This is a genomic window from Novosphingobium sp. ZW T3_23 (assembly GCF_044987305.1).
Taxonomy (GTDB): Bacteria; Pseudomonadota; Alphaproteobacteria; order Sphingomonadales; family Sphingomonadaceae; genus Novosphingobium.
In genome coordinates, this window is the sequence record NZ_JBJDRF010000038.1 from 1 (window position 1) to 49,376 (window position 49,376).

Annotated in this window: 35 protein-coding genes, 1 tRNA gene, 2 pseudogenes and 2 riboswitches; of the genes and pseudogenes, 26 read left to right on the forward strand and 12 right to left on the reverse strand. The window is 65.6% G+C overall.

Features of this window, described 5'->3' with window-relative positions; genetic code table 11:
• Both ACI3K3_RS17695 and ACI3K3_RS17700 read right to left on the reverse strand, forming a co-directional pair.
• Window positions 1-207: pseudogene (locus tag ACI3K3_RS17695) on the reverse strand (porin); the annotation flags it as partial.
• Window positions 204-1,313, reverse strand: a complete 1,110-nt coding sequence (locus ACI3K3_RS17700) for an ABC transporter substrate-binding protein (RefSeq protein ID WP_404916024.1) — start codon at window positions 1,311-1,313, stop codon at window positions 204-206. The pseudogene ACI3K3_RS17695 and the gene ACI3K3_RS17700, both read right to left, overlap by 4 nt.
• 141 nt (window positions 1,314-1,454) lie before the next feature.
• Here ACI3K3_RS17700 and ACI3K3_RS17705 point away from each other — a divergent pair, with 141 nt between their 5' ends.
• Together ACI3K3_RS17705 and ACI3K3_RS17710 are read left to right on the forward strand one after the other, a co-directional pair.
• Window positions 1,455-2,120, forward strand: coding sequence for a response regulator (locus ACI3K3_RS17705; RefSeq protein WP_167381885.1), 666 nt, complete (start codon window positions 1,455-1,457; stop codon window positions 2,118-2,120).
• A gap of 59 nt (window positions 2,121-2,179) precedes the next feature.
• Complete coding sequence (locus ACI3K3_RS17710) at window positions 2,180-3,517, forward strand: sensor histidine kinase (protein ID WP_404916086.1); 1,338 nt, start codon at window positions 2,180-2,182, stop codon at window positions 3,515-3,517.
• 2 nt (window positions 3,518-3,519) lie between these two features.
• On the opposite strand, the gene ACI3K3_RS17715 is transcribed toward ACI3K3_RS17710, so the two are convergent.
• On the reverse strand, window positions 3,520-4,422 hold the full coding sequence (locus tag ACI3K3_RS17715; protein WP_404916026.1) for an endonuclease/exonuclease/phosphatase family protein: 903 nt from the start codon (window positions 4,420-4,422) through the stop codon (window positions 3,520-3,522).
• On the opposite strand from ACI3K3_RS17715, the gene ACI3K3_RS17720 reads away from it, so the two are divergent.
• Window positions 4,421-4,663, forward strand: a complete 243-nt coding sequence (locus tag ACI3K3_RS17720) for a hypothetical protein (protein WP_404916028.1) — start codon at window positions 4,421-4,423, stop codon at window positions 4,661-4,663. The two genes, ACI3K3_RS17715 and ACI3K3_RS17720, sit on opposite strands and share 2 nt — an antisense overlap.
• Here the strand turns inward: ACI3K3_RS17720 and ACI3K3_RS17725 are convergent.
• Window positions 4,623-6,041 carry an amidohydrolase family protein gene (locus tag ACI3K3_RS17725; protein WP_404916030.1) on the reverse strand — a complete coding sequence of 473 codons (1,419 nt, stop codon included), beginning with the start codon at window positions 6,039-6,041 and terminating at the stop codon, window positions 4,623-4,625. The two genes, ACI3K3_RS17720 and ACI3K3_RS17725, sit on opposite strands and share 41 nt — an antisense overlap.
• Before the next feature lie 148 nt (window positions 6,042-6,189).
• Between ACI3K3_RS17725 and ACI3K3_RS17730 the strand changes: the two genes are divergently transcribed.
• Genes ACI3K3_RS17730 through ACI3K3_RS17745 form a run of 4 tightly spaced genes read left to right on the forward strand, consistent with a single transcriptional unit; the run spans window position 6,190 to window position 7,585 of the window.
• Entirely contained in the window at window positions 6,190-6,375 is a 186-nt protein-coding gene (locus tag ACI3K3_RS17730) for a hypothetical protein (RefSeq protein ID WP_404916032.1), read from the forward strand.
• Between the two features lie 29 nt (window positions 6,376-6,404).
• Entirely contained in the window at window positions 6,405-6,656 is a 252-nt protein-coding gene (locus ACI3K3_RS17735; RefSeq protein WP_404916034.1) for a hypothetical protein, read from the forward strand.
• A gap of 50 nt (window positions 6,657-6,706) precedes the next feature.
• Window positions 6,707-7,168, forward strand: a complete 462-nt coding sequence (locus ACI3K3_RS17740) for a glycine zipper 2TM domain-containing protein (protein WP_404916036.1) — start codon at window positions 6,707-6,709, stop codon at window positions 7,166-7,168.
• Between the two features lie 51 nt (window positions 7,169-7,219).
• Window positions 7,220-7,585 (forward strand): hypothetical protein, encoded by a 366-nt coding sequence (locus tag ACI3K3_RS17745; protein ID WP_404916038.1) that lies wholly within the window; start codon window positions 7,220-7,222, stop codon window positions 7,583-7,585.
• A gap of 211 nt (window positions 7,586-7,796) precedes the next feature.
• Here the strand turns inward: ACI3K3_RS17745 and ACI3K3_RS17750 are convergent, their stop codons facing one another.
• The 4 genes from ACI3K3_RS17750 to ACI3K3_RS17765 form a co-directional block, all read right to left on the reverse strand.
• Window positions 7,797-8,945: a trypsin-like peptidase domain-containing protein gene (locus tag ACI3K3_RS17750; RefSeq protein ID WP_404916040.1), complete on the reverse strand. Its 1,149-nt coding sequence runs from the start codon at window positions 8,943-8,945 to the stop codon at window positions 7,797-7,799.
• Between the two features lie 2 nt (window positions 8,946-8,947).
• A complete protein-coding gene (eco, locus tag ACI3K3_RS17755) occupies window positions 8,948-9,403 on the reverse strand; it encodes a serine protease inhibitor ecotin (RefSeq protein WP_404916042.1) in 456 nt (151 codons plus the stop codon).
• On the reverse strand, window positions 9,336-9,677 hold the full coding sequence (locus tag ACI3K3_RS17760; protein ID WP_404916088.1) for an arginine deiminase family protein: 342 nt from the start codon (window positions 9,675-9,677) through the stop codon (window positions 9,336-9,338). Before ACI3K3_RS17760 ends, eco begins: the two co-directional genes overlap by 68 nt.
• Window positions 9,678-9,871: 194 nt before the next feature.
• A complete protein-coding gene (locus tag ACI3K3_RS17765; protein ID WP_404916044.1) occupies window positions 9,872-10,891 on the reverse strand; it encodes an AI-2E family transporter in 1,020 nt (339 codons plus the stop codon).
• A gap of 223 nt (window positions 10,892-11,114) precedes the next feature.
• Here ACI3K3_RS17765 and ACI3K3_RS17770 point away from each other — a divergent pair, with 223 nt between their 5' ends.
• Complete coding sequence (locus ACI3K3_RS17770) at window positions 11,115-12,620, forward strand: Na+/H+ antiporter NhaC family protein (protein WP_404916046.1); 1,506 nt, start codon at window positions 11,115-11,117, stop codon at window positions 12,618-12,620.
• A 48-nt stretch (window positions 12,621-12,668) separates the two neighbouring features.
• Here the strand turns inward: ACI3K3_RS17770 and ACI3K3_RS17775 are convergent, their stop codons facing one another.
• Window positions 12,669-18,476, reverse strand: coding sequence for an autotransporter domain-containing protein (locus tag ACI3K3_RS17775; RefSeq protein WP_404916048.1), 5,808 nt, complete (start codon window positions 18,474-18,476; stop codon window positions 12,669-12,671).
• Window positions 18,477-18,825: 349 nt separating this feature from the next.
• On the opposite strand from ACI3K3_RS17775, the gene ACI3K3_RS17780 reads away from it, so the two are divergent.
• From ACI3K3_RS17780 to ACI3K3_RS17805, 6 genes are all read left to right on the forward strand, one after another.
• Window positions 18,826-19,329 carry an RNA polymerase sigma factor gene (locus tag ACI3K3_RS17780; protein ID WP_404916050.1) on the forward strand — a complete coding sequence of 168 codons (504 nt, stop codon included), beginning with the start codon at window positions 18,826-18,828 and terminating at the stop codon, window positions 19,327-19,329.
• A 135-nt stretch (window positions 19,330-19,464) separates the two neighbouring features.
• A complete protein-coding gene (locus tag ACI3K3_RS17785; RefSeq protein WP_404916052.1) occupies window positions 19,465-20,430 on the forward strand; it encodes a FecR family protein in 966 nt (321 codons plus the stop codon).
• Window positions 20,431-20,558: 128 nt separating this feature from the next.
• Window positions 20,559-23,018, forward strand: coding sequence for a TonB-dependent siderophore receptor (locus tag ACI3K3_RS17790; RefSeq protein ID WP_404916054.1), 2,460 nt, complete (start codon window positions 20,559-20,561; stop codon window positions 23,016-23,018).
• 130 nt (window positions 23,019-23,148) lie between these two features.
• On the forward strand, window positions 23,149-23,853 hold the full coding sequence (locus tag ACI3K3_RS17795; RefSeq protein ID WP_404916056.1) for an energy transducer TonB: 705 nt from the start codon (window positions 23,149-23,151) through the stop codon (window positions 23,851-23,853).
• Window positions 23,854-23,953: 100 nt separating this feature from the next.
• A riboswitch (cobalamin riboswitch) is annotated at window positions 23,954-24,199 on the forward strand.
• A gap of 178 nt (window positions 24,200-24,377) precedes the next feature.
• Window positions 24,378-26,462: a TonB-dependent siderophore receptor gene (locus ACI3K3_RS17800; RefSeq protein ID WP_404916058.1), complete on the forward strand. Its 2,085-nt coding sequence runs from the start codon at window positions 24,378-24,380 to the stop codon at window positions 26,460-26,462.
• A 50-nt stretch (window positions 26,463-26,512) separates the two neighbouring features.
• Window positions 26,513-27,244, forward strand: coding sequence for a DUF4198 domain-containing protein (locus tag ACI3K3_RS17805; protein ID WP_404916060.1), 732 nt, complete (start codon window positions 26,513-26,515; stop codon window positions 27,242-27,244).
• A 251-nt stretch (window positions 27,245-27,495) separates the two neighbouring features.
• On the opposite strand, the gene ACI3K3_RS17810 is transcribed toward ACI3K3_RS17805, so the two are convergent.
• Window positions 27,496-28,005 carry a winged helix DNA-binding protein gene (locus ACI3K3_RS17810; protein WP_313438588.1) on the reverse strand — a complete coding sequence of 170 codons (510 nt, stop codon included), beginning with the start codon at window positions 28,003-28,005 and terminating at the stop codon, window positions 27,496-27,498.
• A gap of 132 nt (window positions 28,006-28,137) precedes the next feature.
• Between ACI3K3_RS17810 and ACI3K3_RS17815 the strand changes: the two genes are divergently transcribed.
• From ACI3K3_RS17815 to ACI3K3_RS17870, 12 genes are all read left to right on the forward strand, one after another.
• A complete protein-coding gene (locus ACI3K3_RS17815; RefSeq protein ID WP_404916062.1) occupies window positions 28,138-31,788 on the forward strand; it encodes a hydantoinase B/oxoprolinase family protein in 3,651 nt (1,216 codons plus the stop codon).
• 24 nt (window positions 31,789-31,812) lie between these two features.
• On the forward strand, window positions 31,813-32,478 hold the full coding sequence (locus ACI3K3_RS17820; protein ID WP_404916064.1) for a 5-oxoproline transporter, DUF969 family subunit: 666 nt from the start codon (window positions 31,813-31,815) through the stop codon (window positions 32,476-32,478).
• Window positions 32,475-33,413 carry a 5-oxoproline transporter, DUF979 family subunit gene (locus ACI3K3_RS17825; protein WP_404916066.1) on the forward strand — a complete coding sequence of 313 codons (939 nt, stop codon included), beginning with the start codon at window positions 32,475-32,477 and terminating at the stop codon, window positions 33,411-33,413. Before ACI3K3_RS17820 ends, ACI3K3_RS17825 begins: the two co-directional genes overlap by 4 nt.
• A complete protein-coding gene (locus ACI3K3_RS17830; RefSeq protein ID WP_404916068.1) occupies window positions 33,410-34,414 on the forward strand; it encodes a DUF2891 domain-containing protein in 1,005 nt (334 codons plus the stop codon). The genes ACI3K3_RS17825 and ACI3K3_RS17830 overlap by 4 nt, the downstream gene beginning before the upstream one ends.
• A 75-nt stretch (window positions 34,415-34,489) precedes the next feature.
• The gene (locus ACI3K3_RS17835; RefSeq protein WP_404916070.1) at window positions 34,490-35,386 is read left to right on the forward strand and encodes a dihydrodipicolinate synthase family protein; all 897 of its coding nucleotides are present in this window, start codon (window positions 34,490-34,492) and stop codon (window positions 35,384-35,386) included.
• Between the two features lie 131 nt (window positions 35,387-35,517).
• Window positions 35,518-35,764: riboswitch (cobalamin riboswitch) on the forward strand.
• Window positions 35,765-35,976: 212 nt separating this feature from the next.
• A complete protein-coding gene (locus ACI3K3_RS17840) occupies window positions 35,977-37,995 on the forward strand; it encodes a TonB-dependent receptor plug domain-containing protein (RefSeq protein ID WP_404916072.1) in 2,019 nt (672 codons plus the stop codon).
• A 4-nt stretch (window positions 37,996-37,999) separates the two neighbouring features.
• A complete protein-coding gene (locus ACI3K3_RS17845) occupies window positions 38,000-39,574 on the forward strand; it encodes a PepSY domain-containing protein (RefSeq protein ID WP_404916074.1) in 1,575 nt (524 codons plus the stop codon).
• A gap of 27 nt (window positions 39,575-39,601) precedes the next feature.
• Window positions 39,602-40,258: an RNA polymerase sigma factor gene (locus tag ACI3K3_RS17850; RefSeq protein WP_404916076.1), complete on the forward strand. Its 657-nt coding sequence runs from the start codon at window positions 39,602-39,604 to the stop codon at window positions 40,256-40,258.
• Between the two features lie 107 nt (window positions 40,259-40,365).
• A complete protein-coding gene (locus tag ACI3K3_RS17855; protein ID WP_404916078.1) occupies window positions 40,366-41,310 on the forward strand; it encodes a FecR family protein in 945 nt (314 codons plus the stop codon).
• 269 nt (window positions 41,311-41,579) lie between these two features.
• On the forward strand, window positions 41,580-44,747 hold the full coding sequence (locus ACI3K3_RS17860; protein ID WP_404916080.1) for a TonB-dependent receptor: 3,168 nt from the start codon (window positions 41,580-41,582) through the stop codon (window positions 44,745-44,747).
• A gap of 76 nt (window positions 44,748-44,823) precedes the next feature.
• Window positions 44,824-45,822, forward strand: coding sequence for a nuclease (locus tag ACI3K3_RS17865; RefSeq protein WP_404916082.1), 999 nt, complete (start codon window positions 44,824-44,826; stop codon window positions 45,820-45,822).
• 16 nt (window positions 45,823-45,838) lie between these two features.
• Window positions 45,839-47,404: an alkaline phosphatase D family protein gene (locus ACI3K3_RS17870; RefSeq protein WP_404916084.1), complete on the forward strand. Its 1,566-nt coding sequence runs from the start codon at window positions 45,839-45,841 to the stop codon at window positions 47,402-47,404.
• 282 nt (window positions 47,405-47,686) lie between these two features.
• Here the strand turns inward: ACI3K3_RS17870 and ACI3K3_RS17875 are convergent.
• Together ACI3K3_RS17875 and ACI3K3_RS17880 are read right to left on the reverse strand one after the other, a co-directional pair.
• Window positions 47,687-48,727 (reverse strand): annotated as a pseudogene (locus tag ACI3K3_RS17875) (IS3 family transposase).
• A gap of 381 nt (window positions 48,728-49,108) precedes the next feature.
• Window positions 49,109-49,185 (reverse strand) — tRNA-Met (locus ACI3K3_RS17880).
• Window positions 49,186-49,376: the final 191 nt, after the last annotated feature.

Here is a 49,376-nt window from a genome sequence, read left to right on the forward strand (position 1 = left end):
CGCCTGCGGTGCGGCGGCCAGCGCGGGGGGGGCCTGAGCGGAGGTGGCTCCCGCTTCCAGCTTCTCCACCCGCTGGCGCAGCGAGGCGATTTCGGCGGCCTGCGCGCGCACCAGTTCGGCCAGGTCTTCCCTGGTCGGTTCCTGGGCCAGCGCCGGGGTCGCCGCGATCAGGGCGACGAGCGCTGAGCCCGTAGCGAAGATTTTCATCGAGTTTTCTGTCCAGAGGCAAGGATCGCGTTCCAGTCGCGCAGGAAGCGCGCGCGGGTCAGGCGATCGAGATTGACGAGAAGCTGCGGGCCGACGCGCACGGGGCGTGCCTGTCCGGCAGGAAGGCGATGAGAGGCGGGCACATCGGAGCGCACCGGCCAGAGGCTATGCCGGGCGAGCTGGGCCTGCCCGGCACGGGAGAGAAGGAAATCGAGGAACAGCCGCGCCGCCGCCGGATGGCGCGCCTCGCGCGAGATGAAGGCGATGCGCGAGGTGACGATCGTATAGTCGCGCGGGAAGACGACGCCGATGTTCGGATCGCGCCGCGCCCGTTCGAGCGCGTAGGAACCGATCACGTTATAGGCCATCGCCAGCTTGCCCGAGGCGACGCCTTGCAGCATCTCCTCGGTATGGGTCATGAGCACCGGGCGCGTCGCCGCCATCGCCTCGACCAGGCTGCGGGTGTCGCGGGTGATCTGGAAATCCTGCGAGAGATAGAGATAGCCCACGTTGGACCGCGCGGGATCGAACGTCGCGACCTTGCCCATGAAGGCGGCGCGGCGCTTGCGCAGAAGCTGCTCAAGCTGCTGATGGCTCTGCGGCACCAACGCGGCGGGCACCAGCTTCTTGTTATAGACCACGCCGATCGGCTCGGCGGTGACGCCGAAGCCCATGTTCTTCCACACCGTGGCTTCCGGCAGCGCGGGCTTTTCCGGGCTGGCGTATTGCTGGGCATAGCCGTCGTTGATCAGCTTGACCTGCTGGTCCATTGCCGAAGACCAGACGATGTCCGCGGAATACTGTTTGGCGCGCGTTTCGGAGGTGAAACGGCGATAGAGTTCGGCCGACCCGAGATCGGCATAGAGTACCCGGATGCCGGGAAAGGCGCGGCGGAAGGCCGATACCACCGGCACCATTTCCGCCTTGTCGGCATTGGCGTAGATCCGCACGGTGCCCTCGGCGCGGGCATCGGCAATCAGGGAATCGTAGGAGCGCGGGTAGCCAGCCGGGCGCTCGACCCTTTGCCGCTGCGCTTCGGCAGGCGCGGTCGCGGCCGGAACGGCGATCATCGCTGCAAGTGTCAGAACCGTTATGAAGCTGCGCATTCCCGTATCCTCTCGCTTTCCGCGTCTCATGTCGGATAAGCTGATAGACATGCCCTACGATCCGAAGCTGTCATCCACCTTTCACGAAAACCGGCATCCCGAGTCTCGCCCATGCGTGTCCTGCCCATGCGCGTCCTGCCCATGCGTGTCCTGATCGTCGAGGATGACGCGCAACTGGCGCGCGGCGTGGTTTCCCTGTTGCGTGCGGCGGGCCATGCGATCGACCATGTCGCCAGCGGCGAGGACGCGCTTTCCGTCATCGCCACCGAGCCCTACTCGCTGGTGATTCTCGACGTGGGGCTGCCCGATATCGACGGATTCGAAGTGCTCGCCCGCCTCCGCGCGCGGGGCGATCAGGTGCAGGTGCTGATGCTGACGGCCCGCGACGGGCTGGACGACCGCGTGCGCGGGCTGGACCTCGGCGCCGACGACTACTTGCGCAAACCGTTCGACGTCGAGGAACTGGAAGCCCGCGTCCGCGCGCTGGGACGAAGGCGCGGCGGCGATGCCGCGCCGGAGATGCGGATCGGCGCGATGACCATCAACCGATCGACCGGACGCGTGGAAGTGGGAGAGCGGCTGGTCGAACTGCGCCGCCGCGAATGGGCCGTGCTGGAAGCGCTGGCGGCGCGCGCCGGGCAGATCGTCTCGCGCGAGACATTGCAGGCCGAAGTCTTCGGGTTCGACGATCCGGTCGGCTCCAACGCCCTCGAAGTCAACGTCACGCGCCTGCGCAGCAAGCTGGCGCCGGACGGCCCGGCGATCCGCACCGTGCGCGGCGTGGGCTACATGCTCGACCGTTCGTGACGGACCCTGAAGCTCCCGTGAGACGCGCGGTATCGCTGCGTCTGCGGCTCGGCATCGCGATGCTGGGGCCGCTGGGACTCGCGGCGCTGGCGCTGGGGCTGATCGGCTGGGCGCTGATCTCCGACGTCGTGCGCCGCACCAACGACCGCGTGCTGGGCGGCGCGCTGGGCGCCATCGCCGAAACCGTGCAGGTGGAGCGCGGCGAAGTCACGCTGGACCTGCCGCCCGCCGCCTTCGGCATGCTGGAGAATTCCGAGCGCGACAACGTCTATTACCGCATCGCCGTGGGCGGCGAACTGCTGACCGGTTACGCCGACCTTCCCGCCCCCGATCCCGCCACGCTTTCCGCCGAGGAACCGCGCTTCCGCTATGCCGAATATCGCGGCCAGCCGATCCGCATCGGAGAAGTGCGGCGCGACCTGCCCCGCATCCCGGCACCGGTCGTGGTGCAGGTGGCCGAAACGCTCGACAACCGCAATGCCCTGCGCCAGCGGCTGATGGCGGCACTGCTGTTCGGGGAAGTCGTGCTGGTGGGCGTGGCTCTGGCGCTGATCCGCCCGGCGCTGGGCTGGAGCCTGCGCCCGCTCTCCGAACTGCGCGCCGCGATCGAAGCGCGTGACACCCGCGCCGCGCCGGACCTCTCGCCGCTGCGCACCGGCCCCCTGCCCGCCGAACTGCGCCCGCTTTCGCGCTCGTTCGACCGCCTGCTCGGCCGTCTCGACGATGCCACCAGCGCCATGCGCCGCTTCACCGCCGATGCCTCGCACCAGATGCGCACGCCGCTCTCGGTGCTGAAGGTGCAGGTCGCGCTGGCCCGTCGCGGCTCGGCGGAAGCGCTTCAGGAGATCGACGAGGCGACCGACCGGCTGGAGCGGCTCCTCACCCAGCTCCTCACGCTCGCCCGCGCCGACGAGGCGGGAACACTGCCGCCGCTGGAGCAGGTCGATCTGGTGGAAGTGAGCCGAAGGGCGATCTCGCGCCGCATCCACCAGGCGATCGAGGCCGATGTCGAACTGCTGCTAGACTGCGTCGAGGATATCGCCTTCGCAGTAAGAGGCCATCGCTCGCTGGTCTACGAGATGCTTTCGAACCTCGTGGACAATGCCATCCGCTACAACCGGCCCGGCGGCAAGGTCACCGTCGCCTTGCGCCGGGACGAGGCCGGCACCCACCTGATCGTCAGCGACGACGGGCCGGGCATTCCCGCCGGACAGCGCCGAGAGGCCATGGCCCGCTTCGCCCGCCTCCAGGGCGAGAACGGCCCGTCGGGAAGCGGCCTGGGCCTCGCGATCGTCCAGTCCTCGGCGGAACGGCTGGGCGCCGTGCTCGCGCTGGAGGATGCCGGGCCGGGGCTGCGGGCGATCGTGACCTTTCGACATGACGCGGAAGGGGGCTAAGGCTAGCGAGCAGGCTCCACAGTCCAGTTCACCTCATAGACCACGCGAAATCCGATGTGATCCGACAGCACCGGCCCGCTGCTGCCGCCATCGAACATCCCTTCCGCCACCACCGGCCTGACGGTCACGCCCTTGCCCGACGCGAAGAATTGCAGGTCCTGAACGCGTCGCCATTCGTCCGGGCGCCACTGCTGCCGCACTTCGCATTCCGTGGGCCGCTCCAGGCAACGGCGATGAACGTTATCGAGCGGCAGATCCCGCTTGAAATTGTAATATCGCTCGTCCGAATTGCGCTTGTTGAAGTCTCCCGCGATGATAACCGGGGCATCGTAGGCGCCTTCATCGGCCACGAAGCGCGACAGTTCGCTCGTCTGCCTGAAATGAGCAGCGACATGACGCTCGGCCGGAACTTTCGATGCGCCCTGGGACTGCATGTGGGTCGTAAAGACGTCCAGCACGCCCGGCATGCCCGGTATCCGGATGGACGCCATCAGGGCGCCCTTGTTGGATAGGCAGTCGAATCCGGCGCAACTGCCCTTGGCAAAGGGCACATAGGCCGTTCTTTCGATCATGAAGTCGGAAGCGATGACCAGCCCGCCCGATGTGAAATTCGCGCCGATTTCGCCTTTGGTTGCCCTTCTTTTCCCCGGAAGAGCGCCTTCTTCGTTCCTGGCCTGCCGCGACGTGGTACTCGGCCCCGCCACGATGCTGCGATAGCCGGTCGCATCGACCGCGCGGACCGCGGACTTGCTGAATACCTCCTGGAAAACGATGATGTCCGGCGCCTGCCCCGCCGCACGGAAAGCAGCGAGACGGCGGCCGATTTCTTCGAGTTTCGGCGATCTGTTCCGGCGGGCGGGCCAGGGCAGGCCCTCGATATTGTAGGTGAGGACATCGATCCTCATGCTCGCCGACCTGCCATCTGCCGAGATGGCGATTTCCGGCCGGGCCGTGCTTTCCGCGTCGGCGCGCCGCTCGACCGGCATGCTTGCGCATCCGCCGATCGGAATGAACACCGCCAAGGCAAGAACAGGCTTCAAGATCGACGCTTTCGGGTCAGCGCGAAGGCCGACCGAGTGGATAGGTCTCAAGTATTCGAAGTATCTCAGTTCAAACGGTTCTTATAGATCTTCCCGTCCTTCATGATCATCACGAAGTTCCTTTCGGGATCTGCCACCAGCCGGATATTGTCCAGCGGATTGCCGTCCACCACCAGGAGATCGGCGTAGGCGCCCTGCTCCACCACGCCCAGCAGGCCGGGGTAGGGATTGCGCGGGCCCGACAGCCGCAGCAGTTCTCCATTGGTGGACGTCGCCATGACCAGCGCTTCGCCAGCCGTATACCACTTGGTCATGTCCACGATGGAATTCCCCTGACGGGTCGCCAGCAGGGACGAGAACAGGATGTCGGTCCCGAAGGCCGTCTTGATCCGATACTTGCGGGCAAGCCGGTACATGCGGTCCGTACCATCGACCACTTCCTTCAGCTTGGCCTGCTCGTTCGGGCCCATGGTGGCGCCGATCGCCATGTCGACGAAAGGCTGCGTGCTCAGCCAGACGCCGTTGTCGGCCATCATCTTGGCCGACGCCTCATCCATGAGATGCGCGTGCTCGATGCATTTCACGCCCACTTTCACCGCGCGCTGTATCGCTGCCGGGGTATAGGCATGGACGGCGACATAAGTGCCCCAATTGCCGGCCGCATCGACGGCGGCCTGCAATTCGCCCTCGGTGAAGGTGGAAACGTCCAGAGGACTGAACGGCGATGCCACGCCGCCGCCGGCGGTCAACTTCACTTGCGACGCGCCGTGCATGAGCTGCTCGCGCGCGCGCATGCGAACCTCGTCGGGGCTGTCCGCGATGGCGGCCCCGCCCAGTTCCTCGATGTGGCTGAGTTGGCCGGGGCGGCGCGGAAGTTCGCTCAGCTGGCGGAAATCGCCGTGCCCGCTGGTGATCGTGATCATCGCGCCCGAAGGGTAGATGCGCGGACCGTCCACAAGGCCCTCATCGATCGACCGCTTCAGCGAAAATGCCGGCCCTCCCATGTCGCGCACCGTCGTGAAGCCGCGCATCAGTGTCGCGGTTGCCTCCACGCCGGCCTGTATCGTGGTGTAGCCCACATCGTTCGTCAGGAGCTGCACCGGAGTGGGGCGAACGAACATGGCATGCCAATGCGCGTCGATGAGGCCCGGCATCAGCGTCCGCCCCCCTCCATCGATGACTTGCGTGCCGGTAGTACCCGCCAGCGCCCCGGTCGATATCCGTTCGATCAGATTGCCGCGGACAAGAACATTGGAAATCCCGGATAGCGCCGCCCTCCGGCCATCGAAGACGCGGACGTTCCGGATGAGCACGGTGCCCGGCTCGGCGGCGGGCGCCACTTGCGCCACGCCGGAAGGGCTGCCCACGGACAGCAGCGCTGCCAGCGCCAGTGCCGCTGAGGTCGCTACTTTGGCCGATACCGAACGCCTCCCGCGATGAAGCGCCAGGGACAGGAGCCGAAATGGGGAATGCGTCACGATCATTGCGGCCCCTCCGTGCCGGAGACGGTCCGGCTGTCATGTTCGATTACAAGCAATGATTCGAAGTTAATGATCACATTGCTCTTTGTCTCAAAATTTACAGATGATATATGCCCTAGTCTATTACTTATTTCGAGTCGCGATAAGTAGCGTGTCGCTCGAAATCGAGAGCGGTCAATTTAATTCTGAAAGCGATTATTCAAGCCACGCGCTTGCCGCGATGCCGCATGCGCATCTCGTTCTCGAAGATATCGATTGTTCGCGTATCAATATTCCAGGATCGAAAACGTTTATTCCCAATGGTTTGCGGTGGTCAACACGACAGACGAAAGGATGACGACGATGGTCAATCGATGGAAATCGGCAATGACAGGTCTTGCCGCCTGCATGCTGGGAACGGCAACCCTGGCCGATGCGGCACCGGCGGCGCCCCGGCCGGAGATCGTCGAGCGCGACACCCGGGGCCGGGCCAGTTCCGTCCGCATCGATGGACAGGTCTACAAGGTCTGTTCCGCGCAAGTCGCCGATAGCTGCATCAACCCGCGTCAGGCGGGACTGAACTTCGGCAACCAGCCGCTCAACCGTTGGCCGGAAAAATCCTCCAAAGCCAAGAAGTAAAGAGAAAGCGGAATGCCGCCTCGCTTCTTTTCGATGCAAGGAGATCATCCATGAAAACGCCTGGATTCATTGTCATCTGCGCCGGGGTATCGATCCTGGCACTGAGCGGATGCACCCCCAAGACCGGTGTGTCCTCGTTCTCGCAAAACGAAGCGGGACAAGTGGCCACCGTCCAGTTCGGTGAAGTCCTCGCGGTTCGCGAAGTCGTCATCCAGCCGGGGCAGACCCGGCTCGGCACGGTGGCCGGCGGCGCGCTGGGCGCGATCGGCGGCAGTCAGGTCGGCAGCAGCACCGCTGCCAACATCGCCGGAGGCGTGACCGGAGCCGTCGTCGGCGGAGCGATCGGCAGCGCCGTCCAGGGGTCATCCCGGACGGCGGGTATCGAGATCACCATGCGCCTCGATTCCGGCGACAACGTTGCCGTGGTCCAGCCCGGCGATCCACGCGACTTCCGCGTGGGAGACCGGGTGCGGCTGGCAGGCACGTCGGAGAACGCCCGCGTCACCCACTGACCTCCCCGTCCACTGCATTTTTCACAGATCTGCCATGAAAGGAACAGGCACATGCCAAACAATGTCCTCAAGATCGCCGTAGCCCTGCAACTCGCTTTGGGCATGGCGGTCGTCGCCTCCCCGCCCGTGGCGGCCCAGACGACCAGCAACGCATCGTTCGATCGCGCCGTGCTGGCGCAGTTGGACGCCCCCACACGCGCAGAGGTGCAGAAGAGAGCGGTAAAGGGCAATACCGTGACCGGCGTCATCGGGACGATGCTGCTGAACAACTACTATGCCGCCGGCCCCCGCAAGCCCGGGGAAGCGCTTACGGTAGTCGCCGTGGACTTCGCGCGCGGTTCCGTGGTGCTCAGGCGTTCGGCCAACGTCTTCGAAGTGGTGCGCTTCAACCCCCAGAACCTGCGCGTACAACGCTGAGAGTCTGTTTGAAAATTCGCGAAGCGCGAATTTTAGCGGCACCGGCCCCCCGTGTTTCTCAGGCGCCCCCACCCTACCACCCAACGGTATTATCCTGCGGGTGGTAGGGTGGGGGCGCGGGCCGGTGCCGCTCTAAAAATGCCCACCCGGGCATTTTTCAAACGGGGCGCGCTGAGCGGCCATTCCGGATGGGCCATGCGGCCGGTGCCTGCTACCGGCCCGCATCCCCACTCAGTTGAACACGGACAGTTTCGCTGGCCGTACCGCGCCGGACCGTCAGTTCGAGCGTGGTGCCGATCGGCGTGCGGCCAAGCACATCGCGCAAGGCCGAAGCCGTGGGCGTCGCGTGACCGGAAACGGCCGTGACCAGATCCCCCGCCCTCAATCCGGAGCGCGCGGCAGGCCCTCCGGGAACCACGGCCGCGATCAAGGCGCCTTCGGGCGGCACCCTGTCCATGTCCTGCGGTATCGCGTCCGTGACGGAAACACCGATGCCGCCGCGCCGGACCGAACCATGCGACAGTATCTCCTGCACCACGAACCGGGCGGTGGCGGCCGGTACTGCAAACCCGATGCCGATATTGGCGCCGGGACCGTAGATCGCGCTGTTGATACCCAGTACAGTGCCGTCCATCGCGATCAGGGCGCCGCCGGAATTGCCGGGGTTTATGGCCGCGTCGGTCTGGATGTATCCTTCGTACCCGTCCCGGCTCTGCCCCCTGCCCAAGGCGCTGACGATGCCCGAGGTTACCGTCTGGCCCAGTCCGAAAGGATTGCCGATCGCCAGCACCTGATCGCCCACTTTCGCCGCGTCGGAATTGCCGAGGGCGATCTGCGGCAGGTTGGTTGCCCGCAGCCTCAACACCGCAAGGTCGGTGGGGGGATCGGTTCCCAGCAATTCGGCGATGTAGCGGCGCCGGTCCGGGAGGACCACCTGGATCGCCCGAGCGGACCGGACCACATGATAGTTGGTGAGCACGAGGGCGCGGCGCGCATCGATGATCACGCCGGATCCGGCCGCGAGCTGGGTCTGCGGCTGGGCGGGCTCACCGAAATACTGACGGAAGAAAGGATCGCGCAGCAGGGGGTTGTTATCCGACGGCGATGTCTGGATGACCGCGATGTTGACGACGGCGGGCGCGGCGGCATCCACCAGTCGCGAAAAGCTCTCGCTGGCCCGCTGCTGCCTTGTTTCGGGCGAAGGGCTCTCCGCCGGAGCCTTTTGACGGCCCCCTTCCGGGCGATCTTCGCGGCAACCCCCGGTCAGGGCCAGTGCCACCAGCCACAAGGCGGTCATCGCTCCGGTGCGGCGCACATTGCGCCGCCGGTTCGGGGCCGAACGACAGGGAGATCGTGCCACGGTCATTTGGCCACGACTTCCGGTCCGGCGCGCCAGATCCTGTAGCGTAGTTCCACATCGGTCGGCGTGTAGATCACGATCGGCAACCGGCTGTTGTAGCGCAGGAACGGTTCGTCGCCGCCGTGCACGAACTGCTTCGACAGGCTGTTTGGCGGGCATCCCATCCTGGTGCTCACCGGCGCATCGGAAATCGTCACCACGTGATAGTCGTAGCCCCAGCCCTCCACGGTTCGCGTTTCCAGCCGCGAGCCGAGGACATGGCGGTTGCAATCGACCATCATCGTCCGGCCGACGATTATTCCCACTTTCAGGGCGTTCTCGTCGGTCTCCTGCGGCAGCACGATGACGCGCCGCACTTGTCCGGAGGGAGCGGGAGGAAACGCTTTCAGTTCATCCAGGGCCGTGCGCTGCGCCAGCGCCGGCGGGCTGACCGTCATCGCCAGGGCGCATCCCGCCATGGCCAAGGATAGGGGCAGGTATCGAAGCGCAAACGGTGGCGCGGTGTGCGATGAAGGCATGTTCTCGTCTCCCACGGGGCTCTGGTTCCGGCATCAGTCTTCGAGCGGATCGCGAACGATCGGGCACGCGTTCGCAGCCGGCGATCGTGATCACCTCCATGCGGGCCTTCCGCAGCCGCTTATTGGCGAAGACGTTCCGGTCACAGGCGAACACCACGCCGGGCGAAACGCAGACCAGGTTGGCACCGCTGTCCCACTGCGTCTGCTCCCGCATGCAGTTGTTGCTCAAACGATCGGCCCGTCAACACACAATGTAATTGCAATGCGGCGACAGCCCGTCGAGAATCAAACCGGAATCGAAGAAGATGAATACAGCATAGACTGTTTTCAATGAATATTTCAATATTCTATACTCATCCCAAGTATAGGGATTTCCCTGAGAACAGAGGTCAGGGTCAGGCCAACCCGTCAGGTGACCGGCGGCGGCGAGCCTCCTTTGCCCAGCAAATCACCGATCCAGCGCGTCTTCGGATTAGCCCGGAAAAATGCCAGGATCGTGATCGTGATCGGCACGCCGATGAACGTGCCCGGAAACCCCCAGAGAAATGTCCATAGGAAGACGGCGAAGAGGACCAGCGAAGGCGCCATCGACAGCACGTTTCCGGCGATCCGGGGCTCCACGTAGCTTCCCACCGCGAACTGGATCACGTTCAGACAGATGAAGACGACCACCACGGCCAGCCAGGTGTCGAACTGGAGCATCGCCAGGAGTGTGGGCAGCAAGGTGGCGATGAACGGTCCGACGAAGGGGATATAGTTGAGCGCGAAGGCGATCACGCCCCACTCCTGCGCAAAGGGCAGGCCGACGGCCCGGGCGAATGCCCAGACCAGCAGGCCGGTCAGCACGCTCATCAGCGTGCGGACGACCATGTATCTGCGAAACTGCATCGCCGCCCCACTGCCGACCTCCAGCAGGATGCGCGCCGCCTCTCTATTCTTCAGCGCCGCGATCCTGCCCTGCATATCCTCTACTTCGAGCAGGCCGAGTATCACGTACGTCAGCGTGACGATCCAGAATATCGATGTGGTGTGCAGGCGCCCGCCCACCTGCTGGGCGATGCGCAGCACCCGTGCAGTGTCGAAGTGCTCGGCCCAGATGCCCCGTACCGAAACGCCGTGGGCCTCCAGCCAGCCCAGGGCGTTGCCGTAAGCCATTTCGTAGTGCGCGGTATCCGCGATCATTGCGCGCCATACGTTACCCACGCCCCACACGATCGCCGCCGCGAAGCACAGGCCCACCGAAACCGTGACCACCATGACGATCGCCAGGGCCAGCAGCCGGGGCATGAGCGATTGCAGCCTGCGCTGCAACGGCCAGACGATGGCGATGATGAAAAGCGCGAACGCCACCGGCGCAAGGACGCTGTCGGCCTGTTTCGCGACGGACAGCACAAGGATGGTCGCGATGATGCCGACCGACACCGTCATTCCTCGACCGGACATCTGCCGCCCCCGCCCTTGCAAACACGAATTTCGCGGAACGGTACTTATCCGCCCCGCAAGATGTCGAGCATGAACGCCTTAAACGATTCGCTCAGCAGAGTAACATGCTTGAAACTGATTCTATAACCTCATCTCTATTCACCCTTATTCGCGAATGAAATAAGTTGCACTTGCCCCCGAAAACCGGATAACGGCTCGCATAGCTGTTATGGCGCAGCGTGAACTGGACAACGAAATGTCGACCAGCTCCTCCCGGCCGATTCGACCTCCGTCGTATTTCGATGCACTGGCACCGCTTGTCGTTCTCGCGCTGATGATCACAAGCTCGGTGGCCCTGTTCGGGCTGGACGCGATCAACGGTCCGATACAGGTCGGCCTGTTCCTTGCGGCCATGGTCACCAGCCTGATCGTCTCGAAGAACGGTCACTCATGGCAGGCTATCGGACAGGCGGGGCGACAGGGCGTTTCCTCGGTGGTCGACGCGATCTTCATCCTTTTCGCCGTGGGTGCGCTGATCGGCGCCTGGAACATGTCCGGGACGATCCCGACCCTGGTTTATTACGGCATCCTCATGATCCACCCCAACTGGTTCTACCTTGCCACGATCCTTGTCTGCGCGATCATCTCGCTGGGTATCGGCAGTTCCTGGACGACCGCCGGAACGATCGGAGTCGGCCTTGTGGGCCTTTCCGTGATGGTCGGCGTTTCGCCGGCGATCGCCGCGGGCGCCGTGATTTCAGGCTGTTACGTGGGCGAGAAGATGTCGCCCCTGTCGGAAACCGCCATTCTGAGCGCGCAGATAACCGGATCGGACACGAACACACATTTGCGCCAACAGGCCTGGACGTCGCTGCCCGCGCTGGCGATCGCCGCGATCCTGTTCGCCGTCCTCGGCTTCGCGGACGGCGTGCGCGGCCTGGGCGAGGATGTGATCGCATCCGAACTGCGCGCCTTGAACGGGTTGTTCTGGATCAGTCCGGCCAACCTGCTGCCGCTGCTTGTCCTGGTGGTGCTCTCCGTGCTCAGGACTCCGGCCGCGCTGGCGATCATGTTCTCGGCCCTGTGCGCCGCGCTGCTGGCCCCGTTTACCCAACCGGAAGCCGTGCTGCGTTTCGTCGTCGATCCCGATGCCGCCCCCCTTGGCAGTCCCGCAATCGCATTCGTGAAAGGCGGTTGGCTGGCCCTGGCCAACGGTTACCAGGCGAACTCGGTAATTCCGATGGTGGATGCCCTGCTTTCACGCGGCGGTATGTCGTCGATGCTGACCACCGTCTGGCTGATCCTGGGCGCGCTGCTGTTCGGCACGCTCCTCGACGAGTTCGGGCTGATGGCAAAACTGATAACGCCCGTGCTGAACCGCGCGAAGTCGACGGGCCGCCTCATCGCCACCGTCGTCGGCACCGCGTTCGGGCTGAATCTCGTCTCGGGCGATCAATATGTCGCGGTGGTGCTTCCGGCTCGACTGTTCCGGGGCGAGTTCGAGCGCCGGGGACTGGCCAGCACCAACCTTTCCCGCGCGGTATGCGATGCCGGGAGCGTGACGTCGCCCCTGATACCCTGGAACTCCTGCGGAGCCTACATGGCCGCCGTGCTGGGCGTGCCCACGCTGCTCTACGGGCCCTACTGCTTCTTCAACATCCTGAGCCCGCTGCTGACACTATTGCTCGGTTTCACCGGCATCAAGATTCTGAAGACGCTCAGCCCCGCACCATGAACGCGCGATACGGGCTGCTGCATGGCAGCAGCCCGTCCCACGTCTCGATCAGAACGTGACCGAAACCCGGCCGCGCACGGCATTGTCCCGCCTGTCCGAGAATTGCTCGCCCTGGTAGCCGAGCGAAATCCTGACCCGGTCGCTTGCCTCGAAATCGAGGCCGGCGCCGATCAGCGCGGCATTGCGCGAGAGCGGCGTGCCCGCCACGGCGAATGTGGACCCGCCACCGTTCACGAAGCCGAGCGAACCATCCGCCCGCAGGCTTCCGAAACCATGCTGCCAGGCCAGCGACAGGTATGGCAGCAGCGCAGATGTCTTGCCGGTGGCGACACGCGTTTGCGCCCTGACACCCAGCGAGGAGAACAGCGCGTCGGCGTTCGAAACGCGCCCGGCCAGCGATGCAGCCGAACCCTTCTCGTTGATCCGGTGCGCACCGAGATAGGCATAGGACAGTCCTGCGAAAGGCTCCACCGATGCCCCCTTCAGCGCGATCGGATAGCTCGCTTCGCCGAACACCTGCGCGGTCGTGGCCTGGTAGTCGTCGCCTTCTTCGCTGCTGAAGCCGGCGAACGCCACCGTCCGGTCGATCGAGACGTCGTTGCCTGCCACGCTGGCGCCGGCCTTGAGGACCAGCCGGCCCACACGGCCGCCCGCATAGAAGCCGACCTGATAGCTGTCGATCGTACCGCGCGAAGCGCGCGCGGCAACATCCAGGTTCGACCGGCCGTAACCCGCCACCAGGCCGAGTTGCCAATCCTCACCGGCCGCCGCGTCCACGCCCAGGAAGACGCCGCCGCCCGAGTTCGTGACGCGCGCGGCATTGCCGTCTCCGCTCATGCGGTTCCAGCTGCCGTAGCCCTGGGTCCAGATCGTGCCCGTGCCACGCGTTGCGGCGGCGGCGATGCCGTCGTCCTCGATCGCGGTTTCCGAAACCTGGCTGAGACGCGCGCCCATGGCCCGGCGCAAGTTGACCGTATCGCCCAGCATCACGGAACCGGCCGTGGCATAGACTTCGCCCGAAAGCGCGTCGAATGCGGCGGGCGCCGTCGTGTCGGTAAGCTTGACGATCGCGTCGTAGAGCGCGTTCCCGAAACCGAGCGCTTCGGCCGAACGGGCAACGCCGCGCTGGTTGGCCGTCGCCGCCACGTCGGGGAAGACGATGTCGTTGCGGACGAAGTCCAGCCGCACTTCATTGGCGCCGTAAGACAGGCTGGGCGAAAGGAAGGCCAGGTTCGAGGTGACGTCTGCGAACGTGCCGGTGACGCCGCCCTGCGCGGTCAGGATGACATGGCTGGTGTTCGGCCCGTACACGCCGGGCTCCGCAACCATGGTAACCGTGCCGCCCTGAAGCGTGGCGGTGCCGGTGGCGGTGATCAGGTCGTGCCCTCCCGCAGCGGTAACGTCCACCAGATAGGTCGATCCAGCCTCGAACAGCACATTGCCGTTGACCTCGATCGTGCCCGGCGAGTTTCCGGGAGCCGCCGTGCCGCCATCGCGCACGACCAGCCCGCCGATCGCGCCATTGCCGCCGAGGACGCCGCCCGTTCCCACCGTGAACTGCGCGACCGTGGAAGAACCCTCGGCAAGCCGCAGCCTGGATTCGGTGAGCGTGATCGCGCCTTCGTATCCGCCTCCGAAATCGACCGTGCCGCCGCCCCGGATCATGACCGCTCCCGATCCCGAAATGTTGCCGGGGAACTGGTAGCTGCCCGAACGATCGAAGATCAGGGTGCCTTCGTTGACCACGTCTCCCAGGATCGAACCGGTAGCGCCGCCGTTGCCGATCTGCAGGATGCCCGCACGGATCGTGGTCCCTCCGCTGTAGCTGTTGTCGCCGGTGAGGATCAACGTGCCTTCATCCTGCTTCACGAGCGTGCCGGTGCCGGAAATCGTACCGGCCAGCGTCAGGGTCTGGCCACCGGCGACACCGATGTCGCCCGTGCTGCCGGTGATGGCGATATCGCGGGCCGAAGTGAAGCTGGCCGATGCCGAAAGAGCGCCGCCGGCCAGGGTGACAGTTCCCGAAGCAGCGCCGAGGTTCGCATCGGCACTCACCGATACCGCGCCGTCCTTGATGATCGTGCCGCCGGCATAAGTGTTGACGCCGCCAAGAACGAGAGTGCCCGAACCGCTGCTGGTCAACCCGCCCTGCCCCGCGATCGCGCCGCCCAGCATCAGCGTCGTGCCGCCGGCGACCTGGATGTCGGCATTTCCGGCAAGCTCTACGGCGCGTCCGCTGGTGAAGCTGGCGGTTGTCGCCAGAGCGCCGCCCTTGAAGGTCAGGCCACCCTCGGACGAGCCAAGGTTGCCATCCGAACCGACCGAGAGCGTGCCGTTCGCAATCGTGGTGCCGCCCAGATAGCTGTTGTCTCCGGTCAGGACGACCGTGCCCGGCCCGCTGGCGATCAGCCCGCCCGAACCGGAGATCGTGCCGCCCAGCGTCAGCGTCGTATCTGCCGCAGCCCGGATCGTCCCATCCGTGACCAGCGCGACGTCCCGCGCCGTGGTGAAGCTGGCAGTGGTGGCCAGGGTACCGCCATCGAAAGTCAGGCTGCCGCTTGCCGCGCCGAGATTCGCATCCCGATCGATCGAGAGCGTGCCGGCCGAGATCAGCGTGCCGCCCTCATAGCCGTTGTCGCCGGTGAGGATGAGTGTACCGGCGCCGATCTTGGCAAGCGAGCCGGAGCCCACAATCGGTGCGGCCACCGTGGTCGTGACGTCGGCGCCCTCGACCCACAGGCGCCCGCCCGTACCCAGATCGAGCGCGCCGTTCGTACCGGCCACGACCTCGTAGCCATCGGTCAGGAATTCCAGCGTCTGGAACGATTGGCTGCCTTCAAGGACGACCGTCCCCGCCTGACCGCCGAAAATGCCGGTCTGACCTGCCCAGGGATCGGTGGTGCCGGCCGTATTGTTGTTCCACGCCTTGCCGGCCGTCCAGGTGCCGCTGCCGCCCTGATCGGTACCGTTGCCGGTCCAGAACTGCAGGCTGGTGTCGGGAGCCACGACAAGGAGGTCTACCGTCGACCCACCCACCTCAAGCGAGGTGGAGAAGCGCGTCTGCGGCAGCGTGCCAAGCGTCAGTCCGTTGTCGGTCAGCGTGCCGCCGCTGGAGAAGATGCGATAGACGCCTGCACCGTAGCCGGGCTCGTCGACCACGTTGAGCGTGCCGTCCAGCGTCATGGCGCCGCTGGTGGTCCAGACCGACGTGGCCGGGCTGGGCGCGCCCAGGCTGGCGACGATGGTCGCGCCTTCACCGAGGACGAGCGAGCCCATCGTCAGGCCGCCGCCCTGGCGACCGCTCAGGGTGGCGCCATCCGCCAAAGTCACCTGTCCGCCGATGGTCCCGCTGCCGAGCAGCGTCGTGCCTGCAAGCGTGGTGACGCTGCCGCCCAAGGTGCCATCGACTTGCAGGCTGCCCGCCTGAAGCGTGGTGGATCCGTCGAAGGCGCCGCTGTTCCCGGACAGGACGAGCGCGCCGGTTCCGGCCTTCACGAGATTGCCCGTACCGGCGATCTGCCCGGCGAACTCGGCCGCCCCCGATTGCGTCAGCGTCAGCGTGCGGTCGCCCAGGACCAGCCCGGCGCCTGCCGAGCCGCTGAGGTTCGACAAGGCCACGCTTCCGGCGGATCCCGCAATGTCCAGCGTACCGCCAAGCGCGATGCTGCTCGCACCCGCCAGGCTTCCGGCATCGACGAGGGCCAGTGTCCCGTCCAGCACCTGCACGGCGCCGCCGAAGTCCGCATTGGCATTGGTCAGCGTCAGCACGCCGAGGCCGGTCTTGGTCAATGCGCCGGTGCCATCGAGCGTACCGTCGAAGTGACCGTCGGTGCCCTGGTCGATCGCCAGTGTCTGGCCGCCCAGCCTGATCGCGCCGCTCGCCGCGCCGGAGAGGTTCGAAACGGTCGCGCCGTGCGCGGTGTCGGAAATGTCGAGGGCTCCGTCGACGATGACGTTTCGGGCCGCAGCGATGCTGCCGCTGCCGACGAGCGCCAGCGCTCCGTTCGCGATACGGGCGCTACCGGTGAAACCGCCGTTGTTGCCTGACAGAAACAGCGTGGCGGCTCCGGACTTGATGAACGAGCCGCTGCCGGTGAGGCTGCCGGCAAAAGACGCATGGATCGTCTGGCGAACCTCCAGGCTTGCCCCCCCCAAGGCTACCGTGCCGGCGCCGTGAAGGTTGGCGATCGTCATATCCGAGGCCGCGCCGGAGACGTCGAGCACGCCGTTGACCTCAAATGCGGTCACGTTCGGTGCGCTGCCTGTCAACGCCAGCGTGCCTGCCGCGATACTGATCGTTCCACCGAGGCCGAGATTGCTACCGGCAAGCGCCAGCGTGCCGGAGCCAGTCTTGGTGAAAGAGCCAGTGCCCGTCAGCGCGCCTGCGTAAGTGCCGCTCACGAGCTGATTGACGACGAGACCGTTCGTGCCCAGCAGGATCGCGCCTCCCGTGCCGCCAGACAGGTTGTTGATGGTGGCGGCCCGATTCGCGACCGAAAAGCGGAGACTTCCGTCAACCCTTACGCTTGCGGCATTGGCGAGAGCGTTCTCGGTCGTGACCGTGAGCATGCCCTCTCGGATAGCCCAGGCAGCACGGGAATTAGATGCGCCAGTGAGCGTCCAGGTGCCGGCACCCGCCTTCTCGATGGTCCCGAAGCCGCCCAGGGCGCCGCCGGTGTCCAGGCTGGACATGTCCAGGAATGTGTTGGAAGCACCGCCCAGCCGCAGGGTATCGTCGGCATTGGCTCCGGTTACCCCGCCGACCAGAGACGCGGCGTCCTGGATTTCGAGCAAGTTCGCGCCGGCACCGAAAGCGACCGCCGCAGCGCGCGTTCCGGTACCCGAAAGACCGCCGGTAACGCTGCCGGTTTGGCTTATCATCACATTGAGGTTGCTGCCCGTGATGCCTGCCCCCCCGGCGCGCGTGCCGGTTCCGGAGCCGCCCTCCACGGTGCTGTTGACGATCAGATTGGTCGTACCGGTGCCGCCGACGATATTGACGCCTCCGCCGCCGTTACCGCCCGGCGAGGTGCGGCCCGGAGCCAGGGCGCCCGCGTTGCCGCCTCGAACCGTTCCGTTCAAGGTGACCTTGAGCGTTCCGACCATGTCTTGCACCACCAGGCCGCTGCCGCCGTTGCCGCTATAGCTAAGGGTACTGACACCGCCGGTGCCGCCGGTGGCACTGGCGAACAACTCCAAATCGTTGTTGCCCGTCATGCCCAGCAGCACCAAGCCGCTGCCGCCATTGCCGCCATAGGCAGCCCATCCGGCCGTGCCGCCATTGCCGCCTACAAACGATTGATCAAAGCCCATATGGACCCAGATATCGTTCAGGCCGGTAACAACTGCACCGAACCCGCCACCACCGCCACCGCCGCCGTAACCGACACCATTGCCGCCATTGCCGCCATCGCCGCCCTGATATGTCGGGCGGTTGAGGCCCGACAGCGCGCCTACATAACCATGGGCACCGCCACCGCCGCCGCCGCCGCCAGCCCCTGCGGACGAACCGTTCTGGCCGTTCGCTCCAGCCGAGAGCGCTCCGGCACCGGCCGGTACCGAGGGGTTGGCCATGTTGCCGCCGGTGCCCCCGGTGCCGCCAACCAAGCCGGCTCCGCCGCCGCCGCCGCCGCTGTTCAGGGTCGCGTCCTGACCGCTGGAGCCGGTGCCCGTGGTGCTCGAAAGGCCGCCAGGGGCAAAACCGTTCGACCCGTTACCGCCATCGCCATCCGCGGCAAACGCTGCCGAAAATGGAGCGGTCAGCAGGATGCCTGCGGCCGAAGCCAACAGGGCAGGACGGAGTTTGCGGACGACAGGGGCGTGAATCGATTGCAGCGAAAGAACGGGAAGCGGCATGGTACCTCAGTCTGACAGTTGCCGCATCGCGAATGGACGGGCGGGATCATATTCCTCATTATAGGATCGCAGCGCCATTGATTGGCAAAGAAACAGACTTAACAAATATTTAAAGCCAATCCTCAAGGGGTAAGCCTATATTTTTCCGTCAGTGCAAGGGCGACCTTTTGACAACAACGCGTGTCAAATCACGCATTCGGGAGGTGGAGAACGCGAGCCCTTTCCATACATCGCCAGCGTACCGACCATGCCGTTCATCCGTCCGCCGAAAGTGGCCGACAATCGAGCTTCGCCTGCTCTTTCAAGGCATCTTGCGAGCCATTATCAATATGGTTTAGAGGCGGGCGCGATGTCCACCAATGCCCTCGACTTGTCCCGGCTGATCCAGAGCGAGCGTCCCTCGCTGCTGCGCATGTTGTGCCGGGTGCTCGATCGCAGCATGGTTGACGACGCGTTGCAGACCCTGTGGCTGCGGGTGCAGAAAGTCGCCGACGAGCCTCCGATCCGCGACAAGCGCTCCTATCTCTTCGCCCTCGCTGCGAACGTGGCGTGGGACCAGGGACGCGAACTGGCGCGCAGGCGGAGGATCCAGGCGGAAGCGGATGCCATTCTCTGGGGCACGGACTGCGATCCTTCCGTCGAAACGGCGATGATCGCGCGCGACGAACTGGAACGGGTGCTGGAAGCGGCCGCCGCTCTTTCGGAACCGACGAAGACGATCTTCCGGCTCAACCGGATCGACGGCATGCCCCAGCGAGACATTGCCGTGCATCTGGGCGTTTCACGCACCACCGTGGAAAAGCACATCCGCCGTGCACTCTCGAAACTGGGCGACGCCCGGAACGGGGTGTGAGATCATTTATTTGTCGCCGGGGGTTAGGCAAACGCGCCGCCGTTGCGCCTTGCCGGGCATGGATGGCATGAACCCTAGGCCTGGTCGCATCTGCAAGGGCCCTGCTTGCAAGGCCCCCGTGCCCAAGGATAGCCGATGACCGTGCCCGGTGCTCACCCGGCGATCGTCCAAGCCGCGCGTGGATGGATCGTGCGGCTTTCGTCCGGCGAAATCTCGGAGCAGGAACTGGCCGAACTGGCCGACTGGCGCGCTGCGCCGGGCCATGAAGACATCTTCCAGCACGAACTTGCGCTGTGGCGAAGCCTCGATGCCGCAAAGGTCCAGTTGGCGACGCAGGAAACCGGCGCTGCCCGAAGCCATGTCCGGTTGCGCCCCGCTCATGCGTTCGGCGCGGTGGCGGCAGGTCTGGCGCTTCTGCTCGCAGGCCCTGAAGTCCTGCTGCGCCTGAGGGCGGATTATCGAACCGATGCTGCCGTCCAGTCACATTCGCTTCCCGACGGCTCGCGCGTCGCCCTGGATGCGAGAAGCGCCATCACCGTCCGGTTCGAGCAAGGAGAGCGCCGGATCGAGGTTCTGCGGGGCCGCGCCTGGTTCGAGGTCGTCCACGACCGCAGCAGACCCTTCAGGGTGTCGGCCAACGGCGTGCTGGTCGAGGATATCGGCACCGCATTTGCCGTTTCCGCCGAGGATACCCGCTCCGAAGTGGCGGTCACGGGCGGCGCCGTAAGGGTCGGCCAGGAAGACGGCGCCGGTAGTTGGCTGACGCTGACCGCCGGCCAGCGCGCGGCCTGGAATGACGAGCCGGCGCCAGGCCGACTGGACCCCGTCCCGCTGCGCGACCTCCCTGTCGGTCGGATCGCCGCCTGGCGGGATGGCGACATCCTGCTGGAGGCGACGCCGGTGCGCACCGCGATCGACGAAATCGCGCGCTATCGCCGTGGCCCGACCCTGGTGATGGGCAATGTCGAGGCTCTGCCTGCCGTCACCGCCATCATCCGCGCGGATCGCGCCGACGAAGGCCTCGATGCGCTTGCCGCCAGCGCAGGGTTGAGCATCACCCGCCTGCCCGGCGGCCTCGCGATCGTCCGGCCCGTCCCGTGAAAAATTTTCAGCAAGGGGTTAGGCAAGCCTCGCTTCGAAACGCCTGGGGCATGATCGGCATGATGATAATGCGTCGCATTTTCCATCCGTGCCGGATCTGAAGCGTTTCGTTCTGGGGGTTTCCTGCCTTGTCCAAGTCTTCGTCCCGACCGTTTGTCCTGCGCGCCGCGCGCCTTGGTGCCGCGCTGCTTCTCGGCACCGCCCTGAGCCAGCTGAGCGTCACCGCTGCCCATGCCCAGTCCTTGGGCGCCGCCCAGGCGCCACGCAACTTTGCCATCGCGGCCCAACCGCTGATCGACGCCATGCGGGAGTTCTCGCATGCAACCGGCATTCAGGTCGTCTATGCCGCGTCGGTGGGCGCCTCCGTTTCCTCGCCCGGCGTTTCGGGGGCCTTGTCGAGCGGTGAGGCCCTTTCGCGGCTGCTCGCGGGAACCGGGCTGAGCTTTCGCTTCACCGGCCCCAACGCCATCACCCTGGAGCCGGCACCGCAATCGGGCGGAGCGGTCACGCTCGGCCCCGTTCGCGTCGAGGGCGGCGGCAGCGCCACGCCGCTGGCGGGCAGCAGCGATGTCGCCGCCACCGAAGATACCGGCTCCTACGCCGCCCATGCCGTGACGCTGGGCAAGAGCGCCCAGTCGCTGCGTGAGATTCCGCAATCGGTCAGCGTGCTCACCCGGCAGCAGATGGACGATCAGGCGCTGACGACGACGGCCGAGGCGCTCGACCAGGTGACCGGCGTGCGCACCTTCGGATATGAGCGCACGGAATCGGTGATGATCCGCGGCTATACCGCCAATGCCCAGTACGATGGCGTTCCCCAGCAGGGCGCGGATTCGAATTCCAGCATCGGCGATCTTGCCCTGTTCGACCGGATCGAGGTTCTGCGCGGCCCTTCCGGCCTGCTTACCGGCACCGGCGAACCGGGCGGAACCGTCAATTACGTGCGCAAGCGACCGAAGAAGGACTTCGACCTTTCCGGCCTCGCCAGCGTGGGATCGTGGGATCGCTATCGCGGAGAACTGGACCTTACCGGGCCGTTCAACGCCTCGGGCTCGCTGCGCGGACGCGTGGTCGGCATCTATCAGGACGAGGACAAGTTCTACGACGTCGGCTACAACAAGGACCGCACGCTCTACGGCATCGTCGAATACGACCTGACGCCGCGCACCACGATCGCAGTGGGCGGGCTCTACGCGCATCGCGACTACATAAACTTCTTCGGCCTGCCGCTCTACAGCGACGGCACCGTGCCTTCCCGCAAGTCCTACACGGGATCGGATGCCAATTCGCGGACCGCGACGAGCGAGCTCTTCTTCGATATCACGCACGATTTCGGGGGCGGATGGCAGGCGAAAGGCGCCTACAACTATCGCGATATCGACTACGACGGCGCATCGACCTCGGCCTGGTATGCCATCGACAAGGCAACCGGCCTCGTCAGCGGCCTTTCCGCAGGCCGGATCGAACAGGACATCACCTGGCACAGCTTCGACATCCATGTGAACGGCCCGGTGAAGCTGTTCGGGCAGGAGCATCAACTGACCCTGGGCGTCAATCGTTCGCGCTACGATTTCGTCGGCGGCACCAACTTCGCCTTCCCGACTGACTGGGACATGCTGAACGACCACGATTTCAGCGCCGTCATTCCCTCCAACGTCGTCAGCAAGTACGAAACGCTGACCGTCCAGACCGGCATCTACGGTTCCGCGCGCCTGCGCCTGGCAGACCCGCTGACGGTGATCGTCGGTGGCCGCCTGTCGTACTACAAGAACAAGGAGCGCGATGTCCTGCCGGACAGGACGGCATGGGTGGAAAGCAACGCAACCACGAATGGCCGTTTCACGCCCTACGTCGGTGCCGTGCTGGACGTGACGCCGCAAGTCTCGCTCTATGCCAGCTATGTCGATACGTTCGTGCCTCAGACGGCGCAGGACGTGAACAACCGCGTGCTCGATCCGCGTGTCGGCTGGCAGGCCGAAGCGGGCGTGAAGGCCGCGCTCTTCGACGATGCGCTGAATGCCACGCTGGCGGTGTTCCGCCTGCGCGACACCAACCGGCCCATCATCGACGAATTCAACATAGGTTGCGGCGGAACCGCGGACGGCACCTGCACCCGCGCCGCCGGTAAGATCCAGAGCCAGGGGATCGAAGCCGAAGTCACCGGAAGTCCCCTGCCCGGATGGGATATCACCGCAGGCTATACCTACAACCGGCAGAAATACCTCAGCGACTCCGACCCCGACAACGTCGGCCAGCGCTTCCAGCCCGAGCGCATGCCAGTGCACCTGTTCAAGCTGTGGTCGCAGTTCAGCTTCGGCAAGGCCGGGTTCGAGGGGCCGCTTTCGGGATTGAAGCTGGGCGCGGGTGTCCAGTCGCAGAGCAACATGTACAGCTCGGTCATCCGGCAGGGCGGCTATGCCATCGCATCGGCGCGCGTCGCCTATGACCTGAACGAGAAGTGGGAGGCGGGCATCAACGTCGGCAACATCTTCGACAAGACCTATCTGCGCATCCCCGGCTATGCCTCGTTCTATAACATCTACGGCGAGCCGCGCAGCTTCCGCCTGACCTTGCGCGGACGGATCTGACCATGACGATGGACGACGGCGGACCGATCGGGGCAAGCGCGATCCGTTCCGGCAATGGTGCGGCATGCCGATCATGAACGCCCCCGCCGTCGTCTGCCGGAAGTTCCCTAACGAGCACGGGCAGACAGAAGTGCCCGTGCCCGCACACACCCGTTACGCCGATCAACCCACCTCGCTGCGCGCGCGCCTGACGGGACTGGGCGGAACCGCAGGCGTGGCTCTGCTGATCTGCGCGGGGCTGTTGCTGACATGGACCACCTACAGCGCTCCGCCGGCCCGGCCGACGATCAGCGCTTTCAATGTCGCCCCGCCTGCCGCGCCCCCCGAACCGGTTCGCGAGGTTCCGCCCGGCCCGTCCCGAAAGCGCAAGGAGGAGCCTGCGCCGCAAGCAGCGGAGATCCTCCCGCCGAGTATCGTGATCGCCGCAACCGAACCGCTGCCCGCTGCGCCAGCCGTCCGGCCCGCTCCGCCGGATCCCGCGCCCCCGGCGCGCGAGGAAACCGCGCCGGTCAACAGGCCCTTGCCCCCCCAACCGCAGGCCTCGACCGGCAAGCCGACCTGGGAGGGGCGTGTGCTCGCCGCGCTGGACAGGGTTAAGCGATACCCGCGCGACGCCCACTTCGCGCGCAAACAGGGGGTGCCCTATATCCGCTTCTCCATGGACCGGCAGGGCAAGGTTCTGACGGTCACCCTGGAGCGTTCGTCCGGCGTCCGTTCGCTCGACAATGAAGCCCTCGCGCTGCCCCGGCGCGCGCAACCGCTGCCCAGGCCGCCGGAAGACATGAAGGGCGAGGCCATCGAACTGGTGGTACCGGTCGAATTCTTCATGCGGTGATGCGTGGCCGCGACGTCGGCCAAGATCGCACGAACGCTGCTATTGCTATTGCGAATTGGTTTTATTGCAGATAACGCCGCCGACATTCGGCGACTTCGGTTGCCGGATTGATCGCGTCGGTGCCTTGAGAAAGGCTTAAAAGGGAACACGGTGAGAGGGTTTCGATCCTTGAATCCGAGGCTGTCCCTGCAACTGTGAGCGGCGAGCGCGATGCACATGTGCGGTCGGGAAGTGTCCCGGATCGCCAGCCACTGGGCCGGACGCTAAACCATGCGGGGCCTGGGAAGGCCGTGCATCAAGCTGTGACCCGCAAGCCAGGAGACCTGCCGTCGCACCGGTCGCTCTTGCCTGATCCAGGGGATGGTCTCGGCACGGTCAACTTCTCCGTCTGAGCGACGAGAATGCGGCGGGGGCCGCATCGGTGTCGCGTGTCTGCCGCCTTCGGGGCGTCCGGCCGTCGCGCGCGCCGGCCGTTCGCGCGGACGCCTCCCGCCCGGTGTTGCTCGACGCCCGTGGGGAATGACTTGAGACTGCATAGCACGACCGCGCTGCTGGCGCTGTTCGCGATACCGATAACGGCGCATGGTACCGAAACCGCGCCCCCGGAGGACGCCATCGTCGTCACCGGAAAGAGCGGCGCCTATAACGCGCCCCGCTCTTCCAGCGCGACCCGAACCGACACCCCGCTTCAGGAAATCCCGCAGTCGGTGACGGTACTGACCCGCCAGGTGGTGGAAGACCTGCAGGCCAACCGCGTCGAGGACGTGCTGGCCTATGCGGGCGGCATTACCCGCGGCAACAATTTCGGCGGCACCGGCCTTACCGACTACAACTTGCGCGGCTTCACCAGTTCCGAATACTTCCGCAACGGCTTCCCGATGAACCGGGGCTATCCGCCGGCGCCGGACTCGATCGCCGTGGAGCGGGTGGACGTGATGCGCGGCCCCGCCGCCCTGCTCTATGGCCGCGGCGATCCGGGCGGCACGTTCAACATCGTCTCGCGCGAGCCGGCCGGAACGACGGCCCAGACCCTCGGCGCGCGGATCGACAGCTTCGGCGGCTGGCGGGGAACCGTCGATGCCACCGGCCCGGTGACCGGCGACCAGTCCCTGCGCTATCGCATCGGCGCGGCGGTGGAAGGCGGAGACAGCTTCCGCGATCATGTGGAATCCGACCGCGTCGTCGTTGCCCCGGTGGTCGCCTGGGACGCTTCGGCCGACCTGACGATCCGGCTCGGCGGCGAATTCGTGCAGGTGAAGACCCCGCTGGATCGCGGCAATCCCGCGTTCCGCAATCAACTGGACAGCGCGATCCCCTCCTCCCGCTTCTTCGGCGAGCCTTCGCTCGGCCGCTGGCGCGTGCGCAACGGGCTGGGCAACCTGACGGCGGACTACAAGCTGGGCCGGGACTGGAAGCTGCGCGCCGGCATCCAGTACTACAACGGCGAACTGGGCGGGCCCGGCATCCAGGCCTCCAGCGTGCGGCCCGACGGGCGCACCCTGGTGCGGACCTATAGCGAGCGGACCCTGCGCTGGCGCGATCTCGACGCGCAGGTCAACCTGATCGGCAAGTTCGCGACCGGCAGCGTCGAGCACGAAATACTGCTCGGCACCGAATTCGAGGCGTTTCACTACACCGAAGTCATCCGCAATTCGAACCCCGCGTCCTCGCCGTTCACGATCGACATCTTCGCGCCGGTCTACGGGTCCGCGATCCCGCCGCTCAACGGCACCTTCACCAGCATCCGCACGCAGACCCGCACTTTCGCGGGCTATGCGCAGGATCAGGTCTCGCTGCTGCCCTGGCTGAAAATGCTGATCGGCGGACGGCTTGAGCGGTACGAGAGCGACAACCTCAACTTGCGCAACGGCGTGACGTCGAAGTTCTCGCAGACCGTGTTCACGCCGCGTCTCGGCACGGTCTTCGTGCTTTCGCCGCAAGTCTCGCTCTACGGCAGTTACGCGCGCTCGAACAAGCCCAACACCGCCGCCGACGTGAACGGCAACGTGCTCGATCCCGAACGCGGCACCAGTTACGAAGCGGGCGTCAAGCTCGACCTGCTGGACGGCGGCCTGAGCGCAACGGCGGCGCTGTTCCACACGACCAAGCAGAACGTCGCCACGACCGATCCCGACAACCTCGACTACAGCATTGCGGCGGGCGAAGTGCGCAGCCGGGGGATCGACATATCGATCACGGGCAATATCACGCGGGCCTGGCGCGTGGTGGGCGGCTATGCCTTCGCGGATTCGGAAGTGACCCGCGACAACCGCCTGGCGCCCGGCCAGCGGCTTCCCAATACGCCTCGCCATTCGGCCAGCCTGCTCAATGTCTACGAGTTCCAGGACGGCGTCCTGAGAGGCTTCGGCGCGGGCGCGGGCATCACCTATCTGGGGCGCCGCATTGCCGGCACGGCGGCGACGGCACCGCTCATCCGCGCTTATGCGACGGTGAACCTGCTCGCCTACTATCCCCTGGCCGAAAGGGTGAAGCTGCAGGTCAACATCAACAACTTGTTCGACAAGAGCTACGCCGAGCGCGGCTTCGGCAGCAACCTCTATCCGGGCGCTCCGCGCAGCGCCGTCGCCAGCGTGACGGTCGGCCTGTGATGCCCAGCCGCCATTATTTTCCCGTTCGAACCCAGCCAAGGAAGTGCATGATGAAGACTGCTTTCAATGCCATGATCCTCACCTCGCTCCTGACCCTGCCCGCGCTTCCGGCGCAGGCGCACGGCATCTACCTCACGGAACGTTCGCGGCAGATCGTGCTCGTCTACGGCGAAGGCGCCGACGATCTCGACATGGTGAAGCGCGAGCCGCTGGTCGAAAGCGTTGCGGCCTACGATGAGCAGGGCAAGCCGATCCAGGCCGCGCACCGGGTTTCCGGGCTGGCCATGCTGGTGGATACCGGAACCACCCCCACCTTCGTCACCGCAATCCTCCAGAACGGGGTCTGGTCGCGCATGAAGGGCGGCCATTACGAGAAGAAGAGCCTGGACGAGATGCCGGGCGCCGAAGTCTCTACCAGGAACGTCAAGTACGCGGTGCGTGTCCAGGGCGCTCCTGCCGCCGTGCCCGTGCTGCCGGGCCAGACGCTTCAGATCGTGCCCGCCGGCCCGATCCCGAAGACGCTGGGACAGGAACTGACCTACAAGGTGCTCTACCAGGGCAAGCCCTTCGCCGGCGCGCGCCTCATCAACGACTTCGTCAACGATCCCGATGGAAAGGAAGTCGTGAGCGGGGCCGACGGTACCGTCACGCTCGTGGTGCGCAACCAGGGCCTCAATGTGATCCACGCCGTATACGAAGGACCGAGCGACAATCCCGCCAAGTACCGCACCGTCGAACACACGGCGACGCTGAGCTTCACGCTCGAACACAAGCCGGAGTGATCCAGCGCATCGAGGGTGAAGGCTGGCTTGAACGGTCGGCCTTCGCCTTTGACGCGGTGAGCTGCCGTTCGCGTCGTCCTGGACTTGATCCGGGACCGCTGGCAAGGCCACTCGAAGCCCGAAAGCAGCGCAACGCCGCAGTGGCCCATCGCAAGCTCTCGCCTCAAGAGTACATAGCGGTCCCGGATCAAGTCCGGGACGACGACAATAGCCAATAAGTTACTGAAACGCCGTCAGCCCCCTCCTATCCGTTACAGCGTTGCCGCCGCGCGGGCGGCCTGGTTGTAGTCTCCCGAAAGCATGCGCAAGGTTTCCGCAGTGCGTGACAGCACGTCTTCCTCGAACGAAGCCTTGACGTCGCCGACCAGCACTTTTTCCCGGATGGCGCGATAGGCATTGCAGAAGTCGATGCCTGCCGGGGTCACTTCGATGACCTTTTCCTTGCCCACCCGGCGCGTCACCACCAGCCCGGCGCTCGACAGCTTGCGGACTGCGTAGTTCACCAGGTGCGCATCCTCCACATGGAGCACCAGCATCAGGTCCATGAACCGCTTGGGGCGATCGCGATGCCGGACGGAATGGAGCACCAGCACTTCCAGCGGGCTGAGCTGCTGGCCCGCGGCGGCCGCGCAACGCACGATCCATTTCTGATAGGCATTGGCTGCCAGGGTCAGGCTGAACTCCAGCTCGGAAAGCGCAGGAGACGCGCCATCGGCAAGATGGGCGGAGGAAATGATCGGACCGGGTTCGCTGGCGCTCATAGGGGTGTATGAAATCGTGCCGAAGGGCTTGTCAATGATGCTCAGCGAAAGCCGTGGCGATGCTGGTGCTGCTTGACAGGCGGCAGGAAAAGCCGTCATTCACAATTTGTCGGTAAATTGTTGGAGCTAAGAATGTCGTCGGGTTGGCAGTTCTGGATAGACCGTGGCGGCACCTTCACGGACATCGTGGGTCGGCGCCCGGACGGGACTTTCGTTTCCACCAAGCTGCTGAGCGAAAACCCCCAGCGCTACCGCGACGCCGCCACCGCCGGCATCCGGACCCTGCTCGATCTGCCATTCGACGCAGCATTGCCGGAAGGGCTGGTATCCGGCGTCAAGATGGGAACGACGGTCGCCACCAATGCCCTGCTGGAACGCCAGGGCGCGCCGCTGCTGCTGGTGGTGAACGAGGGCTTCGGCGACCTGCTGGAGATCGGCGACCAGAGCCGCCCCGATCTTTTCGCGCTGGATATCCGGCTGCCGCAGCAGCTCTACACGGCCGTGGAGGAAGTGGGCGGGCGCTGCGATGTCGATGGCGCCGCGATCTCGCCGCTCGATGAGGCTGCCGCCGCGCGGATGTTCGCGCGGCATCGCGAACAAGGCATCACCGCCTGTGCCATCGCGCTGGTGCACGGCTGGAAATATCCCGAAGTGGAACGGCGGCTGGCGGATTTGGCCAGGAACGCCGGGTTCACGCAAGTCTCCACCAGCCACGGCACCAGCGCCCTGCTGGGCCTGGTATCCCGCGCTTCCACCACGGTCGTCGATGCCTATCTCTCGCCTGTCCTGCGGGACTACGTGGGCCGCGTGGTCGATCGACTGGGCGACGTGCCGCTCTATTTCATGCAGTCAAGCGGCGGGCTTACCGATCACCACACGTTCCAGGGCAAGGACGCGATCCTGTCCGGCCCGGCCGGAGGCGTCATCGGTGCCGCGCGAACCGCGCAGGCGGCGGGCTTCGAACGCATCATCGGCTTCGACATGGGCGGCACCTCCACCGACGTCGCGCTTTATGCGGGCGCGCTGGAGCGGGTGATCGATGCCGAAGTGGCGGGCGCGAAAGTGCGCGTGCCGATGATCGCGATCAACACGGTGGCGGCAGGCGGCGGCTCGATCCTGCATTTCGACGGTGCGCGCTACCGCGTCGGACCGGACAGTGCCGGCGCCGATCCCGGCCCCGCCTGCTATCGCCGAGGCGGCCCGCTGACGGTGACCGACGCCAACGTGATGCTCGGCCGGATTGCGCCTGCGTTCTTTCCGGCGATCTTCGGTCCCGACGGAGACCTGCCGCTGGACAGCGATGTCGTGGCACAGGGCTTCGCCACGCTTGCAGGGCAAGTGGAAGGTGCGACGGGGCGCCCTACCGACCCACGGGAGGTCGCGGAAAGCTTCGTGCGGGTGGCCGTCGCCGCGATGGCGCTGGCGATCAAGGAAGTTTCCACCGAACGCGGTCACGATGCCGCCGATTTCACCTTGCAGTGCTTCGGCGGCGCCGGCGGGCAACATGCCTGCATGGTGGCCGCGGAGCTGGGCATTTCCACCGTTTTCATCCATCCTTTCGCCGGTGTGCTTTCCGCCTACGGCATGGGACTGGCCGATCGCAGCGAAGTGCGACGGGTAGCGGTGGAGCTTCCGCTCGATGACGGAACCGTCACCGGCTTGCGCGCGGATGCGGCGACGATCGCCGCGGAACTCGCCGAGACGATCGCGGCGGACAAGGAAAGCACGGCGCTGCGCAACGAAGCCCGCGTGCACTTGCGCTATCAGGGGACCGACACCAGCATCGCGGTCGCACTCGGTCATGCCGGGGCCATGACGGACGCCTTCGACGCGGCGCACGTCGCCCGCTTCGGCTTCTCCTCGCCGGGTCGCGCCCTGGTGGTCGACAGCATCGAGGTGGAAGTGATCCTTCCGGGCGAGGCGGTGTCGATGCCGCCTCTCGGGCGACGCGCGCCGGGCGAGACTCTACCCGTCCTGACGCAGATGCCGCTCTGGGCCGAAGGCAGAGAGAACCTCGCCACCGTCTATGACCGCGCCGAATTGCTGGCGGGAGATCGCATCGACGGCCCGGCCCTGATCCGCGAGCCCTTGGCTACCACGGTGGTGGAACCGGGCTGGGGCGCGACGGTGGATGACTGGGGCAACCTCGTCCTGCGCCAGGAACGAGCCTATGCCACTCCGGCCAGCCGGGAAGAAGGAGAAGGCGCGTATGCGGAATCCGGGCACGCCGTCGCCGATCCGATGATGCTGGAACTGTTCAACAACATGTTCATGGCGGTTGCCGAGCAGATGGGCGCCGTGCTGCGGCACACATCGACAAGCGTCAACATCAAGGAACGCCTCGATTTCTCCTGCGCGCTGTTCGATGCCGAAGGCAACCTGATCGCCAATGCGCCGCATGTGCCGGTCCACCTCGGCGCGATGGGCGAAAGCGTGCGTGCGGTGCTGGCCGCGCGGGAGGGCAGCCTGAAGCCCGGCGACATGGTCGCGCTCAACGATCCCTATCGCGGCGGCACCCACCTGCCCGACGTCACCGTGGTGGCGCCGGTCTTCGACGAGGCAGGCGAACGCATCCGCTTCTTCGTGGCCAATCGCGGCCACCATGCCGACATCGGCGGCATCGCGCCGGGCTCGACCCCGGCCGTCTCCACCAGCCTGGAGCAGGAAGGCGTCGTCATCGACGATTTCCTGCTGTTGGAAGGCGGCACCTTCCGCGAGCAGCCCTTGCGCGATCTGCTGGCCGCCGCGCGCTATCCGGCCCGCAATCCCGACATGAACGTGGCCGATCTCAAGGCCCAGGTCGCCGCCAACGAAACCGGCATAGGCGAGATCATGGCCTTGCTGCGCCGCTACGGCTGGAACACGGTCTCCACTTACGTGGGGCATATGATGGCCAATGCCGAGGAAAGCCTGCGCCGCGTGATAGACCGCATCGGCGACGGCGCCTTCGACTACCGGATGGACGACGGCGCGCGGCTGCGCGTCAAGGTGAGCGTGGACCGCGCGCGTCGCAGCGCCACGATCGACTTCACCGGTACCGACGCGCAGCGTGACGGCAATTTCAACGCGCCTCCCGCCGTCACGCGGGCTTCGGTGCTCTATGCCTTCCGCTGTCTGGTGGATTCCGATCTGCCGCTCAACGAAGGCTGCCTGGTTCCGCTGGAGATCGTGGTGCCGGAAGGAACCTTCCTGTCGCCCCGGCCGGGCGCGGCGGTCGTGGCCGGCAATACGGAGGTGAGCCAGGCGGCCTGCAATGCCCTGCTGGGCGCGCTCGGCGCCACGGCCAGCGCGCAGGCGACGATGAACAACTTCCTGTTCGGCAACGAGCGGGTGCAATACTACGAGACGATCTGCGGCGGCGCGGGCGCCAGCGCGCGCGCCGATGGAGCCTCGGCCGTCCACACCCACATGACGAACACCCGCATCACCGATCCCGAAGTTCTCGAAATGCGCTATCCGGTGCGGCTCGAATGCTTCGCGATCCGCAAGGGATCGGGCGGCGAGGGACGGCATCGCGGCGGTGACGGCGTGGTGCGCAAGGTCACGGCGCTGGAGCCGCTGACCGCCACCATCGTCTCGTCGCGGCGCAGCGAAGGCCCGTTCGGTCTCCAGGGCGGCGCGGCGGGGCAAGTCGGGCGGCAATGGGTCGAACGCAAGGATGGATCGCGCACCGATCTGGGCGGAACGGCGGAAGTGCCGCTGGCCATCGGGGATGCCATCGTCATAGAAACGCCGGGCGGCGGCGGCTTCGGCGCACCGTCCGATGTCGAAACGACAGCCTGAGAGACAAACGGGGGGAAGCCTGAGATGCTGGTTCTGTTAGCCGTTGTCGTTCTCGTCGCCGGGCTGGTGGCCCGGATCAATCCGCTGGCGGTCGTGCTGGCCTCGGCCGCTACGGCGGGGTTGGCGGCGGGCTTGCCGCTTGCCGAACTGCTGGCGCGCTTCGGGGCCGCCTTCAACGCCAACAAGTTCGTCACCGCCGTCTTCCTCGTCATTCCAACGATAGGCCTGCTCGAACGCCATGGCTTGCAGGAACGCGCCAAGCAGCTGATGCGCGGATTGCGCGGGATCACGCTGGGGCGGCTGCTTTTCGCCTATCTGCTGGCGCGGCAGCTGACTTCCGCCGTGGGCCTCACCCAGCTTGGCGGGCAGGTCACCATGGTCCGGCCGATGCTGGGACCGATGGCGGAAGCGGCGGCCGAACAGGACGGCTCCTCACTCGATGCCGATCGTGCCAAGGCCCTGGCGGCGGCGACAGACAACATCGGCCTGTTCTTCGGAGAGGACATCTTCCTGGCGATCGGCTCGATCCTGCTGATGAAGGGCGTGATGGAGGGCTATGGCATGAAGGCCGAGCCTTTCGCGCTGTCGATGTGGGCGGTGCCGACGGCGATCGCCGCCCTGCTCATCCATGGCGGCCGCGTTCTGCTGCTGGACAGGAAGCGCCGGCGTTTACAGGATGAAACCGCGTGATCGGGCTGGAACTCGTCTATGCGCTGGCGGGGGCCATGTTCCTCGGCTTCGCATTGGTCACGGCGCTGCACCGGCGGGACCGCAAGGGCCGCGCCACGGCGCTGCTCTGGGGCCTGATCGCACTCAGCTTCCTGCTGGGGGACCATATTCCCGACATGGCGAACGGCGTTCTTGCCATCGTCATCGTCATAGTGGCCGCTTCCGGGCGGACCGGGGCAGCTCCGGCGCCAAGTGAGGAAGGGCAGGAGGCAGCGGCCTTGCGCTACGGCAGCCGCCTGTTCCTTCCGGCGCTGGCCATTCCCGCGATCGCGCTGGCGGGAACGGTGCTGTTCAAGTCCGTGCCGGGGATCGTCAAGGCCTCCGACGCGACGCTCGTCTCGCTCGCACTCGGCGCGCTGGCTTCGACCGTCATCTGCATGGTCTGGTTCCGGACCCGCGCCGAAGCGCCCTTGCGTGAAGGCGTGAGGCTGGCCGACGGGCTTGGCTGGGCGATCCTGATGCCGCAATTGCTGGCAAGCCTTGGCATCATCTATGCGGCGGCCGGAATGGGCACGGCCGTAGGCAGCCTGCTGGATCATGTCGAGACCGGCGGCAGTCTGTTTGCGCAAGTGGCGCTTTATTGCACCGGCATGGCGCTGCTGACGGTGCTGATGGGCAATGCCCTTGCCGCCTTTCCCGTCATGTTCGCGGCCATGGGCGCGCCGCTGCTGGTGACCGTGCAACATGGCGACCCGGCCGCCGTGGCGGCGATCGGCATGCTGGCCGGATTCTGCGGCACCCTGCTCACGCCCATGGCCGCGAACTTCAATCTCGTTCCGGCGGCGCTGCTGGGCCTGCGCGATCCCTACGGCGTCATCCGCGCCCAGGCGCCCACGGCCGTCGCCATGCTGGCCGCCAACATCCTTCTCCTCTATTTCCTGGGGTTCTCCCGATGACCACGATCCTGACGGCGGAGCATGCTTCGCACTTCGCGCAGCTCACCCTTGGCCACCTCGGCCGCGAGTATCCCAACAAGCTCGACCATGTGCTGAACGGACCGGAAGACGCGGAGACGCCCTCGGCACTCCACCCTGTGTTCCACGGCAGCTTCGACTGGCACAGCTGCGTGCACGGCTGGTGGCAGGTCATGCGGCTGCTGCGCCTGTTCCCCGACATGCCCGAAGCCGCCGCCATTCGCGCGCGGGCGGATACGATGCTGGTGCCGGAAATGATCGCGGGCGAGATCGCCTATCTGGCGCGCCCGCTGTCGCAGGGCTTCGAGCGCCCTTACGGCTGGGGCTGGCTGCTGGCGCTGCATCACGAACTCTCGCTGCATGAGCGCCAGGACTGGGCCGCGGCGCTCGCCCCGCTGGCCGCGATCTTCGCGCAGCGCTTCGAGGACCACCTTCCCAAGCTGACTTATCCGATCCGTCACGGCATCCACAGCAACTCGGCGTTCGCCCTGGTCCTGGCGCACGAATGGGCGAAGGGCCGGCGAGACGGTCTCGCCGCATTGATCGAAAGCCGCCTGCGCGACTGGTTCGGAGAAGACCGCGCCGCTCAGGCGTGGGAGCCGTCCGGCGACGAATTCCTCTCTCCCACGCTGACCGAGGCGCTGGCGATGAGCCGCGTCCTGCCTCCCGCCGAGTTTGCGACCTGGTTCGATGCCTTTCTGCCCGAGATTGCCGAAGGACGCCCGCAGACCCTGCTGGTGCCGGCCTTCGTTTCAGATCGGACCGACGGCAAGATCGCGCATCTCGACGGGCTAAACCTCAGCCGCGCCTGGTGCTGGAGACAAATCGCCGCGCGCCTGCCGCAGGCGCACTTCATCCACGATGCGGGGGAAGAGATCGCGCAGCGGCACCTGCAAGCCGCACTCCCCCACCTCGCCGGCGACTATATGGGCGAGCATTGGCTGGCGACATTCGCCCTGCTGGCTCTGGTACCTCCGGAGTAAGGATGACGCGCAAGACGCGTCCACGCGCCCGGTCTGCGCTTGATAATCTCTCCCCGACATACGAGGAGTAGTGTCATGACGCTATTCACCGGCCTTTCCGCGTTCCCGATCACCCCTGCCAACATCGACGGCATCGTCGATACCGATGCGCTGTCGGTTCTGGTCGAGCGTCTGGTTCATGCCGGTGTGGATTCGATCGGGGTGCTCGGCAGTACCGGCATCTATGCCTATCTGGATCGCTCCGAACGGATCCGCGCGACAGAAGCCGCCGTGGAAGCGGCGGCGGGCCGCACCCCGGTGATCGTTGGCGTCGGCGCCCTGCGAACCAGCTGGTCGCGGGATCTGGCGATCGCGGCCGAGCGCGCCGGCGCGGATGGCCTGCTGCTTGCGCCCATGTCCTATACCCCGCTGACACAGCAGGAGGCGCAAGAGCATTTCCGGGCCGTTTCCGAGGCGACGGCCCTGCCGATGTGCATCTACAATAATCCGGGAACGACCAATTTCCGCTTCTCCGACGAGCTGATTGCCGCGTTGGCGGCGATGCCGAATATGGCGGCCATCAAGATGCCGCTGCCGGGTGACGGCGATTACCGTGTCGAACTCCAGCGCCTCCGCGCCTCCACTCCCCGCGATTTCAAGATCGGCTACAGCGGTGACTGGGGCGCGGGAGATTCGCTGATCGCCGGGGGGGACGCCTGGTATAGCGTGGTCGCGGGTCTTCTCCCGGAGCAGGCGCTGGCCCTCGCCCGCGCGGCCATGTCCGGCGACATCGATCAGGCAGGCAGGCTGGATTCTGCGTTCGTCCCACTGTGGAACCTGTTCCGCGAGCATGGCAGCTTGCGGATCATGTATGAGGTGGGGCGCCGGCTTGGTCTGCCTCTCGAAGCCGCACCGCTTCCGCTCGGGCGCGTCGGTGCCGAGGTTGCCGCGATGGTCGATGATGCTTTGAACCACCTTACCGCCAGGTGCTGAGAGACTGTTTTGCGGTAATGCCGCCCTTCATCGAAGCGAGCATCGTCACCACGAAGGGCATCCATCAAATCCCGCTTGCGCGCAGTGCGCTCCCCGGCTAGCTCGCCTCATCCGTTTTCCCGGTGAGGGATGGCGGACAAGATCGCGCCGGTGCCTCGAAAGAGGCTTAAAATGGGAACACGGTGAGAGGGTTTCGACCCTCGAATCCGAGGCTGTCCCTGCAACTGTAAGCGGTGAGCGCGATACACATCACGCGGCAGGGCCAAGGCGCCTGCCGTAGCCACTGGGCCGGACGCTAAATCCTGCGAGGCCTGGGAAGGCCGTGTATCAAGCCATGACCCGCGAGCCAGGAGACCTGCCTGCGTCCGGTCGCTCTTGCTTTGGTCCAGGGGATGGCCGGGGCACGGTGTTTCTCCGTCTGAGCGACGAACCAGCGGCAGGGGCCGCACGGTGCGCTGAGCGGTCGTCCCTTCGTTATGGGCGCCCGGCCGGTCGATGCGCCGGCCTTTCGTGAACGCCGGTCGATGCCCGGCCGTTCGTGAACGGCAGACCCCTGCTTCGGATCGCATGGCGCTCGACAGGGGAATGAGATGAAGTTCGCTACAATTTCGCACACGGCGCTTGCCGTGGCGCTTGGTCTTGCCTGGAACACGCAGGCTTGTGCCGAGGAAACCGGTGAAGACGCCGGTGAGGATCGGGCCATCGTCGTCACCGGCACCAGCCTTGAGGAAACGCTGCCGCAGGAGCTTTCCCGCTACGGCAACGACGTGGTGACCGTGAGCGAAAAGCAGATCAAGGACAGCGGCGCGGTAGACGTGGTCAAGGCGCTGGAATCGGTGCCGGGCCTCTACATCCGCGCCCGCAACGGGCCGTTCACTTACGTCGATGTGTCGCTTCAGGGTTCGCGCACGCAGGACGTGCTCTGGACGATGGACGGCATCCGCCTCAACAACCGCCTCTATGGCGGAACATCGCCCAACGACACGCTTCCTGCCAGCATGATCGAGCGTATCGAGGTGCTGCGCGGCGGGGAGAGCCTGTTCTACGGCACGCAGGCTTCGGCGGGTGTCATCAACGTGGTGACGCGCGGCTTCACCGACGATTTCAACGGCCAGGTCAATGCCTCGGTGGATTCATGGGGCGGCACCACGGTAGATGGCTACTTGCGCGGCGCGGCGGCCAAGCACCGCTTCGTGGCCTATGCCTCGCACAACCGTTCGGAAGGCTACACGCCTTACAGCGCCTATCAGCCCAGCCTCACCGATCGTCATCTCGGCTACGACTTGTGGTCGGCGGGTCTCAAGTACCAGTACGACCTCGCCCCCGATCTGGCGCTCAATGCCCAATACCAGCACACCGAGGCCAACCTCGACAACCTCTCGCCCACGCGCATCCGCGAGAGCCGCAACGATCGCAACGAGGAAATCGCCAGCGTCCGCCTCGATTACACCGGCAGCGATGCCGTGCAGTTCTTCCTCAAGGGCTATTTCCATGACTGGAAGACCGCCTACGTCCAGATCCGCAATTCGCTTCCCGACCTGCAACCGCAAGTGATCTACCCGGCAGGCACGTTCTGGGGCTATCGCGACTGGGGCGGCAGCGCGGTGGTCAAGCTGCATCTCCATCCCGGCCTCGAATACCTGCTGGGCTACGACTTCCAGAACTTCAGCGGGCGTGACGACGTGCTGCTGATCGCGCCGACCAGCGAGCAGGTCCATGCCGGGATTTTCCAGGTCCGTACCACCGACGAGATTTCCTCGAAGGGCCGCCTTGCCGCGGGCCTGCGCTACAACCGCACGGACGGGGCGAAGAAGACGATCTGGAACGTGTCCGGCCGCTACGACTTTGCCGACCCGCTCTATGTCGAGGCGAACGGCGGCACTTCCTTCGTACTTCCGGATGCCTCGCAGCTCTATGGCAACGACCCCTGCTGCGAGATCGGCAACCCGAACCTGAGCCCGGAGCAGAGCCTCAACCTCAACCTCTCCGCGGGCGGAATTTTCCCGGCGGGCGCGGTCACGCTGGGCTGGAAGGCGACCTACTTCAATCGCCGCATCACCAACATGATCGACTACGATTACGACAATCCGGCCTATCCGAACGGCACTTACGCCAACCTCGACGGCAAGGTCCGCTCGCAAGGCGGCGAATTCGAACTGACGGCGCAGATGGCCGGGGGTTGGAGCATCAATGCCAGCTATACTTACGCCCGCGTGCGGGAGAAGGCATCGTCCACCCAGCTTGACCGCAATCCCCGGCAATACGCGAAGGGTACCTTTGCCTATGCACCGGAAGACCTGCCGTTTGGCGCCAATCTCTCGCTCAACTGGATCGGCGACGTCTGGTCCACCGCTTCGGGCTTCGGCCGCCGGAACTATGGCAACTACGCGCTGGTGGACGCCGGGGCCTACCTCTACGTCGACGGTGCGGCACGCCGGAACCGCTTCGGCGTCAATGTCGAGAACCTGTTCAACCGGGAATATGCAACACGCGGCTATCAGTCGGCGGTGACCGACCAGGGCGCGCTGGACGGCAGCAACAGCCGCTTCCTCTACTTCAGCCGGGGCGTGCCGCGCACGCTGCGGATGAGCTACGGCCTGAGCTTCTGAGGCCATGAGTACACTCCAGCCTCGGCCCCATCCTCGAAAGAAGCGCTCACGCAGCCTGCTGCCGCGCCCGATCCTTGTCCTTCATCGCTGGCTCGGCGTCTTCGTCGGCCTGCTGATGACGATCTGGTGCCTCTCGGGCTTCGTGATGATCTATGTGGACTATCCGAGGCTGGAGCCTTCCGCACAAGTGCAGGGCCTTGCCCCACTGCATCTGCCGCCGTCCGCCAGCTTCGACGCCGTGGACATGGCACCGGAGACGCCGATCTCGTCCGCCCGCATCGAGATGCTGGCCGGGCGTCCGGTCCTGCGGGTCGTGCCCGGTGAACCCACCGACCGCGCGATCCCGCAGATGCGCGCGATCCCTGCCGCCTTCGATCTGACGAGCGGCAGGGCGCTGGCCACGCCGAATCCGCAGGAGATCGGCAGGATCGCGCAGGATTTCGCGAATGGTCACGGCATCGCGGGCAAGCCTGCCGCTCCCGTGGAAACCGGGATCGACCAATGGACCGTGCAAACCTACCGGCGCAACGCGCCGCTCTACCGGGTGGACTTCGCCGACGACGCCGGAACCGAGATCTACATTTCAGGCGGGTCCGGCGAAGTCGTGCAGGAAACGACGCGCTTCCAGCGCTTCTGGGGCTGGCTGGGCGCGGTGCCGCACTGGCTCTACCCCACGATGCTGCGGCAGAACGGTGCGCTGTGGAACGAAGTGGTCGTCTGGACCTCGCTTGCGGGATGTTTTCTCACGGTGACGGGCATCTGGGCCGGCATCGCCCGTATGCGCCGAAAGCGCGACGGCCGGATCGGGTCGCCCTACAAGGGGCTGTGGTGGTGGCACCATGTCTTCGGGCTGTTCTTCGGACTGCTGACCCTGACCTGGGTGGCAAGCGGCCTCTTCTCCATGAACCCCTGGGGGTTCCTCGACAGCGCGGGTGGATTTGCCGAGCGCGAGAGGCTGGCCGGGCCGATGCCATGGCGCGACGTTCGGCAGGCGCTGTCCGCCTTGCACGATCTTCCGAACGATACCCTGCGGATCGAAACCGCGCCGCTGGGTGGCCGAACATTCCTGATCGCGTCCAAGGCCAACGGCCGGGCGCAGCGCCTCGACGCCCAGGGCAAGGCATCCTCGCTGACCTCGGGCGAACTGCGTGCTGCCTTTTCGGGGCAGCCGGCCATCGCATCCCTGGAGCTGCTGTCGCAGGAGGACGCCTACTATTACCGCCACCGCTTCGCCGCACCGCTTCCGGTCTGGCGCGTGGTGCTGGCGGATGGAGAGAAGACGCGGCTCTACATCGACCGCACCAGCGGCCGGATCCTGCGTGCTTTCGATCGCAACGGGCGGGGTTTCCGCTGGTTACAGGATGGCTTGCACAGCCTGGACTTTCCCGTGCTGCGCAAACGCCCGTGGTGGGATTTCATCGTGCTGCCGTTGCTGGCCGCCGTCACGCTGGTCTGCGCGACCGGAACCTGGATGGCCTGGAACAAGGTAAGCAGAGACATCCGCCGTCTTTCGCGCCGCCTGCAACGGCGCCGCGCGGTCGTTGTCATGCCGCAAGGTCGAAACCTCGTCGGCCCATGATCGGCGGACGGCTCAATTCGGCCGTCCATGTCGCAAAAGGTACATTTTCATGCCCTAGGCGCGGCGCACAATTCCTTCATTGCCGAGCCTTTCATCGTGACCGCGCCCCATGTCCGCCCGATTGACCGCTGGTTCGTTGAAGAGGTCCTGCCTCACGAACGCGGCTACCTGGACTATGCGCGCAGGATCGTCCGCAATGACGAGGAAGCCGGCGACATCGTTCAGGAAATCTACGTAAAGCTGTTCACGCTGGGCGGCTGGAGCGCGATCGCCAAACCGCCGGGTTACGTCATGCGCATGATCCGCAACCAGGCGATCGAGCGGATGCGGCAGGGGCGCGTGGTGACCATGCAGGCGCTGCCCGCGCCGGCGGCGCTGGACGTGGCCGACGATATGCCCGATGCCTTCCGCGTCGTCGCCGCGCGCACGCAGATGGCGCGCGTGCAGCACGCCATTGCGGCCTTGCCGGAACGGTGCCGGATCGCGCTGGTGCGCCGCCGCTTCGCGGAAGAAACACCGCGCGAGATCGCCAGCGACCTCGGCATCAGCATCTCGACGTTCGAAAAGCGCCTGGCCCGCGCCGTGGAACTGCTGACCCATGCGCTGACGCCGCAGGATCGATCCGCCGAAGAACCGTACCCCGGCACATGCCCGGAAGCGGCGCGAGAGAAGATACTTCTCTGACTCGCAAGAGGCTGTATAGGTACGAGCGAGCATCGGAGCGCGGACGCCCTCGTTTCAGAACCGCCCAGCACCGCGTAAAGAAGCACAAGACACGGCACTCCGGTAAGATGACGAACTCGAAAGATCCCCTGGGTCAGGACGCCCTGCTGGCCGAAGCGTCGCGCTGGTTCGCCGCGCTCGACGCCGGCACCGCGCGCGTCGACGAGTTCGAGGCCTGGCGCGCGAGCAATCCCGCGCACGCAGTCGCCTATGCGCGCATCGTCGGCCAGTGGGAGGCGATGCGCACCGGGGGGGGGCCTCTGGTCGAGGTTCCGAACACCGCCGTGCAGGCCAGCCGCCGCCAATGGCTGAAGTTCGCCGCCGTGGCGCTGCCCGTCGCAGCGCTCGGTTCGGGCTTCCTGGCCGAGCGCGCCTATGCCTGGGACAGCGCGGCGACGAAAGTGGGAGAGACGCGCCGCGTCGCGCTGCCCGATGGCAGTGTGGCCTACCTCAACACCGACAGCGCGCTGTCATGGCGGTTCGGCAGTGGCGACCGGATCCTGCGGCTCGATCGCGGAGAAGTGGCGCTGGACATCCGATCCGGCGGAGAGGACGGCGCGGTGCTGCATGCCGGCGATGCTTCCCTGCCGCTGGCGCCGGGGTTGTTCGATGCCCGGATCGCGGGCGGTCGGGCGGAGTTGACCCTGGTGGACGGCGCGGCGCTGCGCCTGCCGGATGGAGGCCGCGAACTGACCTTGCGGCGCAACGAAACGATCGTGATGGCTGCCGACATGGCGCCCAGGCTGGAAGCGCGCAGTTCCGAGCAAGTGGCATCGCAGATGGCGTGGCGCATGGGTGAAATCGTCTTCCTCGACGAATCCGTCGCCGCCGCCGCTGCCGAATTCAACCGTCACCTGACGCGCAAGATCACTGTCGCCAGCGCCGATCTCGCACGCGAAAAGATCGGCGGTCGCTTCGATCTCGATCGTCCGGACCAGTTCCTCCAGGCGGTTTCGCTGAGCCTGGATGCGCGTATCGTGCCTACCGCGAACGGTTTCGAACTGGTCCGCTGAGCCCTCCGTCGTCCCGGACTTGATCCGGGACCGCTGGCAGTTCTTTAGGCGCACCCTTGTGGAAACGCGCCCTGCCGAAAGGTGGGCCGGTCACGGCCAGCGGTCCCGGATCAAGTCCGGGACGACGGATTTTCTTACGACGGGTTCTTACGCGAACTTCCCAGGCGAAAAAATATTCTCCCCTGACTTGGAGGCAACCGGCCCCGATCCCGTCATGCCCTTCGAATGGCGCAGACGGTGCGCCATGTCGGGGGTAAGTTTCGATGTCCTTGCGTTACAATTCTCTGTTCGCCGCACTTGCGGCCTCGACGGCGCTGGTCGCCAGTCCCGCGCTGGCGGCGACCGTGAACTTCGACGTTCCCTCGCAGGCCCTGGGCCAGGCGCTGATTACGTTCTCCAAGCAGGCCAAGGTCAAGATCGTCTATCCCGCCGCCGAAATCCGGGGCATGACTGCCCCTGCGGTACGCGGCGCGATGACCCGGCAGGAAGCGCTCGGCCGCCTCATCGCCGGATCCGGCCTGCGCGTGGTGGGCGACGACGGGCAGGTCGTTGCACTCGCGCAGGATACGGTGGGAAACGCGCCCGTTGCTGCGGCGCCTGAGGGCGAAGCCGATCCCGATATCGTCGTCACCGGCTACCGCGAATCCATCGAGCAGGCGCTCCAGCAGAAGCGCGAGGCCAATGCCTTCGTCGAGGTGATCACGGCAGAAGACATCGGCAAGTTCCCGGACAAGAACGTGGCCGACGCCTTGCAGCGCATGCCCGGCGTGGTCATCACCCGCGACGGCGGCGAAGGGTCGCGCGTCAGCATCCGTGGTTTGCAGCCGGGCCTGACCCAGACCCTGCTCAACGGCAATTTCCTGGCCGGGGCCGACAGCGGCGACCCGCAGCGCTCGTTCAACTACGTGATGCTGCCCGCCAACTTCATCGCCAGCACCGAGGTCTACAAGTCCTCCGAAGCGCGTCTGGAAGAAGGCGGCATCGGCGGCACGATCATCCTCAACACCCGGCGTCCGTTCGATGTCCCCTCGGGTTCGGGATTCATCTCGGCGGAGGGCACCTACTCCGACAACAGCGACAAGTTCGAGCCGCAGATCGGTGCGCAATATTCGTGGAAGAACGAGGACGAGACGATCGGCTTCCTGATCGGCGGCGTCTACCAGAAGCGCACCAACCGCGAGATGCGCTCCACCGCCGGAACCTGGCGCTGGTGGAGCGATCGCGGCGCTGACGGTCAGGTGCTGGAGCGCGCCACCGACGTCAACGGCAATCCCATCGCCAACGATGCGGCGGGGTCCTACTGGACCGGCGGCGGCCAGAGCACGGTTGGCGGCGACCACTACACCGGCTACTGGGCCCCGCAGTCGGTCCGCGCCGAAGTCTTCGACCAGGACCGCGAGCGTTTCGGCATCCAGGCGACGGCGCAGTTCCGCCCCACCGACACGCTGACGCTGACCGCGAACTACTTCCGCTTCGAATACAGCAGCGACTACGTGATGAACCAGCTGACGATCCCCGAGTGGGGCTACGGCAAGTTCTTCAGCGACGCCCAGTTCGACAAGAGCGGCACGGTCATGAAGTCCGCGACGTTCGCCGTTCCGGGCGCGCCGTGCCTGGCCAATACCCCGATGTGCACGATGGAGACGCCGCGCCTGACCGGGTACTACTCCAAGGAAAAGCAGCATTCGCAGACGTTCGAGGGCGAAGCGCGCTACAAGCTGGACCGTTTCGAGGCGCTGCTGAAAGTCGGCAAGACGGCATCGAAGGGCGGCCCCTCCATGCGCTTCCAGGTAGCCGCCAAACCGCGCATCACGGTGGTGGGCCAGGAGCAGAACGGCAACTTCCTCAGCGCCTGGGATCTTTCCAGCAAGGGCGTGGCGATGGAGTTCTCGCCCGAGCTGCAACAGAACCTGATGAACGGCGTGGCCCAGATCGACATCGGCGGCACCAATTCCAGCTTCACCAACAGCAAGATCGACCAGCCCTACGTCCAGCTGGACCTGACGCGCCAGTTCGACGGCGGCTTCCTCCGCTCGATCCAGCTGGGCGGCAAGTGGCGCAAGCTCGAAGTGCACCGCGAGACCGGGCGCAACGAGTGGTATGCCGATGCCGCGAACAAGATCCGCTACCAGAACACGCCCGCGGGCGCCGTCGCGCAGCCCGAATATTTCTATGACAAGCCGATGGGCAACATCAACGGCGGCTTCAGCGCGAACCTCTATCCCGGCGTCGACTTCAAGCGCTACCTCGATATCATCAACGAGCGCTACGGCCCCTCGGTGCGCGAGCCCGAGCCGAACAACGTCTACAACCTCTCGGAAGAGGCGCTGGGCGGCTATGCCCAGGCCAACTTCGCGACCGGCGGCCTGCGCGGCAACCTGGGTGTGCGCGTGGTCAAGACCATCCAGCGCGACGAAACCTCGGACCGCCTCCAGTACCTCGTCGACTACTGCGTCGATGGACCGGGCGGCCCGTTCGACCCGAACCGCCCGCTCGGCGCGGACGGCAACTGCCAGGTGCTGCCGCTGAACCAGCGCGAAGTGATCGAGAACGTGCGCCTCAACGAGCGCAAGAGCTACACCGACGTGCTGCCCAGCCTCAACCTTTCCTATGACGTCACCCCCACGCTGCTGGTGCGCGGCGCGGTGGCCAAGGTGGTTTCGCGTCCATCCATCTCCGACCTCGCCGGTGCGCGCTCGCTCACCTACAAGTCGGAAGCCTATGCCTTCGACCGCGACCAGTTCGGCGAGTTCGCGGGCTGGTCGGGCAGCGGCGGCAACTCGCAGCTCAACGCCTTCAAGGCATGGCAGTACGACGTGGGCGTGGAATGGTACTTCCGCCCCGGCTCGGTGGTCGGCGCCACCGCCTTCCGCAAGGACGTGTCGAACTTCATCGTGCCGCTGGTCATGGACGTGACGCGTGACGTGGCGGGCCAGCAGGTGCTGATCGAATCCTACTCCACCGTCGCCAACGGTTCGGACGCGGTATCGCAGGGCGTGGAAATCTACGCGCAGCACACTTTGCCCTTCGGCCTCGGCGCGCAAGTGAACTTCACCTACAACGATACCTCGACGGCGGACGTCACGCTGGATGGACAGAAGGTGGGCACCTCGCCGCTGGTCGGCAGCGCGAAGACGCAGTGGAACGCCTCGGTCTTCTACGAGACCCGCCGCCTGCTGCTGCGCGCCTCGTACAACCGCCGCGGCACGGTGGTGGGCGGCCTGTCCTCGGGCCTCAACACCTATACCGCGCCATACGAGCAGGTGGACCTCAACGCCTCCTACGAAATCCGCGATGGGCTGATGCTCACCGCCTCGATCATCAACCTGACCAAGTCGCACGAGTGGCAGTACCTCGGCAACGACACCAAGGACCGCCTGACCAGCTCGATCTACTCGGGCCGCCGCGCCTACGTCGGCATCTCGTACAACTTCTGATCCTGACCAGAGCGGCGGGGCGGGCGCGACCATCGTGCCCGTCCCGCCCTTTGCCGTTTATCGAAAGCCCTATCCGATGCGCAGAAAGCTGCTTCTCGCCCTCACTCTCGCCGCGAGCATCCACGCCGCCCCCGCGCTTGCCTGGGGCGGACGCGGCCATGCCGTGATCGACCATGCCGCGCTCGATGCGCTGCCGGAAGACGGACCGGTGTTCCTGCGCAAATATGCCGAGTTCATCGGCGAGGAAGCAGGCGCGCCCGACAGCTGGCGCTCGTCTTCCGAGCCGTTCTCCAAGATCGACGAAGATCCCAACCACACCTGGTTCGTGGAACGTCTCCAGTTTCTTAAACCTGTCCCACGCTCGCGCTATGCCTTCGTGCTGGCCCTCTATCGTGAGCATGAGCGCGTGCGGAAAATCGACCCCAAGGCTGCCGAGCGTCTCAACGTGCGCTGGACCGGCACGATGCCTTACGCGATCATGGAAGGCTACGGACGCATCGTCGCGGGCATGCGCAGCCTGCGCTGGAAGCGCATGCGCGGAGAGCCGACCGCGAACATCGAGCAGACGCTGGCCTTCTACACCGCGTGGATGTCTCACTACATCGGCGACGGCACCCAGCCCCACCACGTCAGCATCCATTGCGAGGGCTGGGTCGGCCCCAATCCCAAAGGCTACGCGACCGGCGGCGGCATCCACGGCGCCTTCGAGATCGGCTATGCCGACGCGATAGACCTCCAGCCCGAGAACTTCGCGAAGCGCATCGATGCGCCCGCACGGCAGGAGGGCGACCTGTTCGAGCACGTCCTCACCTTCCTCAACGAGAGCAATGCGGACGTCGAAAAGATCTTCGACCTCGACAAGCGCAAGGTTCTTGCCGACCCGAAAAGCCGCGAGGGGCGCGATTTCGTCTATCGTCGCAGCGCTGCGGGCGCGGCGATGCTGCGCGACCTGCTGACCCGCGCCTGGACCGAGAGCGCCAAACCCGGCGAAGGCGATCCCCGCCCGCAGGACCCGACCAACCCCGCCTACGATCCCGAAACGGGCTCCGCACCCGCGCCCATGCCCGCTCTCTGAACAGGACATCGCTCCCATGACCATCGATCGTCGTTCGCTTCTGAAATCGGGTGCCGGCCTGCTACTGCTGTCGGGACTGCCCGCCCATGCGGCCGTGCTGACCCGTCCGCTCGGCGCCAATCCCTTCACGCTCGGCGTCGCCTCGGGCGATCCGTGGGCGGACGGCTTCGTGATCTGGACCCGGCTGGCAACGCATCCGCTGGGCGAGCATGGCGGAATGCCTCAGATGGTGGTGCCCGTCTCCTGGGAAGTCGCCGAGGACGAGCGCTTCGCTCGGGTGGTGCGCAAGGGCGAGGCGCTGGCGCGGCCCGAACTGGGCCATTCGGTCCATGTCGAAGTGGGCGGGCTCCTGCCGCATCGCCACTACTGGTATCGCTTCTCGGTCCTGGGGAGCGACGTCAGCCCGGTAGGCCTGGCCCGCACCGCGCCCGCAGCCGGAGCCGCGCTCGACCGGCTGCGCATCGGCGTGGCCGGGTGCCAGCACTGGGAGGCGGGCTTCTACGACGCCTGGGGCGCCCTCGCGCGCGAGCCGGACCTCGACCTCGTATTCCACTATGGCGACTACATCTACGAAGGCGCCGGTCGGCCAGCGGGTGCCAGCGGCGGGAAAGGCGCGGTGCGCAGCCACCACGGCGACGAGATCTACAGCCTCGACGACTATCGCCGCCGCTACGCGCAGTACAAGTCGGACCCGCATCTGCAAGCGGCCCACGCCGCCTGCGCCTTCGCCGCCTCGTTCGACGACCACGAAGTCGACAACAACTGGGCGGGCGACTACGATCAGGACGGCACGCCGCCCGAGGCGTTCCTGCTGCGCCGCATGGCAGGATACCAGGCCTGGTACGAGAACATGCCCCTGCGCCGTTCCCAGATGCCGAGCGCGGCCGGGATCACCGCCTATCGCCGCCTCGACTATGGCCGCCTGTTGCGCACCCACGTCCTCGATACCCGCAGCTACCGCACCGACCAGTCCTGCAACGACGTGGCCCGTGCCGAGACCTGCACGCCCGAGGCTCACGCCAGCCCGGAAATGCTCGGCCACATGCAGGAAGCCTGGCTCGACGAAGGGCTTGGCAACGACCGGACATGGAACCTGCTTGCGCAGCAGGTGATCGTCATGCCCTTCGACGTGCGCGCGCCGGGCGCGGCGCGCCCCGTCTTCGAGACGGACCTGTGGGACGGCTACCGCCCGGCGAAGGCCCGCCTGCGCGAAAGCATCAAGCGCCACGGCCTCACCAACGTCGTCATCGCCACCGGCGACCACCACAAGCACGCCGCCGGAATCGTGCCCGAGCGCGACGAGGAACCCGAAGGCAAGGCCGTGGCCGTAGAATTCCTCGCCACCTCGATCTCGTCGGGCGGCAACGGCCGTGGCGACGAAGGCTTCGCGCACATCCTCGAAAACAATCCCAACTTCGACCTCTACACTGACCGGCGCGGCTACCAGGTCTTCGACATCACCCCCCGCGCCTGGACCACGGACGTCAGGGTGATGGACCAAGTAGAGAAGCCCGGCGGCGGCGTCCGCAGCCTGGTCAGATACGAGGTAAGCCCCGACGAAGCGCGCCTGAAGCGAATCTAGAGCCTGCTTTCATGCGGTGCCTGAGCCGGAGAGGAAGCAAGGAAAGCAGGCCATCTTTCCGACCGCAGCGCCCCTGCCGATTACAAATGCAGCAGCGAAAGGCTGACCTTGACCGGTTTTCCCATTGAGGCCGAACAAAAAAAGCCACCCCGCTCTTGGCGCGGCGACCACTTTCGCCTCGCAATCGACAGAGGTCGGTAAGTGGGTCAATTCGACGGTCGCTCAACTTCTTGTCCCGTAATTGATTGACTCATGATGACTGTGCGTCGGTCTGGCCTACTGTCAGTTTGATGGACATTGAGATAAGGTTCTTTGGGCTACCCCAGCCCGGCGTTCGAAGTCGATATGGCTGAGATAGCCTGGGGTCGAGTGCCTGCTGGTGGGATTGTAGAAACGCTCTATATAATCGAACACGTCGGCTCTGGCATCAGGCGCCGGAACTGCTCACTGGTATATTGGCTGCCCTGATCCGAATGATGGAGCAGGTATCGGGTTTGCCCCGGCGCCATATGGCCATCATTATAGCATCCGCAACCAGTTGGGCCGTCATGGTCGCGCTCATCGACCAGCCCACGACACGGCGCGAGAACAGGTCGATGACCGCCGCAACATAGAGGCAACCTTGGCCGGTCCAGATATACGTGAAGTCTGCCACCTACTTTTGGTTAGTCGCATCGGCGACGAACTGACGATCCAGGATCGTTGGCCGCGACCACTGACTTTTCGCCATAATCTTTGGGCAGGCCACGCCGGCGCGGTCTGGCGCGCAATCCCTGCTGGCGCATCAGGCACTCGATGCGATGCAGACCGCAATCCACACCGTCCGCCAGTACCTCATGCCAGTCCCGCCTCGCGCCATAGGCCCGGTGCTCAGCGTCAAGCTTATCCTGGCCTAGCGCCCCACTTCGATGCCACTTCTGGCGTGGGCCGATGGGGCACACACCAGCCAGGCATGAAAGCCACTACGCAAGGCACCGAGAGCTGCGCAAAGGCACGACACCGGCCAGATCCCTAGATGCTCGGGATGAAAGTAAACCTCATATCGAGTCTTCGCAAAGTAGGCGGCGGCTTTTTACAATATCGCGCTCCGCCTTGAGCTTAGCCACCTCCCGACGCAGGTGCTGAATCTCCTGCGCTCGGCCTTGATCTGGCCATGCCCAGTAATGGCATCCTGCTTGTCGGCCGCAAACTCCCGAACTCATTTGCGCAGCACATTCTCATGCACATCAAGATCGCGGGCGGCTTGTGCAACCGCTCCCCCCCTCTCCTTCACCATCTTACCGTCTCAAGCTTGAACTCGCGGCTGAACTTCCTTCGTTGCATCGATGCTCTCCGGTTGATGAAAACACCTTATCTCGGTGTCCGTCAAACCGGCAGCAGGCTAAAAGGCTGCGATGTGTAGAGGTGGGCCTTTCCTGCTCACGAATAACAAGGCCGTGAACCAAAACCACAGGCCCAACATGATCGCGGGCCCGATCGGAAGCGCAACCTTCACAAAGCTTGATCCGCCCTGAGAGGCCACCTCGTAGAACTCATTCTGTAATGGGTAGATTGAAGATCAAGGGAAGCAGTAGGCTTTAGTATGCGTCCATCTTCACAGCCTGGGTACCCAGCGCAGCGTTGAACCGTAAGACGGTCTTCAACGGACGCTTATCGCGGATCGACGGTCCTGTCCGTAGCTGGACGGTTGCATTGGGCTTGCTTTGGTTGCGGGGGTAGGATTTGAACCTACGACCTTCAGGTTATGAGCCTGACGAGCTACCGGGCTGCTCCACCCCGCGTCACCATTGGGGCTGATGTTTTCAGCCCGGAAGCGTGTTTGTTGTCCATTGCGACTGTGTCGGCCTGGACGGCGGGCTGCTCCACCCCGCGTGCGGCTTTGTTGCGTTCTTTTGGAACGCGAAGAGGGCCTGCGAGGGCCCTCTTTTGGGGCACAGTTGTGCCCTTTGTCATTGTGATGGGTTTTTATCGG

Excerpts from the sequence above, each read along its gene's own strand:
- ACI3K3_RS17835 (WP_404916070.1), top strand. The coding sequence starts at position 34,490 with ATGACGCTATTCACCGGCCTTTCCGCGTTCCCGATCACCCCTGCCAAC.
- ACI3K3_RS17765 (WP_404916044.1), bottom strand. The coding sequence starts at position 10,891 with ATGACGGTGTCGGTCGGCATCATCGCGACCATCCTTGTGCTGTCCGTC.
- ACI3K3_RS17715 (WP_404916026.1), bottom strand. The coding sequence starts at position 4,422 with ATGAGGATCGATGTCCTCACCTACAATATCGAGGGCCTGCCCTGGCCC.
- ACI3K3_RS17745 (WP_404916038.1), top strand. The coding sequence starts at position 7,220 with ATGCCAAACAATGTCCTCAAGATCGCCGTAGCCCTGCAACTCGCTTTG.
- ACI3K3_RS17805 (WP_404916060.1), top strand. The coding sequence starts at position 26,513 with ATGAAGACTGCTTTCAATGCCATGATCCTCACCTCGCTCCTGACCCTG.
- ACI3K3_RS17735 (WP_404916034.1), top strand. The coding sequence starts at position 6,405 with ATGACAGGTCTTGCCGCCTGCATGCTGGGAACGGCAACCCTGGCCGAT.
- ACI3K3_RS17810 (WP_313438588.1), bottom strand. The coding sequence starts at position 28,005 with ATGAGCGCCAGCGAACCCGGTCCGATCATTTCCTCCGCCCATCTTGCC.
- ACI3K3_RS17855 (WP_404916078.1), top strand. The coding sequence starts at position 40,366 with ATGACGAACTCGAAAGATCCCCTGGGTCAGGACGCCCTGCTGGCCGAA.
- ACI3K3_RS17770 (WP_404916046.1), top strand. The coding sequence starts at position 11,115 with ATGGCGCAGCGTGAACTGGACAACGAAATGTCGACCAGCTCCTCCCGG.
- ACI3K3_RS17740 (WP_404916036.1), top strand. The coding sequence starts at position 6,707 with ATGAAAACGCCTGGATTCATTGTCATCTGCGCCGGGGTATCGATCCTG.
- ACI3K3_RS17820 (WP_404916064.1), top strand. The coding sequence starts at position 31,813 with ATGCTGGTTCTGTTAGCCGTTGTCGTTCTCGTCGCCGGGCTGGTGGCC.
- ACI3K3_RS17760 (WP_404916088.1), bottom strand. The coding sequence starts at position 9,677 with ATGCGGGAGCAGACGCAGTGGGACAGCGGTGCCAACCTGGTCTGCGTT.
- ACI3K3_RS17850 (WP_404916076.1), top strand. The coding sequence starts at position 39,602 with ATGTCGCAAAAGGTACATTTTCATGCCCTAGGCGCGGCGCACAATTCC.
- ACI3K3_RS17780 (WP_404916050.1), top strand. The coding sequence starts at position 18,826 with ATGTCCACCAATGCCCTCGACTTGTCCCGGCTGATCCAGAGCGAGCGT.
- ACI3K3_RS17815 (WP_404916062.1), top strand. The coding sequence starts at position 28,138 with ATGTCGTCGGGTTGGCAGTTCTGGATAGACCGTGGCGGCACCTTCACG.
- ACI3K3_RS17840 (WP_404916072.1), top strand. The coding sequence starts at position 35,977 with ATGAAGTTCGCTACAATTTCGCACACGGCGCTTGCCGTGGCGCTTGGT.
- ACI3K3_RS17845 (WP_404916074.1), top strand. The coding sequence starts at position 38,000 with ATGAGTACACTCCAGCCTCGGCCCCATCCTCGAAAGAAGCGCTCACGC.
- ACI3K3_RS17870 (WP_404916084.1), top strand. The coding sequence starts at position 45,839 with ATGACCATCGATCGTCGTTCGCTTCTGAAATCGGGTGCCGGCCTGCTA.
- ACI3K3_RS17865 (WP_404916082.1), top strand. The coding sequence starts at position 44,824 with ATGCGCAGAAAGCTGCTTCTCGCCCTCACTCTCGCCGCGAGCATCCAC.
- ACI3K3_RS17710 (WP_404916086.1), top strand. The coding sequence starts at position 2,180 with ATGCTGGGGCCGCTGGGACTCGCGGCGCTGGCGCTGGGGCTGATCGGC.
- ACI3K3_RS17775 (WP_404916048.1), bottom strand. The coding sequence starts at position 18,476 with ATGCCGCTTCCCGTTCTTTCGCTGCAATCGATTCACGCCCCTGTCGTC.
- ACI3K3_RS17725 (WP_404916030.1), bottom strand. The coding sequence starts at position 6,041 with ATGATCGTGACGCATTCCCCATTTCGGCTCCTGTCCCTGGCGCTTCAT.
- ACI3K3_RS17720 (WP_404916028.1), top strand. The coding sequence starts at position 4,421 with ATGCTCGCCGACCTGCCATCTGCCGAGATGGCGATTTCCGGCCGGGCC.
- eco (WP_404916042.1), bottom strand. The coding sequence starts at position 9,403 with ATGGCGGGATGCGCCCTGGCGATGACGGTCAGCCCGCCGGCGCTGGCG.
- ACI3K3_RS17700 (WP_404916024.1), bottom strand. The coding sequence starts at position 1,313 with ATGCGCAGCTTCATAACGGTTCTGACACTTGCAGCGATGATCGCCGTT.
- ACI3K3_RS17830 (WP_404916068.1), top strand. The coding sequence starts at position 33,410 with ATGACCACGATCCTGACGGCGGAGCATGCTTCGCACTTCGCGCAGCTC.
- ACI3K3_RS17785 (WP_404916052.1), top strand. The coding sequence starts at position 19,465 with ATGACCGTGCCCGGTGCTCACCCGGCGATCGTCCAAGCCGCGCGTGGA.
- ACI3K3_RS17705 (WP_167381885.1), top strand. The coding sequence starts at position 1,455 with ATGCGTGTCCTGATCGTCGAGGATGACGCGCAACTGGCGCGCGGCGTG.